Raw genomic sequence first — 54,614 nt, 5'->3', positions numbered from 1 at the left:
TGAGCGTCACCGCAGCGAAGGGATTCACGGCCGCGGGTATCGCCGCCGGGATCAAGGAGAACGGCAACCCGGATCTGGCCCTCGTGGTCAACAACGGGCCCCGTCGCGCCGCCGCGGGCGTCTTCACCTCGAACCGGGTCAAGGCCGCGCCCGTCCTGTGGTCCCAGCAGGTGCTGGCCACCGGCGAGCTGGCCGCGGTCGTGCTCAACTCCGGTGGTGCCAACGCCTGTACGGGTCCGAAGGGCTTCCAGGACACCCACGCCACCGCCGAGAAGGTCGCCGAGGTCCTGAGCGCGGCGGGTACGGAGATCGGCGCCGGTGAGGTCGCCGTCGCGTCGACCGGGCTCATCGGGCTGCTGCTCCCCATGGACAAGGTCCTCGCGGGGGTCGAGAAGGCCGCCGGGGAGCTCTCCGAGCACGGCGGCGAGAAGGCCGCCATCGCCATCAAGACCACCGACACCGTCCACAAGACGGCCGTGGTGACGAAGGACGGCTGGACGGTCGGCGGCATGGCCAAGGGCGCGGGCATGCTCGCCCCCGGCCTCGCCACCATGCTCGTCGTCCTCACCACCGACGCCGACGTCGACGCCCCCGGTCTGGACGCTGCGCTGCGGCACGCGACGAAGGTGACCTTCGACCGCGTCGACTCCGACGGCTGCATGTCCACCAACGACACCGTCCTCCTGCTCGCCTCCGGCGCCTCCGGCGTCTCGCCCGCGCAGGACGAGTTCGCCGAGGCCGTACGGACCGTCTGCGACGACCTCGCCCGCCAGCTCATCGGCGACGCCGAGGGCGCCAGCAAGGACATCCGTATCGAGGTGATCAACGCGGCGACCGAGGACGACGCCGTCGAGGTGGGCCGCTCCATCGCCCGTAACAACCTCCTCAAGTGCGCCATCCACGGCGAGGACCCCAACTGGGGCCGGGTGCTCTCCGCCATCGGCACGACGCGGGCGGCCTTCGACCCGGACCAGCTCAATGTCGCCATCAACGGCGTCTGGGTCTGCAAGAACGGCTCGGTCGGCGAGGACCGCGACCTCGTCGACATGCGCTACCGGGAGGTCACCATCACCGCCGACCTCGCCGCCGGCTCCGAGTCCGCCGTGATCTGGGCCAACGACCTGACCGCCGACTACGTCCACGAGAACAGCGCGTACTCCTCATGACCGGTACCCGTAAGCACACCGCGCTCCCCAAGGCGCAGATCCTCATCGAGGCGCTGCCCTGGCTGACCCGGCACCACGGGAAGACCGTCGTGATCAAGTTCGGCGGCAACGCCATGATCGACGAGGATCTCAAGGCGGCCTTCGCCCAGGACGTCGTCTTTCTGCGCCACGCCGGTCTCAAGCCGGTCGTCGTGCACGGCGGCGGCCCGCAGATCAGTGCCGCGCTCGATCAGGCGGGGCTGGTCAGCGAGTTCAAGGCCGGACTGCGGGTCACGACCCCGGAGGCGATGGACGTCGTACGGATGGTCCTCGCCGGCCAGGTCCAGCGCGAGCTCGTCGGACTGCTCAACCAGCACGGCCCGTTCGCGGTCGGTATGACCGGCGAGGACGCGCACACCATCACGGCCACCAAGCACCAGCCGGTCATCGACGGCGAACAGGTCGACATCGGCCGGGTCGGCGAGATCACCGCCATCGAGACCGGCGCCATCGAGGCGCTCCTGGAGGACGGCCGGATCCCGGTCATCTCCTCCATCGCCCGCTCCGAGGACGACGGACATGTCTACAACGTCAATGCTGATACGGCGGCTGCGGCACTCGCTGCGGCGCTGGGCGCCGAGACCCTGATGGTCCTGACCGACGTCGAGGGCCTCTACGAGGACTGGCCGAACAGCGACGAGGTCATCAGCCGGCTCACCGCGAGCCAGCTGGAGAAGCTGCTGCCGGAGCTCTCCAGCGGCATGGTCCCGAAGATGGAGGGCTGTCTGCACGCCGTGCGCAACGGGGTCACGACGGCCCGTGTGATCGACGGCCGGGTGCAGCACTCCATCCTGCTGGAGATCTTCACCGACGAGGGCATCGGCACGATGGTCGTGCCGGACGGACAGGGGGAGCCGTGACCAACGAGGAACTGAGCCTGCGGTGGCAGGGCTCGCTGATGGACAACTACGGCACGCCCCGGCTGCCGCTAGTCCGCGGCGAGGGAGCCAGGGTCTGGGACGCGGACGGAAACGAGTACCTCGACTTCGTCGGCGGCATCGCCGTCAACGCGCTCGGCCACGCCCATCCGGCGGTCGTCGAGGCGGTGTCCCGGCAGGTCGCGTCCCTCGGGCATGTCTCCAACCTCTTCGTCGCCGAGCCGCCCGTCGCCCTCGCCGAGCGGCTGCTCCAGCTCTTCGGCCGCCCGGGACGGGTCTTCTTCTGCAACTCCGGCGCCGAGGCCAACGAAGGCGCCTTCAAGATCGGCCGGCTGACGGGCCGCAGCCATATGGTCGCCACCGAGGGCGGCTTTCACGGCCGGACCATGGGCTCCCTCGCCCTCACCGGCCAGCCCGGCAAGCAGACCCCGTTCCTGCCGCTGCCCGGTGACGTCACGCATGTGCCGTACGGAGACGTGGAGGCCCTGCGGGCCGCCGTCACCGAGGAGACGGCGTTCGTGATCATCGAGCCGATCCAGGGCGAGAACGGCGTCGTCGTCCCGCCCGTCGGCTACCTCCGGGCCGCCCGCGAGATCACCCGCGCCACCGGCACCCTCCTGGTCCTCGACGAGGTCCAGACGGGGGTCGGCCGGTGCGGCACCTGGTTCGAGTACCAGGGCCATGACGGCGTCGACCCCGACATCGTGACCCTCGCCAAGGGCCTGGGCGGCGGCCTGCCGCTCGGTGCGACCGTCGCCTTCGGCGAGGCGGCCGAGTTGCTCAAGCCCGGTCACCACGGCACCACCTTCGGCGGGAACCCGGTCGCGTGCGCCGCCGGACTCGCGGTCCTGGACACCCTCGCCGCCGACGCGGCGCTTGACGAGGTCAAGCGCCTCGGCGAGAGGCTGCGCGGCGGAATCGAGGGTCTGAAGCACCCTCTGGTCTCCCACGTCCGCGGCGCGGGCCTGCTGCTGGGTATCGTGCTCACCGAGTCCCTCGCACCCCGGGTGCAGCAGGCGGCTCAGGACGCCGGCCTCCTGGTGAACGCGCCCGCTCCCGATGTCGTACGGCTCATGCCGGCACTGATCATCACGGACGCGGAGGTGGACGCCTTCCTGGAGGTGTTCGCGGGGGTCCTCGACGGAGCGGTGAACGGGGAAGGATGAACCGGAGAATGAGACGACGATGACCGACGCGCAGGAAACCGAGCACTGGGGGTCCCCGCGGGCGGCGGAGCCTGGGGGAGGGCCGTCCGTTCCGCAGACCCGCACGGCACGCCACCGCAGGATCGTCGACATCCTCAACCGGCAACCGGTCCGCTCCCAGAGCCAGCTGGCCAAGCTCCTCGCGGACGACGGGCTGAGCGTCACCCAGGCGACGCTCTCCCGCGACCTCGACGAGCTGGGCGCGGTGAAGATCCGCAACACGGGCGGCGAGCTGATCTACGCGGTGCCCAGCGAGGGCGGTTTCCGCACCCCGCAGGCGCCGCTCGGCGAGTCCGCCAAGGAGGAGCGCATGCGGCGCCTCTCCGGCGAACTGCTGATCTCCGCGGAGGCGTCCGCCAACCTCGTGGTGCTGCGGACCCCGCCGGGGGCCGCCCAGTTCCTCGCGTCCGCCATCGACCAGGCAGAACTCCACGCGATCCTCGGCACGATCGCGGGCGACGACACCCTGCTCCTGATCTCCCGCGATCCGGCGGGCGGCCAGGCACTCGCCGACCATCTGCTGCGGCTCGCGCAGAAGGAGGGCTGACGGAGCCGACGGCGGTTCAGTACCGGGCGATGCCGGCGGTTCAGTACCGGGCGATCGCCGTCCGGCCCTCCCGGGTGCCGATCGCGATGTGCGGGCGTCGCGCCGGGTCGGCCCAGGCCAGGATCCTTCGCATCGCCTCCGCCGGTACGGACACACAACCGGCCGTCGCACCGCGCCCGTCGACGTGCAGGAAGATCCCGGCGCCGCGCCCGCGCACGGGCCGGGCGTAGTTGAACCCGATCACCAGGGCGTGCGCGTACTGCGTGCCGTACGAGACGAGATGCTCGGCCTCGGTCGCCCGGCAGTCGTCGGGCAGTCCCTCGACCCACCGGTTGTACGCACGCGAGTCGTTGTCCTGGCACCACCAGGACCGGTCCGTGACGCGGACGAAGGGCGAACGCGTCCCGGGCGGCGGGGTCTTGATCCCGAAGGCGTACGGAAGGTCGTAGAGGCCGGCCGGCGTCGTGTCGGTCCCCTGCCGGCGCCGGTCGCCCTCCACCAGCCCGTTCGCGCCGAACCTGGCCGGCGCGGAGCCCGCCTCGACCCATCGCGCGCCGCGCCGGTCCCACCAGGTGACGGTCCCGGTGGTGGACCGGGCGTCCGGCGCCTCGGCCGTGATCAGCTGCGTACCCCCGCCGGTGTCGGCCATCCGCGCGGGCAGCGGTTCACCGTGCACCGGCGGGACCGCGACGAGCAGGGCGGACGCGAGGACGAGAGCGGTGCGCATGCTCCGGACCGTACGCGCGCCGCGCCCGAGACGCCGGTCCGACGCGTCCGAACGGTCAGTCGGTACGCGTCGGCAGCGGGAGCGGCGGGGTCGCCAGGCCGTCCCAGGTTCACCGTGACATCGCCTGCCCACACGACGGCATTGACGAATCATGCGGACCTCTGCATACTTATGCCCATCGGCGTCCGCACCCGCCCCTCCCGCGCGGCGTGACCTCGTCCGAGCGCGACTCGTTCCACAGCCGCCTCCCCGTATCTCCGCGCAGGGAGGCGGCCGTACACCCACCCTCTTGAGGAGCAGCAGCTGTGAGCAGCAACAACGGTGACGTCCGGCTCTGGGGCGCCCGGTTCGCCGACGGCCCGGCCGAGGCCCTGGCGAAGCTGTCGGCCTCGGTGCACTTCGACTGGCGCCTCGCGCCGTACGACATCGCCGGCTCCCGCGCCCACGCGCGCGTGCTCCACCGGGCGGGGCTGCTCACTGAGGACGAGCTGACGCGCATGCTCGCCGGCCTCGACCAGCTCCAGGCCGACGTGGCCGACGGCTCCTTCGTCGGCACCGTCGCCGACGAGGACGTGCACACCGCCCTGGAGCGCGGCCTCCTGGAGCGCCTCGGCCCCGACCTCGGTGGCAAGCTGCGCGCGGGCCGGTCCCGCAACGACCAGGTCGCCACCCTCTTCCGGATGTACCTGCGCGACCACGCCCGGATCATCGGCGGTCTGATCGCCGACCTCCAGGACGCGCTCGTCGGCCTCGCGGAGGCGCACCCGGACGTCGCGATGCCGGGCCGTACGCACCTCCAGCACGCGCAGCCGGTGCTCTTCGCCCACCACGTCCTCGCCCACGTCCAGGCGCTCTCGCGGGACGCCGAGCGGCTGCGTCAGTGGGACACCCGTACGGCCGTCTCGCCGTACGGCTCCGGCGCCCTGGCCGGCTCTTCGCTCGGGCTGGACCCGGAGGCGGTCGCCAAGGACCTCGGCTTCGAGCGCGGCTCGGTCGGGAACTCGATCGACGGCACGGCCTCGCGCGACTTCGTCGCCGAGTTCGCCTTCATCACGGCGATGATCGGCGTGAACCTCTCCCGCATCGCTGAGGAGATCATCATCTGGAACACGAAGGAGTTCTCCTTCGTGACCCTGCACGACGCCTTCTCCACCGGTTCGTCGATCATGCCGCAGAAGAAGAACCCGGACATCGCCGAGCTGGCCCGGGGCAAGTCCGGCCGTCTGGTCGGCAACCTCACGGGCCTGATGGCCACCCTGAAGGCGCTGCCGCTCGCGTACAACCGGGACCTTCAGGAGGACAAGGAGCCGGTCTTCGACTCCTGCGACCAGCTGGAGATCCTGCTCCCGGCCTTCACCGGCATGATGGCCACGCTCACCGTCAACCGGGAGCGCATGGAGGAGCTGGCCCCGGCCGGCTTCTCACTCGCCACCGACGTCGCCGAGTGGCTGGTCAAGCAGGGCGTGCCCTTCCGGGTGGCGCACGAGGTCGCCGGCGAGTGCGTGAAGGTCGCCGAGGCGGAGGGCAAGGAGCTGGACGAGCTCACGGACGACCAGTTCGCCAAGATCTCCGCGCACCTGACCCCCGAGGTCCGCACGGTCCTCAACGTCCCCGGCGCCCTCGCCTCCCGCGACGGACGTGGCGGCACGGCCCCGTCGGCGGTCGCCGCCCAGCTGGTCGAGGTCAAGGCCGACCTGGTGATCCAGCACGCCTGGGCCACCGCCAAGCAGTAGCCCGCACGACCGTCACAGCGCCGCCGCCCACTCCGCGAGCGCGTCGAAGTCCGGCCGGATCAGCCCCATCCGGGGATCGACGTGCAGCAACAGGGCGGCGGCGCTGTGCCGTTGTTCCACGTACTCGTGGTCGTACGACGTGATGTCGTCGTCCACCCAGGCGAACGGCCGCCCGGCCGCGTACTCCAGGATGTACTGCGTCTTCCAGAACGTCCCGCGCGGGGCGGCTCCGTGCATCTTCGGCCAGTCGATGAACGGCAGCTCCGGCAGCCCGAGATGCGGCCCTATCCTCCCCCTACGCCCTGGGGGCGTGGGGGGACCCCCAGTTGGCCTCGCCCTTCCAGGTCGTCGCCCAGACCAGCTCGTACGCCTCCGCCAGCGCGAGCAGCTCGCCGCCGTGCGCGGGGTTGAGCCACACCCGCAGCGGCTTCGTCCCGAACCAGCCGTCCGGCCGTATCCGGTGCGTGGCGTACCCCTCGGGACGGCGCTGGGCCCGCGCCGCATAAGGGTTCAGCGGCCCGTCCACGTCGATCAGCAGCAGCGGCTTCGTCATGATCACAGCATCCCTTTCCGCCCCTCGATGAGGCGTCGAATTATCGGTGAGACATCAACGTCTCATTCGGTGTATGGTTGTCTCATGTCAGTCGATCGCACCCAGGTGCTCCGCACCGCCGCCGCCCTGCTCTCCCGGAAATCGACCGCCACCATGGACGAGGTCGCCCGGGCCGCCGGTATCGGCCGCGCCACCCTGCACCGGCACTTCGCCGGGCGGGATGCGCTGGTCAGGGCGCTGGAGGCGATGGGGCTCCAGGAGTTCGAGGCCGCGTGCGACGCGGCACGCCTCGACGACGGTCCGGCCGACGAGGCGCTGCGGCGGCTCGTCGCCGAAACCGAGCCCAACGCGCAGCTGCTGGCCTTCCTCGTCACCGAGAACCAGCTCTTCGAGGGCGACCAGGTCGACGAAGGCTGGGCCCGGCTCGACGCGAGGGTCAGCGCCCTCTTCAGGCGCGGCCAGGAGGAAGGCACCTTCAGGATCGACCTGAGCCCCGCCTGGCTCACCGAGGCCCTCTACGGCCTCGTCTCGGCCTGTGCCTGGTCCGTGATGGACGGCCGGGTCGCGACAAAGGACTTTCAGTACATGATCACCGAGCTCCTGCTCGGTGGCGCACGACGGAGCGTGGAGAAATGACCAGCACCCAGCAGTTGAGCCCGACGACGGGGACGGTGGTGAAGAGCCCCGGCCGCTGGCTCGCGCTCTCGGTTCTCGTCCTGGCCGTCCTGCTGGTCGCCGTGGACGCCACCGTACTCGGCCTGGCGACGCCTTCCCTCAGCGAGGACCTCAAGCCGTCCGGCACCCAGCTGCTCTGGATCGGCGACATCTACTCCTTCGTCATCGCCGGCCTGCTCGTCTCCATGGGCTCCCTCGGCGACCGGATCGGCCGCAAGAAGCTGCTCCTGATCGGCGCGACCGCCTTCGGCGCCGTCTCCGTGCTCAACGCGTACGCGACCAGCCCCGAGATGATGATCGTGGCCCGCGCGCTGCTCGGTGTCGCCGGCGCGACCCTGATGCCGTCGACCCTGGCGCTGATCCGGAACATCTTCCACGATCCCAAGGAGCGCAGCCTCGCCATCGGCATCTGGGGCGCCACCGCCTCGGCCGGCGCGGCCATCGGCCCGGTCGTCGGCGGAGCGCTGCTCCAGCACTTCTACTGGGGCTCGGTCTTCCTCATCAACCTGCCCGTGATGGCGGTCCTGGTCCTGGTCGGCATCAAGCTGCTCCCCGAGTCCAAGAACCCGGTCGCCGGGCCCTGGGACCTGATCAGCGTCGGCCTCTCGCTCGTCGGCATCATCGGCGTCGTCTACGCGGTCAAGGAGCTCGCCTCCCACGGCGTGTCCGTGGACGTCGTGGCCGCCGCCGTCATCGGCGCCGCTGCCCTCTACGCCTTCGTCCGCCGGCAGTACGCGCTGACCGCGCCGCTGCTCGACATGCGGCTGTTCAAGCACCGCGGCTTCTCGGGCGCCGTCCTTGCCGACCTGCTCACCGTCTTCGGACTCTCCGGCCTTGTCTTCTTCCTCTCCCAGTTCCTCCAGCTCGTCCAGGGCCGTGAGCCGCTGGAGGCCGGCCTGGCCGAACTGCCCGCCGCCGTCGGCGCGGTGGTCACCGGTCTGCTCGCGGGCCGCTACGCCCGGCGGTTCTCCGTACGGGGCATCGTGGCCGGCGGTCTCGCCGCGATCGGACTCGCGCTCGCCGTCATCACCCTGGTCCACCGGGAGACCGGCTACCCGCTGCTCGGCGCCGCCCTGCTCGTCGTCGGCCTCGGCGCCGGGTTCTCCTTCACCGTGACCGCCGACGTGATCCTCTCCAGCGTGCCCAAGGAGCAGGCGGGTTCGGCCTCCGCCGTCTCCGAGACCGCGTACGAACTGGGCGCGGCGCTCGGCATCGCGCTCCTCGGTTCGATCGTCACCGGCGTCTACCGGGACTTCCCGGCCCCGGCGGGCGTCCCCTCCGACACCGCCGCCGCCGCCCACGAGTCGCTCGGCGGTGCGGTCGAGGCCTCCACGGGCCTCGCCCCGGACGCGGCGAACGCCCTGGTCTCCACGGCCCAGGACGCCTTCGTCGACGGCCTGAACATCGCGGCGGGCGTCGGAGCGGCGGTTCTGCTCGCGGCCTCGGTGGCGGCCTGGTTCCTCCTGAAGGGCCAGAAGCTGGAGGACGGGGTGGAGCACCCGTAAACCCCTGAAAGCGGCTCAACGCCACGGGCCGGGGTCCTTGTTCAAGGACCCCGGCCCGTGGCCTACCCGCTCAGAACGGCTACGCGGCCTTCGCCTTGGTGGCGTACATGTCCACGTACTCCTGGCCGGAGAGCCGCATCACCTCGGACATCACCGAGTCCGTCACCGCCCGCAGCACATAGCGGTCCCGGTCCATCCCCTCGTACCGCGAGAACTCCATCGGCTCACCGAACCGGACCGTCACCCGCCCCGGCCGCGGCAGCCCCGCCCCGCCCGGCTGGATCTTGTCCGTGCCGATCATCGCGAACGGCACCACCGGCGCGCCCGTCATCAGCGTGAGCCGCGCGATGCCCGTACGGCCCCGGTACAGCCGGCCGTCGGGGGAGCGGGTGCCCTCCGGGTAGATCGAGAAGATCTTGCCCTCCTCCAGCACCCGGCGCCCCGTCATCAGCGCCGCGACACCGCCGCGCCCGCCGTCGCGGTCGACCGGGATCATGCCGACACTGGTGAAGAACCAGGCCATCAGCCGGCCCTTGAAGCCCTTGCCGGTCACGTACTCGTCCTTGCCGATGAAGAAGACCGGACGGTCCGTGCAGATCGGCATGATCATCGAGTCGATGAAGGTGAGGTGGTTGCCCGCCAGGATGACCGGACCCGTCCCCGGGATGTTCTCGGCGCCCTCCACACGTGGACGGAACATCAGGCGCAGGATCGGTCCGAGCACTGCCTTGATGAGTGCGAGACGGGACAACGGTTCCTCCGGTGTCGGGGCGGGCGGTCTGTGCAGGTGGCGACGATACTCGCGGGTCACCACGGTGCGCACATCGGGTTCACCGACCGGATACACAGTGTTGACGTGAGTTTCCGTCATGTTCGGCCAGGGTCTGCCGGAGGTAAGAGGTCACTGCCTACGGTCGGACCGACCACCGACCGGCACGGACAGGTGCGGGACATCACACAGAAGGAGCCTTCATGACACAGGGTGCACACCGGACGCCGGGCCGGCGGACGGTTCTCGGAGCGGCGGGAGCGGCCGTACTGGGCGCCTCGACGGTCCTGCCCACGGGCGCGGCCCAGGCCGCCGAGGCCAAGGGCACGGGGCGCGGCTACCGCTCCCTGCCCGTCCCCACCGTCATCGCCCACCGCGGCGCCAGCGGCTACCGCCCGGAGCACACCCTCGGCTCCTACCAGCTCGCCCTCGACATGGGCGCGCACGTCATCGAGCAGGACCTCGTCCCCACCAAGGACGGACATCTGGTCTGCCGCCACGAGAACGACATCACCGGCACGACGGATGTCGCCGACCGCCCCGAGTTCGCCTCCCGCAGGACCACCAAGTCCGTCGACGGGACCTCCCTCACGGGCTGGTTCACCGAGGACTTCACGCTCGCCGAGCTGAAGACGCTGCGTGCCAAGGAGCGCATCCCCGGCACCCGCCAGGAGAACACCCTCTACGACGGCCGCTGGGAGATACCCACCTTCGAGGAGGTGCTGCGCTGGGCCGAGCGGGAGGGCCGCCGCCGCGGCCGGGAGGTCTGGCTGCACGTCGAGACCAAGCACCCCACCTACTTCCGCTCCCTCGGCCTGGGCCTGGAGGAGCGGCTCGCCAGGCTGCTGCGCCGGTACGGACGCCACCGCGCCGACTCGCCGACGTTCCTCCAGTCCTTCGAGCCGACCAGCATGCGGCGGATGGCGAAGCTCGTCGCCACCCCGCGCGTGGTGCTGCTGTGGACGCCGGACGACCGCCCCTGGGACTTCCGCGAGGCGGGCGACCCGCGCACGGTCGCCGACCTGATCACGCCCGAGGGCCTGGCGTGGATCGCCTCCTACGCGCAGGGCATCGGCCCGCTGCTCGACCTCGTCATCCCCAAGGACAAGGACGGCAGGCTGGGCGAGCCGACCACGCTGGTGCGCGACGCCCACGCCGAGGGCCTGATCCTCCACCCGTACACCCACCGCAACGAAAACACCTTCCTCCCCGCCGACTTCCGCCGCGGCACCGACCCGGCGGCGTACGGGGACTCCTTCGGCGCGCTGAAGAAGTACCTGGCGACCGGCATTGACGGCATCTTCTCCGACAACCCGGACACGGCACTCCTGGCGGCCCAGGACTTCCGGACCGGCTGACGCCGCGCCACCCGGTCGGAACCCCCGACCGGGTGGTTTGGCCCGCCCCGTGCAACCGCGCCGCGGCGCCACCGCATCGTGGCGGGCATGACCCCTCCCGATCCCCACCTCCTGCGCACCCTCGCCCCTCTCCTCGCGGCCGAGTCCCGCGCGGAGGCGCCCGCCGCCGGCGTCGAGCCCGACGACCTCGAACAGGCCGTCTGGCTCAAGCTCCTGGAGCGGCTGCAGGACCACGAGGCCCCCGACCGCCCTGCCGACTGGCTGCGCCGGGCCGTCCGCGCCGAGGCCCGCCGCGCGCGCCGCACCGCCCTGCGCGAGCGCCCGTACCACGGGGAGGAGGCGGCCGCGCCGCACACCTCTCCCGAAAGCTCCGCCCTCACGGCCGAACGCCGCCGCGCCCTGCGCGCCGCCGTGCGCCGTACGCCCGGCCACTGCCCCCGCCTGCTGACCGCGATGCTCGACCCCGCCGACCCCACCTACCGGGAAATCGCAGGGGAGTTGGGTATCTCACAGGGCAGTCTGGGGCCGATGCGTTCCCGTTGCCTGGGATGTCTGCGCAGAATGCTGGCTGCAGAGGTTCCCGCTCCCCGCCCGATGGGAAGGGTGCGGGAGACCGACCGGCGGACCAGGTAGCGGGAGGCATGCGCACATGGGCATGAGCGTGACCATCTCAGCGGCAGACGCGCAGGACGCGGAGCACATACTCAAGCTGCAGTACCTCTGTTACCAGAGCGAGGCCGAGCTCTACGGCGACTGGTCCATCGAGCCCCTCACCCAGTCGCTGGACGCCCTGCGCGCCGAACTCGCCGCGGGCCACGCCCTCGTGGCGCGCCTCGGCGACGAGATCGTCGCCTCCGTGCGCGGACGGGCCGACGAGGACGGCACCGTCCGGATCGCCAAGCTGATCGTCCATCCCCGGCTGCGGCGCCATGGACTCGGCGGCCGTCTCCTCGACGCCATCGAGGGCCACTTCGCCGGCGACCCGGTGCCCGCCGCCAAGCGCTTCCGGCTCTTCACCGGCCACCGCAGCGAGGGAAACCTGCGGCTCTACCGCCGCAAGGGGTACGAGCCGGTCGCCACCCGCGAGATCGGGCCGCGGCTCACGCTCGTGACCCTGGAGAAGGCGGCCTGACTCGGCCGGCTTCCGCACCCTGGAGAAGGCGGCCTGACTCAGCCCGCTTCCGCCCGCGCCCGGCGCAGCCACCAGATACCGGTCACCGGCAGCAGCACCGGGATGAAGATGTAGCCGTAGCCGTAGTCCGACCACACCGTGGCGTCCGGGAACGCGGACGGGTCGAGCAGCGTCCAGGTCCCCACGGTCAGCACGCCCACCAGCTCGGCGGCGCAGCACACCAGCGCCGCCCTGCGGGCCGTGTTCCCGCCGCGGACCAGCGTGTACGTGATGAACGCGTACACCGCGGCCGCCACCGCCGACAGCGCGTACGCGAGCGGCGCCCGGTCGAACTCGGTCGCGATCTGGTAGATCGAGCGCGAGACCGCGCCCACCGACATCACTCCGTACAGCCACACCAGCAGCATCCCGGGGCCCTGGACGAGCCGCGTCCGCGTCTGCTTCTCCCGCGTCACGGTCATGGTCAGCCCACCGTCCAGATGTCGAAGAGACGCACTTCGAGCACCGCGAGCACGAACGCCCCGGCCGCCACCGTCGCCGAGCCCCAGCGGCTCCGCTCCGCGAGCGACATGAAGCCCGCCGCGGGCACCGCGCACAGCGCACCCAGCAGATACGCCACGAAGATCGTCGTGCCCTCGTCCGCCTTCTCGCCGCGCGCCAGCTGCACGATGCCGACCACCAGCTGCGCCAGCGCGAGGACGGTCACCACGGCCATGCCGATGAAGTGCCAGTCCTTCGTCGGCTGGTCCCGGTAGGCGGCGAAGCCGCACCAGGCGGCGAGGGCGAGCGCGGCCACCGATACCGCGACCGTCAGGGCGTCAAGCATGGCCCCGAGGGTATTACGGCCCGAACGTCCCGATGCGCTCGCCCCCCACCCGCCTCCCCGGGCCGGCGGGGAGGCGCGACGGGACCGTGGTCTTGACCACACCCGCCGCCGCTCCCTCCTCCCCGCCGACACCGTCGTGACCGGTCGGCCGGCGGCATCCGCGCAGGCCACGGGCGGCCGGGGCGGGGAGCGCGACCGGGGGACGGCGGCCGTCCGCACTGTCCGCATGCTGCGGAAAACGCGTCCGCTATTCGGACAGCCCCCAGGCGGTCGAACACCCGCGTGCTTTACTTGCAGCCATGACCACGACGAGCAGCCGCACCCTTGCGACCGAGGCGATCAGCACGCCCGGTGCTCGTTGTATGTGTCGAATGTGCGCCTTCTGAGGGCCCCCGCCCCGCGCCTCGCGCCCCGAAGCGAGACCCGACGGCCGAGCCGATCCGACCGCCACCCGGCGCCGGACCGCTCCTGCCCCGCGCGACGAGCTGCCCCCCGGCCACCCGCCGAACCGGCCGATCCGCGCCTGACTGTCCGAACGACGAATGCCCCGTGCCCGGCGGACCCCGCGCCGCGCACTCGACAGTGACGGAAAACCCCTGTGATCACCACTTCGGGCCTGACCAAGGTCTACGAGTCGCGAGGCCGCGAGGTCACCGCTCTGGACGGTGTCGACCTCCACGTCCGTGAGGGCGAGGTGTTCGGCGTGATCGGTCAGAGCGGCGCCGGCAAGTCCTCGCTCATCCGCTGCGTCAACCTCCTGGAGCGCCCCACCTCCGGCACCGTGACCGTCGACGGCGTCGACCTCACCGCGCTGGCCGCCAGCGGCCGCCGCGCCGGCAAGGAGCTGCGCCGGGCGCGCAGCAGCATCGGCATGGTCTTCCAGCACTTCAACCTGCTGTCCTCGCGCACGGTCAAGGACAACGTCGAGCTGCCGCTCGAGATCCTCGGCGTCTCCGGCGCCGAGCGCTCCCGCCGCGCCCTGGAACTCCTCGACCTCGTCGGCCTCGCCGACAAGGCCAAGGCCTACCCCGGCCAGCTCTCCGGCGGCCAGAAGCAGCGCGTCGGCATCGCCCGCGCCCTGGCCGGCGAGCCGAAGGTGCTGCTCTCCGACGAGGCGACCAGCGCCCTCGACCCCGAGACCACCCGCTCCATCCTCCAGCTGCTGCGCGATCTCAACCGGCAGCTCGGCCTCACCGTCCTGCTCATCACGCACGAGATGGACGTCGTCAAGACGGTCTGCGACTCCGCCGCGCTGATGCGCAAGGGCCGGATCGTCGAGTCCGGCACCGTGGGCGAACTCCTCGCCACCCCCGGCTCCCAGCTCGCGGCCGAACTCTTCCCGGTGAGCGGCGCCCCCAGCGGCCCCGACCGCACGGTCGTCGACGTCACCTTCCACGGCGAGGCCGCCACCCAGCCGGTGATCTCCCAGCTCTCCCGTACGTACAACGTCGACATCTCGATCCTCGGGGCGGCGATGGACACCGTGGGCGGGCGGCAGATCGGCCGGATGCGGATCGAACTCCCCGGACGGTACGAGGAGAACGTCGTCCCGGTCGGCTTCCTGCGCGAGCAGGGCCTCCAGGTCGACGTCGTCGACGAGGAGACCGCGCCCGAGGCGGCGCCCGTACTGGCCAAGGAAGGTGCCAAGTGACCTGGTCCGAGATGCAGCCCCTACTGGAGCAGGGCACCGTCGACACCCTCTACATGGTCCTGTGGGCCACCGTCGTCACCATCCTCGGCGGACTGCCGCTCGGTATCCTCCTCGTCCTCACGGACAAGGGCGGACTGTTGCAGAACACCGTGGTCAACAAGGTCGTCGGCGTGATCGTGAACATCGGCCGCTCGCTGCCGTTCATCATCCTGCTCATCGCCCTCATCCCCTTCACCACGTTCGTCGTCGGCACCTTCATCGGCCCCACCGCGATGATCGTGCCGCTGGCCATCGGCGCCATCCCGTTCTTCGCGCGCCTCGTCGAGACCGCGATCCGCGAGGTCGACCACGGCCTCGTCGAAGCCGTTCAGTCCATGGGCGGCTCCGTGCCCACGATCATCCGCAAGGTGCTGCTGCCGCAGTCGCTGCCCTCGCTCGTCTCCGCCGTCACCACCACCGTCATCGTGCTCATCGGCTACTCCGCGATGGCCGGCGCGGTCGGCGGCGAAGGACTCGGCTCCAAGGCCATCACCTACGGATACCAGCGCTTCGACACCCAGTTCATGCTGGTCACCGTCGTCGTCCTGATCGTGATCGTGACCATCGTGCAGCTCATCGGCGACCTGGCCGTCCGCCTCCTCGCCCGCCGAGGACGCACCGCGTAACCCCCACAGACTTCGTTTCCCGAAGAAGAGCCCGGACTTGTTGTCCAGGCGTCCACCGCACCACCTGAAAGAGGCACTTTTCGTGCGTAACAACATCAAGCTCACCGCCGGTATCGCCGCCACCGCCGCGCTCGCCCTGGGCCTCACCGCCTGCGGCACCTCGTCGGACCCGTCCTCCGGCAAGGACTCGGCCGCCTCCGCCGACAAGCCGCTGGTCGTCGCCGCGTCCCCGACGCCGCACGCCGACATCCTGAACTTCGTCAAGGACGAGCTGGCCGCCAAGGCGGGCCTGAAGCTGGAGGTGAAGGAGTTCACGGACTACGTCCTGCCGAACACCGCCACCCAGTCCGGCCAGGTCGACGCCAACTTCTTCCAGCACAAGCCGTACCTGGACGACTTCAACCAGAAGAACAACACCGACATCGTCCCGGTGGTCAACGTCCACCTGGAGCCGCTCGGCCTCTACTCCACGAAGGTCAAGGCCCTCAAGGACATCAAGGCCGGCCAGACCATCGCCGTCCCCAACGACACCACCAACGGCGGCCGCGCGCTCAAGCTGCTCGCCGACAACGGTCTGATCACCCTGAAGGACGGCGTCGGCTCCAACGGCAAGCTCTCCGACATCACCGACAAGAAGGGCCTGGAGTTCAAGGAGCTGGAGGCCGCCACCGTTCCCCGCGCCCTGAACGACGTCGACGCCGCGGTCGTCAACGGCAACTACGCCATCGAGGCCAAGCTCAACCCGGCCACCGACTCCCTGGCCCTGGAGAAGGCGGACGGCAACCCCTACGCCAACTTCCTCGCCGTCAAGGAGGGCAACGAGAAGGACGCGCGCGTGCGGAAGCTCGCCACGCTCCTCAACTCGCCCGAGGTGAAGAAGTACATCGAGGACACGTACAAGAACGGGTCGGTCGTTCCGGCGTTCGGCGCCGTCGCCAAGTAAGGCCCGCAGTACAGTCCTTGTGACGAAGGCCCCCGCATCCCGTCCGGTGCGCGGGGCCTTCGCCGCCTCCCGCACACACCGGACCCGGCCATGCGCACCGACGGCTGCATGCTGCATGCTGTGCGTTCACGGTCGATTCGGACGGTCCTCGGCATGGAGCTGCGCATGACTACCACCTTTCCGGACATCTCCATCAGCACGGACCGGTTGGTGCTGCGCGCCCTCGAAGAGGCCGACGCCCCGGCCCTCGCCGAGATGATGAACGACGAACTGGTCGCCGCCTGGACCGCCGTGCCCCAGCCCTTCACCGAGGCGGCCGCGCACACCTGGATCACCGAGTACGCCCCCGCCGAACGCGCCGCCGGACGCGGCATCGACCTCGCCGTCACCGAGTTCCTCACCCAGCGCCTCGTCGGCGTCATCCAGCTGACCAAGACCAACTGGCGCGTCCGCTCCACCGAACTGTCGTACATCGTCGCCCCGTGGGCCCGCGGTGAGGGGTACGCCTCCGAGGCCGCGCTCGCCACCGCCCAATGGCTCTTCGGCGACCAGGGCTTCGAGCGCATCGAACTGCGCACCGCGGCCGACAACACCGCCTCCCAGCAGGTCGCCCAGAAGATCGGCTGCATCAGCGAGGGCGTCCTGCGCGGCGCCTGTATAGCCCGCACCCGCACCGAGGACGGCGGCTGGACCGACCTGCGCACCGACTTCATCGTCTGGGGCCTCCTCCCCGAGGACCTCGAAGGCGTCGACGACCAGATGACCGAGGCCGGGTACTCCTCGTACGCCGACTGGAGCTGATCTCCGGGCCGACAGGCTCCGGGTACGCTCGACACCCCACCGCCCCCCCAACGACACACCTCAGGAGTGAGACGACGATGGCCGACCGGGTGACGGTGATCGGCTGGGACGGCTCGCCCCTCACCGCGGCGGCCCGGTCCGCGCTCTCCGCCGCCACCCTCGTGGCCGGAGCGGCCCACCATCTCGCTCTGCCCGAGGTCCCGCCCGCCGCCGAACGCATCCGCCTCGGCAGCGTCGACCTCGCCGCCCGCCGGATCGCCGGCCACCGCGGCACCGCCGTCGTCCTCGCCGACGGCGACCCCGGCTTCTTCGGCGTCGTCCGCACCCTGCGCGCCCCGGAGCACGGCCTGGAGGTCGAGGTCGTCCCCGCCGTCTCCTCCGTCGCCGCCGCCTTCGCCCGCGCCGGCATGCCCTGGGACGACGCCCGGATCGTCGTCGCCCACCAGCGCACCCTGCGCCGCGCCGTCAACATCTGCCGCGCCCACCCCAAGGTCGCCGTCCTCACCTCACCCGGCGCCGGCCCGGCCGAGCTCGCCCTCCTCCTCGACGGCGTCCACCGCACCTTCGTCATCTGCGAGGAACTCGGCACCGACCGCGAACAGGTCACCGTCCTCACCTCCGACAGGGCCGCCGACCACGCCTGGCGCGACCCCAACGTCGTCATCGTCATCGGCGGCTCCTCCAACGGCCGGGGCGGCGGCTGGCTCATGGGCCACGAGACCCCGGCCGTACGGGGCTGGGCCCTGCCCGCAGAGGAGCACGAGGGGCACGTGGAGCACCGCGAGGGAAGCGGAGCCACCCCCACCCTCCGCGCCGCCCAACTCGCCCGCCTCGGCCCGCGCGTCGGCGACCTCGTCTGGGACATCGGCTGCGGCGCCGGAGCGCTCTCTGTCGAGGCCGCCCGCTTCGGCGCCGCCGTCATCGCGGTGGACGCCGACCCCGCCGCCTGTGCCCGCGCCGAGGCCGCCGCCCGCCGCTCCGGCGTCCAGCTGCACGTCGTAGCCGGCCGCGCCCCGCACGTACTGGAACGGCTTCCCGAACCCGACGTCGTACGGATCGGAGGCGGCGGGGTGCCCGTCGTCACCGCCTGCACCGACCGCAGGCCCGAACGGATCGTCACCCACGCCTCCACCCGCGACGAGGCCGAGGCCCTCGGCGCGGCCCTCGCCGACGGCGGCTACACCGTCGAGTGCGCCCTGCTGCAGAGCGTCGGCCTCGACCCCGCCGACTGGACGGAACGCGAGCGCTCCGTCGTCTTCCTGCTCTCCGGGCGCAGGATCGATCGCGCCCCGTGATCCAGTGCTCTCGGCGGGCGAGGTAGGCTGGCCGATTGTTGTACCGCACCGGTACGTTCGGCGCTATGTTCGCCAATGTCCGGACGAAGTGGCTTCTTTGGGTCGCTGATGTGGTACGGAGCAACCTGGGGGACGCGCGACGTGGCGCAGTCCACAGCGCACCGTGGCGGATCTGCCTGCCACGATGGCCGAAGGCCGCGACAATGCTTGGGTGTCCGCGCGTCGTTCGTGCCGCGCGGCGCGCACGCTCGTTGTTGTTGACGGGTGAAGGTCTGAAGGAGCACAAGCGATGGGCGAGGGGTACGCATGACGGACACCGGCCAGGTCCCGGGCGAGGGGCTGCCGGAGAACGCAGGCATGGTCGAGCAGCCGGGCATCCTCGCTCCGGGCGCGTACACCTTCCTGGACCCCTCCGAGAACGCAGCCGAGGAAGACGACCTGCTGCTCATGCCGGGCGCGCAGGGCGCGTGGAGCGAGCACCCGCCGGGCGTGGCCCCGGCGGCGCCCGTCGCCGTGGCGCCCCCCGCCGCGGCGCAGCCGGCCGTGCCGGGCCAGGCTTCGGGGCAGCACCCGACGGTGAACCCGCTCACGGACCCCCTGGCCGGACCGCTCGCCGACGCACTCGCCGCCCAGACCCCGATGGGCCAGGTCCCGCACGCCCAGCAGGCCGTACAGACGCCCCCCTCCACCCCGCCGCACGGCGTGCCGACGGAGGAGGCCCCCGGGCAGTTCCCCGCGCAGGGCGTTCCGGCGGGCGCGGAGGGCTACGCGACTCCGGCGCACGGTCTCCCGGACGCGGCCCAGGCGGTCTCCACCCCCGCGCACGGCGTTCCGGCGAACCCGGAAGGCTACGCGACTCCGGCCCATGGTGTCCCGGACACGGCCCAGGCGGTCTCCACCCCCGCGCACGGCGTGGAGACCGTGCCGCAGGAGCAGGTCGTCACCCACCACGGCTACGAACCCGGTGTCCTCGACACCGGTGCCCACGAGGCGGCCGGCCGCGACTCCGGCTCCGTCGACCTCAGCGGCGTCCGCATGCCGCCGCCCGCCGCCGCTCCCACCGCGCCTCCGGCGCGCCGCCCGCTCCACATGGGCCCGCCCGTGCCGGACAACTCCGGGGGAGTGGTGCGCTCGCTGGCCGACCGCGGCCCGGCCGGGGCGCCGGCCGCCGCACCCGTACCGGCTCCGGCTCCGGCTCCGGCTCCCGAGCCCGCTCCGGCCGCCGTGGCGGCGACGCCGGCTCCGATGCCGGCCCCGGTGCAGGGCCCGCCGACGACCGGCCCCGAGTACCTCGACGTCCCGCAGGACCCGCGGTCCGCTCCGTCGGGCGGTACCCAGTTCGGCGACGCCGCGCCGCAGGGCGCCGTGCCGTGGGACCCGCAACCCCCGCAGTCCGTCGCGCCCCAGACGCCGCAGGCGCCCGCAGAAACGGTCGGCCAGTTCGTCCAGGTCGAGGGCACCGTTCCGACGACCCCGCACCTGGCGCCGACGCCGGTGGCCGAGGCGGAGCAGTCCCAGCCCGTGGCCGAGCCCGAGGCACCGGTGGCGACGGTTCCCGCACCACGGGAGGGGGAGCCCGCGGCGGAGGCGGCGGCCGAGCCGGAGGCCGAGGCGCCGGCCGAGGTCGAAGCCCAGCCCGAGCCTGTCGTCGAGCCCGAGCCTGTGGTCGAGGCTGTGGTCGAGGAGCTCCCGGCGGCGGAGGAGGCCGTCGAGGCCGAGACCGTAGCCCAGCCGGCGGAGGAACAGCCCGAGGCTGTCGCGGAGGCCCAGCCCGAGGCCGTGGCCGAACCGGTCGTCGAGCCCGAGCCCCAGCCCGAGGCCGTGGCCGAACCGGTCGTCGAGCCCGAGCCCCAGCCCGAGCCCCAGCCCGAGATCGAGGCGGAGGTGCAGGCGGAGGCGGAGCAGCCCGAGCCGGAGCCCGCACCCGAGCCGGTAGCCGAGGCCCAGCCCGAGCCCGAGGCCGCCGAGCCCCAGGCCGAGCTTGCCGCCGACGAGGCCGAGCCCGAGCCCGCGCCTGCCGAGGCTGAGGTCGTGGCAGAGCCCGCACCCGAGGCCGCACCGGCAGCCGAATCCGCCGCGGAGCCCGCACCGGCCGCCGAACCCGTCCCCGACGCCGAGCCCGCAGCCGACGCCATCGCCGACGCCGACGTCGTCGCCGAGCCCCTCCCCGACGCCGAACCCGCGGACGAGGCCCAGGCCACCCCCGCCCCGGCCCCCGGCTACGCCGACGCCGAGCGCGAGGCCGTGCTGCGCGTCATGCGCGAGCGCCGGGACATCCGCAACGGTTTCCGTTCCGACCCGATCCCGCACGAGGTGCTGCTCCGGGTCCTGGAGGCCGCCCACACGGCCCCCAGCGTCGGCCACTCGCAGCCCTGGGACTTCGTCGTCATCCGCTCCGCCGAGACCCGCCGGAGCATGCACGAGCTCGCCCAGCGCCAGCGCGAGGCGTACGCCCAGTCGCTTCCGAAGGCCCGGGCGAAGCAGTTCAAGGAACTGAAGATCGAGGCCATCCTCGACACCCCGGTCAACATCGTCGTCACCGCCGACCCCACCCGCGGCGGACGGCACACGCTGGGCCGCTTCACCCAGCCGCAGATGGCGCCGTACTCCTCGGCGCTCGCCGTCGAGAACCTCTGGCTCGCCGCCCGCGCCGAGGGCCTCGGCGTCGGCTGGGTCAGCTTCTTCGACGAGCGCGAGATGGTCCGCGCCCTCGGCCTGCCCGAGCACCTCGAAGTCGTCGCGTACCTCTGCGTGGGGTACGTCGACGAGTTCCCGGAGGAGCCCGAGCTGATGCAGGCGGGCTGGTCCAAGCGCCGCCCGCTGTCCTGGGTCGTCCACGAGGAGACGTACGGCCGCCGCGCCCTGCCCGGCGAGGAGCCGCACGACCTGCTCCAGGAGACCGTCTCCAACATCCGTCCGCTGGACGCGAAGGCGCTCGGCGAGGCGTGGGAGCGGCAGAAGCGGATGACGAAGCCCGCCGGGGCGCTCGGCATGCTGGAGATCATCTCCGCACAGCTCTCCGGGCTGTCCCGGATGTGCCCGCCGCCGATCCCGGAGCCCGCGGCCGTCGCGATCTTCGCGGGCGACCACGGCGTGCACGCCCAGGGCGTCACCGCCTGGCCGCAGGAGGTCACCGGCCAGATGGTCGCGAACTTCCTCGGCGGCGGCGCGGTCTGCAACGCCTTCGCCAACCAGGTCGGCGCGGAGGTCTGCGTCATCGACGTCGGCGTCGCCTCCGAGCTGCCGGCCACACCGGGGCTGCTGCCCCGCAAGGTCCGCGCCGGTACGGGCGACTTCACGACCGGCCCGGCGATGACGCGGGAGGAGGTGCTCGCCGCGATCGAGGTGGGCATCGAGACCGCCCGCGACCTGGTGGCGGCGGGCAACAAGGCGCTGCTGACCGGTGAGATGGGCATCGCCAACACGACGGCCTCGGCGGCGCTGATCTCGGTGTACACCGGGGTGGACCCGGTCGAGGTCACCGGCCGCGGCACCGGCATCAACGACGAGATGCACGCGCGGAAGGTGGACGTGGTCCGCCGCGCCCTCGACCTCCACCAGCCCGACCCGGCGGACCCCATCGGTGTCCTGTCGGCGCTCGGCGGCCTGGAGCACGCGGCGCTGGTCGGTCTGATCCTGGGCGCGGCGTCGCTGCGTACCCCGGTCGTCCTCGACGGTGTCTCCACGGGCGCGGCGGCGCTGGTGGCCCGGGCGATCGCCCCCGAGTCCCTGGCCGCCTGCATCGCGGGTCACCGCAGCGCCGAGCCGGGCCATGTGGCCGCCCTCAACAAGCTGGGCCTGCGCCCCCTGGTCGATCTCGACCTGCGCCTCGGCGAGGGCACGGGAGCGCTCCTGGCCCTCCCCATCGTCCAGAGCGCGGCCCGCGCGATGCACGAGGTCGCGACGTTCGACTCGGCGGGCGTGACGGAGAAGTAGTCCCGGCTCGGGGGCGGCGCGGCGGTTCGCGGATTCGCCGCCCCTGCCGCCGACGTGGGCGATCCGCCGGGGGAGACCCCGGCGGATCGCCCGCGAGCGCGGAGGGACATGGGTCACAGGCCGCCCACCGCCGGTGACCGATATCGTGGGGCCAGGTCGAAGAAACCGCGCCCCACCAGCCGCTTCACCGCCGCAGCGGCCCCGCCCACGCATCGCCCTCCGAGGAGCCGCACACCCATGGCCGAGCACCCCGAGCACCCCGCCTACCCCGTCGGGCTCCGCCTCTCCGGCCGCCGCGTCGTCGTCTTCGGCGGTGGCCAGGTCGCCCAGCGCAGGCTCCCCGCCCTCATCGCCGCCGGCGCCGACGTGACCCTGATCTCCCCGTCCGCGACCCCGTCCGTCGAGGCCATGGCGGAGGCCGGCGAGATCACCTGGGTCAAGCGCCGTTACGAGGAAGGGGACATCGCCGACGCCTGGTACGCGCTCGTCGCCACCAGCGACCCCGTCGCCAACGCCGCCGCCTCCGCCGAGGCCGAGCGGACCAAGACCTGGTGCGTGCGCTCCGACGACGCCGAGGCGGCCACCGCCTGGACCCCGGCGACCGGCCGCAGCGAGGGCGTGACCGTGGCGGTGCTCACCGGCCACGACCCCCGCCGCTCCGCCGCCGTGCGCGACGCCATCGTCGAGGGCCTGCGGGACGGTTCGATCGCGGCCCCGCAGCACCGCTCCCGTACCTCCTTCGTCGCTCTCGTCGGCGGCGGACCCGGCGACCCCGACCTGATCACCGTCCGCGGCCGCCGGCTGCTCGCCGAGGCCGACGTGGTCATCGCCGACCGCCTCGGCCCCCGCGACCTGCTCGACGAACTGCCCCCGCACGTCGAGGTGATCGACGCGGCGAAGATCCCGTACGGCCGTTTCATGGCCCAGGAGGCCATCAACAACGCGCTCATCGAGCACGCCAAGGCCGGCAAGTCGGTCGTGCGGCTCAAGGGCGGCGACCCGTTCGTCTTCGGACGCGGCATGGAGGAGGCCCAGGCCCTCGCCGCCGAGGGCATCGCGTGCACCGTCGTCCCCGGCATCTCCAGCTCGATCTCCGTCCCCGGAGCGGCCGGCATCCCGGTCACCCACCGCGGTGTGGCGCACGAGTTCACCGTCGTCAGCGGCCATGTCGCCCCGGACGACCCGCGATCCCTGGTCGACTGGGCGTCGCTGGCCAAGCTCACCGGCACACTGGTGATCCTCATGGGCGTGGACAAGATCGGGAAGATCGCCGAGGCGCTCGTCGCCCACGGCAAGGACCCCGAGACGCCGCTCGCCCTGATCCAGGAGGGCACCACGGCCACCCAGCGCCGGGTGGACGCGACCCTGGCCACGGTCGCCGAGACGGTCGAGGCGGAGGAGGTCCGCCCGCCCGCGGTCATCGTCATCGGCCCGGTCGTGGGCGAGGGCCCGGACAAGCTCGTGAAGTGACGATCCCCGTCGAGTGACGAGCCTCGTGACGCCACGAGCCTCGTGAAGTAACCAGGGGTAACGGAACCCCGCACCCCACATTGGCACCGCACCCCGGACAAGGCAGTATCACCTCGTGGCCGAACTCATCACCATCGACGACCCCGACGACCCGCGCCTGCGCGACTACACCGGCCTGACCGACGTCGAGCTGCGGCGCAGACGCGAGCCGGCCGAGGGGCTGTTCATCGCCGAGGGGGAGAAGGTCATCCGCCGGGCCAGGCAGGCCGGTTACGAGATGCGGTCGATGCTGCTCTCCGCCAAGTGGGTCGACGTCATGCGCGATGTCATCGACGAGGTCCCGGCGCCCGTGTACGCCGTGCAGCCGGACCTCGCCGAGCGGGTCACCGGCTACCACGTGCACCGCGGCGCCCTCGCCTCCATGCAGCGCAAGCCGCTGCCGACGGCCGAGGAACTCCTGAGCACCGCCCGCCGCGTCGCCGTCATGGAGTCGGTCAACGACCACACCAACATCGGGGCCATCTTCCGCAGCGCCGCCGCGCTCGGCATGGACGCGGTCCTGCTCTCACCGGACTGCGCGGACCCGCTGTACCGCCGGTCCGTGAAGGTCTCGATGGGCGCGGTCTTCTCCGTCCCGTACGCCCGTCTGGAGACCTGGCCCCGCGGCCTGGAGGCGGTCAGGGAGGCGGGCTTCAAGCTGCTCGCGCTCACCCCCGACGAGAAGGCGACCCCGATCGACGTCGCCGCCCCGCACCGGCTGGAGCGGGCGGCGCTGATGCTCGGAGCCGAGGGCGACGGCCTGTCCGCGCAGGCCCTGCGCGCCGCCGACGAGTGGGTCCGGATCCCGATGGCGCACGGCGTGGACTCGCTCAACGTGGGCGCGGCCGCCGCCGTCGCCTTCTACGCCGTGGCGAGCGGCCGCCCGGAGAGCTGACCGACCGCCCGAGTCGGCCCCCTGTCTTATCCCTGCAGGGCCTGGGCCGCCGCGATGCCCAGGGCCACCACCAGCGTCACCACGACGAAGACGAAGAGGCGCTGGCGCAGCAGGCGCGGGTTGGCGGGCCTGCGACCGGTCGAGGTGGTCCGGCCGCCGGTCCGGGAAGACACGGGCCGTCCGTCCGGACGGGACTGCCAGGCACGTGAACCGCCGGTGCGGGGACCGGACGGCCGCGAGGCAGGGCCCTGTCCACGCCCCTGCGTACCGCGCTCGGTGTACCGCTCCGTCGGCCGCCCGCCCGTCGCCGTCGTCTGCTCCGTACGCTCCCGCTGCGCCGGCGGGCGCGAGGCCGGAAGGCCCTGCGCCTCACGAGCGGCGATCTCCTTGAGCCGCATCGAGAGCTGCAGCGTGCTGGGACGTTCCTCCGGGTCCTTCGCCAGACAGGCCCGTACGAGCGGGGCGAGCGCGTCCGGTACGCCGTGCAGCTGCGGCTCCTCGTGCACCACCCGGTAGAGCATGACCTCCGAACTGCCGTGCCCGAACGGTGAGTCGGCCATCGCGGCGTACGCGAGGGTGGCGCCGAGCGAGAACACGTCCGTGGCCGGGGTGACGGCGGCGCCGCGCACCTGCTCGGGCGCGAGGAACCCGGGGGAGCCGACGGCCGTGCCCACATGGGTCAGGGTGCTGGCTCCGGTGGCCCAGGCGATGCCGAAGTCGATGATCCGGGGACCCTTGGGGGACAGCAGGATGTTCGACGGCTTGAGGTCCCGGTGCACGACCCCGGCCTCGTGGACGGCGACCAGACCCTCCGAAAGGGCGGCACCGATCGCGGCCACGTCGGCGGCGGGCAGAGGGCCCTCCTCGGCGACGCGGTCGTGCAGCGAGGGCCCGGGCACGTACTGGGTGGCGAACCAGGGACGGTCGGCCTCCAGGTCGGCGGCGACCAGCCGGGCCGTGCAGCCGCCCCGGATCCGCCGGGCCGCCGAGACCTCGCGGGCGAACCGCGACCGGAACTCCTGGTCCTCGGCCAGGTCCGGCCGGATCACCTTCAGCGCGACGCGCTGCCCACGCCGGTCGGACCCCAGGTACACGACCCCCATCCCGCCGGCGCCGAGCCGCCGGTGGAGGCGGAACGACCCGACGATCCGCGGATCCTCGCGCCGGAGCCGCATCATCGCCATGTCCGTCCCCTCGTCCGTTCGACGAGGCACAGCTTACGTATTGGCGCCCCGGTGTGCTCATAGGCCGCGCCCTCGCGCAGGGATCGATTGTCAGTGCTGGGGAGGACACTTGAGGGTTGGTCAGGGCGGCCCCGCCGACACCGGCCCCGGCCGCCGGATTCGCCAACGCCCCGGCGCGGCAGGGGGATTCGACCGATGGCGGGCGACCGCGTGGAGAGGGTCATGGACGCGGGGGACACGGCACGGACCTGCGAGGAGGTGGCCGGCGGGGTGGCCTGGAGGGTGGGCACGGCGGCCCGGTGAGGGGTGCGGGAAGTGAGCGAAGTCACGCGTACCGGCGTGGCCGTCCGAACGCCACGTTCCATGCCAGGCCCGGCCCTCGCCCCGGTCGCACCCCCGCACCCCTCCGGGAAGACCCTCACTCCGGACGCGGCCTCTCCACCCAGGGGAGTACGCCGTGGGGCCGCGGGTCATCCTCCGGGAGGCCCGGAAGTCGGTACGCGGGCATGACGTCCCGGCGGTGCCCGGTCCCTAGTGTTGAAGGCAAGCGGCGGGTGCAGCACTCGTCCCCCGAGGTCAGACACCCGCCGCTGTCAGACACGACAGGAGAGGACCCATGGCGTACACGGCACCGCGGATGAACACCCGCCCTTCGAGCCGGCGTCACCCCTTGGTGGCGACCGCCATGGTCCTCCCTCTCGCGACCCTGCTCGTGGTCGTCTTCGGCGGCTGGGACGCGGTGGTCACTCAGGCGTCGTCCGTGGGCGTGATGCTGGGGCGCTGAGCGGCGCCCCGGACCCGGGAGAGCGGCCCGGGTCGGGACATCCGGCCGACAACCCCGTGGGGACGGGGGTACGGCGGACGGCAGCGTGTGGCCGGTCAGCTGGGGAGCTGACCGGCCCTCGCGCTTTTCCCCGCCGCGGATCCGGCGAGGCTTCCGGACAGGACCTGTACGGACCCGGCGTACGCTCCCCAGGTGCTCGCACCCGATCTCGACCTGCTGCGCTCCCTCGCGCGCGAAGCCGCCCACGCGCAGTCCACTCGCTGCGCCTGCCCCCACGCGGTCCTCGCCGACCGCGAGGACGGCACCGTCGTGCGGCACGGCCGCCTCGTCCTCAAGGCGCACGCGCCCGGCACCGGCGGTGAGGATCATCGCGCGCGGATCGCGGTGGCCGCGGACGCCCGGCTCCGGGACGTCCTCCTCCCACCCCTCGCCCACCCCGGCCGCACCATCGAGGGCCGCCCCCTCACCGCCTGGCCCTACGGCACCCCCGTCGACCCGGGCGACCCCGACGCGGCCCCCTGGGAGGACGCGGCCCGCCTCCTGGCCCGCCTGCACCGGACCGCGCCTCCCGCCGGCCTTCCGCCCATGCGCGCCCCCGCCAAGGCCGCCCTGGCCGTCGAGCGGATGTGCCGGGCGGACGCCGCACCCCGCTCCGCCGTCGACACCGTCCTGCGCGCCTGGAGCACCGTGCCGCAGGCGCCCGCCGCCCCTTCCGGCCTCCTCTGCCACGGCGACTTCCACCTCGGCCAGCTGGTGCGCGAACCGGGCACGCCCGACGGACGCTGGCTGCTCATCGACGTCGACGACCTCGGCGTGGGCGACCCCGCCTGGGACCTGGCCCGCCCCGCCGCCTGGTTCGCCGCGGGCATCCTCCCCCCGGAGGTCTGGGCCCGGTTCCTCGGCGCGTACCAGGCCGAAGGCGGTCCGGCCGCCCCCTTCGACGACCCCTGGGCCGCGCTGGACCTCCCTGCCCGCGCGCTGACCGTCCAGGCCGCCGCGCTCGCCCTCGCCAAGGCCGCCACCGAGAACCGCCCCCTCGACGAGGTCGAGGAAGTGATGATCGACACCTGTGCCCGAATAGGCGCCGGACGAACCGAGTTGGCCCCGCCCGCGTCCGCATAGAGTGAAAGCATCATCCGAACGGCAGGGAGTTGAGCCGACATGCAGTGCCCCAAGTGCCATGCAGCGATGCACACGTACAACCGCAATGGCGTCCAGATCGAGCAGTGCAGCGGCTGCCGCGGGATATTCCTCGACTACGGCGAGCTGGAGTCCCTGACCCGGCTCGAGTCCCAGTGGGTCCAGCAGGCCCCGCCCGCCCCGGCGCCGCCGGCCTACCCGGCCCAGCCCGCCCCCGCGGCCCCCGCCTGGGGCGCCCCGCACGGCGGCCACCACGGCGGTCACTACCGCCAGCGCGGCTTCGGCCGGATGCTCTTCTCCTCCTGACGAGGCCCGGCCCTCCCCAGGGACACGAAGAAGCCCCCGGCTGCCAGAGGCGCCGGGGGCTTCATCATGTGGTGCGCGATACTGGGATTGAACCAGTGACCTCTTCCGTGTCAGGGAAGCGCTCTCCCGCTGAGCTAATCGCGCGGGCCGGTCCCGAACCATACAGGACCAGGGGTTTTACTGCGTGCGCGATACTGGGATTGAACCAGTGACCTCTTCCGTGTCAGGGAAGCGCTCTCCCGCTGAGCTAATCGCGCGGGGATCCTTGCGGACCGAGATCCTTACGGATCAGTGGACGATACTGGGATTGAACCAGTGACCTCTTCCGTGTCAGGGAAGCGCTCTCCCGCTGAGCTAATCGTCCTTGGAGGTGGAGACGGGATTTGAACCCGTGTAGACGGCTTTGCAGGCCGTTGCCTCGCCTCTCGGCCACTCCACCAGGAGTGAGACGGGGGTTCGGGAAGATCCCCCACATCGAGCGGACGACGAGATTCGAACTCGCGACCCTCACCTTGGCAAGGTGATGCTCTACCAACTGAGCCACGTCCGCTTGTCGTTTCCGATCCGCTTGCGCGTCCCGGCGACGTGTTGAACTCTAGCGGATTCCCGGGCCAGTACAAAAACGCGTTTCCGCAGCGTGCTGAGCTGCGCGCTTGCCCACGCACCCGGCCGGGGGTCCGGAAGCGTTCGCGTCGCGTTCACTCCCCGTGTCCCCGACGTGGCTCCCCGCCCTCACCCGCTCCCGATCGCGCGCCCCCACGCACGCCCCCGACGTCGCCCCCGCGCCCGCCCTAGACTCGCACCCGTGCACGACCTCGTTCCCCTGGCCCGCTTCGGCGGCCTCGTCGCGACCGACCTGCGGGATGTCACCCATGACCCCGAGGCCCTCGACTCCGCCGGCTTCTGGGCCGTCTCCGCGGACTTCGAGGGCCGTCTGACCTGCGCCCGCTTCGGTGACGTGCGGCCGGACCCCGTTCCCGCCCCGGTGCCGGGAGCCTGGCGCGGCCCCGCCGTCGGTGACTGGACGTCCTCGCTCGACCGCGCCGCGTACACCGCGGGCGTCCGGCGGATCCGCGAGCACATCGCGCGCGGCGAGGTCTACCAGGCCAATCTCTGCCGCGTGATGTCCGCCCCGCTTCCGGAGCCGGAGACCGCCGACGTCGACGCCCTCACCGCACTGCTCGCGCGCGGCAACCCCGCTCCGTACGCCGGAACGATTCGCCTCCCCGCCCACGGCGTCGAGATCGCCACCGCGTCCCCGGAGCTCTATCTGCGGCGCGACGGCCGCGCCGTCGAGTCCGGCCCCATCAAGGGCACCGGGCGGACCGCCGAGGACCTCCTGGAGAAGGACCACGCCGAGAACGTGATGATCGTGGACCTCGTACGGAACGACCTCGGCCGCGTCTGCGCCACCGGGTCCGTCAGCGTCCCCGAGCTCTGCGCCGTCGAGCCACACCCGGGCCTGGTCCACCTCGTCTCCACCGTCCGCGGTGAGCTCGACGCGGCGGCGGGCTGGTCGGAGCTGCTCGACGCCACCTTCCCGCCCGGGTCCGTCACGGGCGCCCCCAAGTCCAGCGCCCTGCGGATCATCGCGGCCCTGGAGACCGCCCCACGCGGCCCGTACTGCGGCGGCGTCGGCTGGGTCGACGCCGACCGCCGCACCGCCGAGCTCGCCGTCGGGATACGCACCTTCTGGATCGACCGCGCCGACGGCGTGCTCCGCTTCGGCACCGGCGCGGGCATCACCTGGGGCTCCGACCCCGAGCGCGAGTGGGCGGAGACCGAATTGAAGGCGTCCCGCCTGCTGGCGGTAGCGTCGGGCACGTACGAGGCGAGCGGAAAGGCCATTTCTCGATGAAACTCTGGGTCAACGGCGGACTGTACGACGCGGCGGAAGCCCGGGTGTCCGTACTGGACCACGGCCTGACCGTCGGCGACGGCGTCTTCGAAACGGTCAAGGCGGAGCGCGGCGAGACCTTCGCGCTCACCCTGCACCTGGAGCGCCTCACCCGCTCCGCGCGCGGCCTGGGCCTGCCCGACCCCGACCTCGACGAGATCCGGCGCGCCTGCGCCGCCGTCCTGGAGGCCAACCCGATGGAGCTCGGCCGGCTCCGCATCACCTACACCGGCGGAATCTCCCCGCTCGGCTCCGAGCGCGGCGACGCCGGCACCGGACTCGTGGTCGCGCTCGGCGAGACCGGCCGCCGCCCCGACGCCACCGCCGTCGTCACCGTCCCCTGGACCCGCAACGAGCGCTCCGCGCTCACCGGCCTGAAGACCACCTCGTACGCCGAGAACGTCGTCGCGCTGGCCAGGGCGCGCGAACAGGGCGCCTCCGAGGCGCTGTTCGCCAACACCGTCGGGCGGCTCTGCGAGGGCACCGGCTCCAACGTCTTCGTCGTGCTCGACGGCCGGATCCACACCCCGCCTGTCTCCTCCGGCTGCCTCGCGGGCATCACCCGCGCCCTCGCCGTGGAGTGGACCGGCGCCGAGGAGACCGACCTCCCGCTGGACGTCCTGGACAGCGCCGAGGAGATCTTCCTGACCTCGACCCTCCGCGACATCCAGGCCGTCCACCGCGTCGACGGACGCGAGCTGCCCGGCGCGCCCGGTCCCGTCACCGCCAAGGCGATGCGGGTCTTCGACGAGCGGGCGGCCGCTGACCGGGACCCGGGCCTCGCGTAAAAACGGATGACGGGTGGCCGTCAGGTGGGTACAACACCCCTGATGACCACCACCCTGCGGCCGGCCGGGCCGCTCCAGCAGACCCCCGACGGCGGCCGTTCACGCACCTACGACGTGTGCGTGAACAGCCGTCGCGTCGGCTCGGTCCACCTCACCACCGCACGCGGCTTCGGCGCCGCGTCCGGTGTGATCGAGGATCTGAACATCGACGAGAGGGACCGCCGCCGCGGCCGGGGCACCGTCGCCGCGCTCGCCGCCGAGGAGGTGCTCCGCGGCTGGGGCTGCCGCGACATCCGGATCTCCGTCCCCGCCGGCGCCGAGGCGGCGCTGCGGATGGCCACGGCCCTCGGCTACGTCGAACGCAGCCGCAACATGGACAAGGAGCTGCCGGGGGAGCCCCCCGCGCTCCCGCCGGACGTCGAGATCCGCCCCATGACCGAGGCGGAGTACGTGCCGTGGGAGGCGAAGGCCAAGGAGGACTTCGCGCGGAGCTGGATCGAGCGCGGCGTACCGGAGGACCGGGCACGCGCCAAGGCCGAGGCGAGCCACCGCGAGAACCTGCCGCGTGGCCTGGCCACTCCCGGCGTCGCGATCCATGTGGTGGTGCGCGACGGGCAGGTCGCCGGGCGGCTGTGGACCGGACGGCGCGAGCTGGGCCCCGGGCGGAACGCGGCGTACGTGTACGACATCGAGGTCGCCGAGGCCCATCGCGGCCGCGGCCTGGGCCGCGCGCTGATGCTGCTCGCCGAACGCGTCGCCCTCGACGCCGGGGAGCGCCTGCTCGGACTCCATGTCTTCTCCGACAACACCCCGGCGCTCCGCCTCTACGAGTCGCTGGGCTACCGCACCACGCACGTCAACAGCTACAAGCCGCTGCTCTAGGACCTGCCATCCAGGACCCGTCCTCTAGGACCTGTCCGCGCCGGCGTCGGTGAGGAGGCGGTCGACGATGTCCTCGATGCGCTCGCGCAGGCCGTCCTGGCTCTTGCCGCCGTCGAGACGCGTCCCGGCGACGACATAGGTGGGGGTGCCGGTGACCTTGATCGCCTTGCCCTCCGCCTGGTCGGCGTCGACGACCAGCAGATGCCGGCCGTCGATCAGCGCGGTGTCGAACTCCTCCGCGTCCAGACCGAGTTCGCGCGCCACCTCCAGCAGTACGGGCTCGCCCCGCTCGCCGAGCTCCGCGGTCCTGGCCAGCAGCGCCTCCGCGTACGGCCAGCCCTGGCCCTGCTCGGCCGCCTCCTCGGCGGCCTGGGCGGCGGCGTACGCGTGCTTGTGCTTCTCCAGCGGGAAGTGCCGCAGCCGTACGTCGACGCGCTCGCCGTACTTCTCGCGCAGCGCGCGCACGTCGTCGAGGGCGCGGAAGCAGTCGGGGCACTGAAGATCGAACCAAGCCTCCAGGACGACGGGGGAGGAGGCGGACGCGGTGGTGGAGTCACTCATGGGAGCAGTCTTCCAGCCCGTGCGGCCTCGCCCAACCGGGACCTGGGGAGGAGATCGCGCCCCGGCGACCCGGAGATCTCCCTGACGTCCGCCCGGAAGATGGCCGCGGGCCGCCCCGCCGGTGCAGGATGGAAGGGACGTTTCGCACGGCGCCGGGAGGATCGCATGCTTGCCGAGACCATCTGTTCCGCGGTGTCCGCGGCAGGCTTGGGCATCGCCGCGATCACGGCGTACCGCAAGCGCTTCCTCACCGCGGCCAGAATCGCCGCGTACGCCCTCGTGCCCGTCGGTCTGGTGATGACCGGCGCCGTGGAGTGGCTCGCCAGGACGGCCTTCAGCCCCATGGCGTGGGTCGGGTTCGGTGTGCTCGGCGTGGCGTGGCTGCTGTTCACGACCACCCGGGCCGTCGAGCGGCGCAGAGCCGGCCGTAAGGAGGCCGTCGGTGAGGGGCGGGGTGAGGCCGTCGCGCCCGCCGCCTCCGCTCCCTCGCTCGGCGGGGGGCAGCGTGGCGCGCCCCCGACGTCGCGGGCCACCACGGGCGGGGACGACTTCAGCGACATCGAGGCGATCTTGAAGAAGCACGGGATCTGACCCCGGCCCCCGGCCTGGGGCACGTCCACGGAATGGGATGAACCGGCCTCGGCGAGGGGCGTGTTGCGGGCGGTCCCGGCCGGGGACTACGCCATGATCACCCCGACATGCTCGAGACCTCGCGGGATCATGCCCCCGCCCCCACCGAAGAGCCGCGCGGCTGTCTGTTCGCGCTCTCCCAGCCGCCGCTGATGATCTTCCTCGCGGTGATCGGCTGCCTGATCCTGATGGCCGCCGTGCACGACCTGTTCCTGCTGTGAGCGGACGGCCGGCGGCGGCTCAGCCGGCCGCTTCCTTGCGGCGCGCCCGGTACGCCGCGACGTGCAGCCGGTTACCGCAGGTGCGGCTGTCGCAGTAGCGGCGGGAGCGGTTGCGGGAGAGGTCGACGAAGGCCCGGCCGCAGTCGGGTGCCTCGCAGCGCCGCAGCCGCTCCTGTTCGCCCGCGACGACGATGAACGCCAGCGCCATGCCGCAGTCCGCGCCGAGATGGTGGGCGATCGAGGCGCCCGGCGCGAAGTAGTGCACGTGCCAGTCGTAGCCGTCGTGGTCGGTGAGCTGCGGAGTGGTGCCCGCCGCGGCCACCAGCTGGTTGATGAGCGTGGCCGCGATCCGGGCGTCCGGCGCGGCGAAGACGGCCGCGAACCTGCCGCGCAGCTCCCGCACGGCCTTGAGGTCGTGCGCGCCGAGCTCCCCCACGTCGCTGATGTCGTGGGCCCGTACGAAGGCGTGCAGCGCCTGGAGGTCCTGGAGTTCGTCGTCACGGTCGCCCTGCGGGGCGGTGTTCATCAGATCGACGACGGTGTCGAGGGCGATCCGGGTGTCGTGGGGGATCAGCACGATTCGCTCCCTGGCCGGCTGCGGGCGGGTGCCCGCGGAATTGCGCTGACTCTAGCGGCTCGGTCGCGAGCGGCCGGGAGGGGTCCGAAAGCGGGCCGGAAGGGGGCCGAAACCGTGCCGTGACCGGCCGGCGCGAGCCGGGAAAAGGGCATCGGCGCCCTCGCCGCGCCGGATACGCGGTGAGGACGCCGATGTCGGCCGTATGGGGTTGTCCGCGCGGCGCCGTCGCCCCGAGTCGGACGGCGCCGTGCGGCTCTCGGGCTGGCTCAGCTGTCGGCCAGGATGTGGGAGAGCTCCGTGTCGAGGTCGAAGTGCCGGTGCTCGGTGCCCGGTGGCACGGCGGCGTCGGTCCGCTTCAGGAACGACTCCAGGGCCCTCGCCGGGGCCTCGAGCAGGGCTTCGCCCTCGGGAGAGCTCAACGCGATGCAGACGACGCCCTGACCGTGACTGCGGGACGGCCAGACTCGGACGTCGCCGGTGCCGGTGGGCCGGTGCAGCCCCTCGGCGAGAAGGTCGCGGGCGAAGACCCATTCGACCGTCTCCTCGGCTCCGGTGTGGAAGGTGGCGTGCACGGCATACGGATCGGCCGTGTCATACCGCAGGCCCGCTGGTACAGGCAGTGAGGACTCGCTCGACACAACGAGGCGCAGGTGCAGCTCGCAGCTGACCGTGGTGTTCATAAGCGCCAGGGCCTTTCGCTCAGTGTGCGCTCGGGGATTCGCACGTCGGCGAAATCGACATGCCACCTACGGTGCCGTTGTAAACCCCTCTGTCTGTTTTGTGATCGTTCAGGTAGCTCGTATGGGCCTGGGTGACTATGGGTAATACGGCCATTCGGGTGAGAGTCGTGAATCCGGTAGGTTGGAGTCCATGAATGCGGAGAGTGACGAGCGCACCGGGGAGCCCGCGGCCGACGGGGAACCGGAGCTGGGATCCCGGGCCCCGGAGTTCATCAAGGCCCGCCGGACCCTGCATCTGAGCTGGCAGGTCGGCGTCTTCATCGTGGGACTCGCCGTGGTCGGCACCGGCATCGTGATGCTGCCGCTGCCGGGCCCCGGCTGGCTGGTGATCTTCGGCGGTATGGCGATCTGGGCGACCGAGTTCGTCTGGGCACAGCTCGTGCTCCGCTGGACGAAGCGGAAGGTGACCGAGGCCGCCCAGCGCGCCCTCGACCCCAAGGTCCGCCGTCGCAACGTCATCCTCACGACCGTGGGCCTCGTCATCGTCGCCGTGCTCGTCGCGATCTACCTCTGGAAAGTCGGCTTCGTCATGCCGTGGAAGATCGACCGGTGACCCCGTAGCCGGTCGAACGCACCCGCTGACATGCGGTAATGTTTGCGGTGCGCCCGGGCGATTAGCTCAGTGGGAGAGCGCTTCGTTCACACCGAAGAGGTCACTGGTTCGAACCCAGTATCGCCCACCACCCGGACCGAAGGCCCGGAGACCGCAGAGGTCTCCGGGCCTTCGGCGTTCCCGCTCGCGGCCGTCAGCGCTCAGCGCATCCGGCTCAGCCGCTCCCGGAGCCGGCGGGCGTCCCGCAGCCGCTGCTCGTACGTCGCGCCCACGCCCAGGAGCAGCAGGCCCGCCAGCGCCGGCGGCAGCCAGCGGGGCAGCGCCCCCACGGCCTGCACCACGTACGGCGCCAGCTCGTGCAGCCCGTCCAGAGCCAGGGTCGCGCCGCCCAGCACCAGCAGCGCCTGGAGCCGGAACCGGGCGCCCAGGAGCGTCACGCCGAGCGCGGCCACGCCGAGCAGCAGGGGGCGCACCCAGTCGGGATCCGTCCAGGCCACGAAGAGACTCGGCGCCAGGGTCGCCGCCAGACCGGGGCCGTACGCCGTCCAGGAGGACGCCTCGGCGTCGCGGCGGCGCCGCAGCGCACCCACCACCAGCGCGGGCACGGTGACCGGCAGTGTGTACGCCTCGGGCGTCTCCACGTCCGACGCCGCGAGCCGGACCCAGGTCGCCAGGAGGAACAGCACCGCGGCCGTCCACGAGGCGAACCGGCGCCGCTCCGGACGTACCGCCGTCGCCGCCGCGATCACACCGCCCAGGGCGAGGAAGAGCGCCAGCACCGCCGGCGCGGAGATCGCGAAACCGAGCGCGAGCAGCCCCACGGCCGCGCCGGTGACCTCCACGCACACCGCGAGCGGGTGCCGGCCGAGCCGCGCGCCGACGGCCGCCGTTGCCGCCGGGACCACGAGCAGTGCCAGTGCCGTGTGCCGGTCCGGGAACCCCGCGGCCGCCGCCGCGGCGAGGACGAGCCCGGTCGCCGCGCCCACCGCGACGCACGCCGCCACGGCACGCCGGTCGCCGTCGCCGAGGAAGGACCCGGCCGTGAACAGGCCGAGGAGCAGAGCCAGCACCGCGAACGTCGCGCCCCGCGTGTCCAGGGCCACCGCGACAGCGCCGAACGCCGACGCGAGAGCGCAGACGAGCGCGCTCCGGGCGGCCACATCCCGGGGCGGCACGGAAGGCCGCCGGGTGAGCCCGGTGGCCGGGCCCGGCCAGGATCCCCACCCGCCCCACGGCGCCGCCGACGGGGTCGGAGGAACGCCGCCACCCGCCTGATCGGCCGCGGCGGCCGGACCGGAGAGGGGCGTGCTGCCACCGGCCGCCTCCGCCCCCGCCTCCACCGCGGTCGCGGACTCGGCCGATGCCACCGGTCCGCCGTCGCCGGCCTCCCGGGCGGCGGACGGCGCCGGGCCGTGTGCCGTGCCGTCCGTCCCGGCCGCTGCCTCGCCGGACGACGGGCGCGCAGCCGAGGGCACCCGCACCCCGCGCGTCAGGAGGTCCGGGCGGACCGACAGGTACAGGGCCGCCGCCGTCGTCCCCAACTGGAGCGTCAGCGCCAGGCCGTACGGCAGGTCCAGGGAGAGCGGCAGGACCGTCAGGACCGCCCAGGCCAGGAGCAGGGCGCCGCAGCGGGCCCAGAGCCGCGGCACGGCGCTGACGGCCGCCGCGGCGATCAGCAGGACCAGCGGGGCCGTCGCCGGATACGAGGAGAGCGTCGGCTCCACGTGCACGCCCGACCACACCTCCGTCGTCCGCGCCGCCGGAGCCAGCAGCGCCGCCCCCACCGGAGGCAGCGCCCACGCCACACCCAGTGCCAGCACCGCCGCTCCTGCGCTCGCCAGGCCCCGCCTCACCGCACGCGGCGCCGCCGACCGCAGCGCCGACGCCACGGCCACCGCGCACAGCACGTACCCCGGCACCTGCCAGTCGCCCGGCAGCACCGCGCGCAGCACACCGCCCGCCGCCGCGATCACCGCGAGACCCGCCACCACCGAGGCCGCCGTCGCCACCGGAGCCGACCGCCACGCCAGGTACAGCGCCACCGCCGCGCCGGCCAGCAGCAGCGCGCCCGCCGGAACCGCCGACGTGAGCGACAGCAGGCCACCCGTCAGCAGAGCCCAGCCCCCCAGCACACCGCCGCCGGCACCCGCCGTGATCCGTACCGCCACGGGCTTCGCCCGGAGCGCCGGCACCAGATCCGCCGCGGCCGTCGCGAGCGCCGCCCAGGCCAGCGCGAGCGGACCCCCGCCCGCCGCCAGAACACCGAGCGGCAACGGCAGTTGAGCCGCCACCACCGCCACCGGCAACGGAATCCGCAGCCGCCCGAGCGCCGAACCGTACGCCGTCCACGCGCCCGCGAGCACCGCCGACGCCACCGCCGCGTACCCCAGGCCGTCCGTGTCCGGCAGCGCCACCCGGTGCAGCGCGTACGCGTCGAGCACCATCAGGGCCAGCGCGAGCGCCGCCACCGCCTCCGCCGTGGAGACGAGCCCCCGGCGCAGCAGCGCGACCGGGGCGCCGAGCGCCGCCGACGTGACCGCGAACAGCACGGCCGCGCGGCCGCCGATGCCCATCGAGCCCCAGCTGACCAGGGTGAAGGCGACCGCCGCGATCGTCAGCAGGGCCCCGCCGAGGGTCAGCAGCACGTTCTGCGCGCTGCGCGGCGTGGAGTCCGGTCGCGGCGCCGCCGCCCACGGAGCCGTCGGCGCGGGGCCCGCGACGGGCGGGTGCAGCAGCTGCAGCAGCCAGGAGCGGCGGGCCAGCAACTGGGCCCGTCGTGCGTCGAGTTGGGCCAGCTCGCGATCGACGAGCCGCAGCTCGTCCGCGGGCGGCAAAGGAGTGTTCATACCGGGAGTGTGGCCCCGGACACACTTTCGGACCATGCGCGCGCGTACTCAGATATGGGCGTGAGTACGTACACACTGGGGGCATGGACCGGTACCACTACCGCTTTCGCAGCGTCTGGCGCCTGGCGGCTCCGCCCGAGGCGGTCTACGCCGTCCTCGAGCGCGGCGAGGACTACCCCCTGTGGTGGCCCCAGGTCCGCGAGGTCGTCCCCGTCGACGACACCACCGGCACCGCCCGCTTCCGCTCCTTCCTGCCGTACGACCTCGTCGTCACCGTCGAGGCCCGGCACAGCGACCCCGTCGACCACGTCCTGGAGGCCGGACTCAGCGGCGATCTGGAGGGCTGGGTCCGCTGGACCCTCACCGCGCACGGCTCGGGCACCCGCGTGCTCTACGAGCAGGAGGTCGAGATCCGCAGCCCCCTGATGCGCCGGCTCGCCGTGCCCGCGCGGCCCCTCTTCCGCGCCAACCACGCCCTGATGATGCGCGGCGGACGGCGCGGGCTCGCCGCGCGACTGCGTCCGGTTTGAAGGACACCCGCCGGGACCTGTATGGTTCAACCCGTTCCCGGGCGATTAGCTCAGCGGGAGAGCACTTCGTTCACACCGAAGGGGTCACTGGTTCGATCCCAGTATCGCCCACCGGGAGAGGCCGGTCCGTCCAGAGACGGACCGGCCTTCCGCGTTCCCGGCGCGCCGGCGTACGCGACGGCGCACCGCTCACGCCGCCGTCCGCAGTTCCGGACGCAGCGGCCACGCCGGATCCACCGTCTCCGGCGTCCCGTTGCGCGTGAACCACGCCTGCAGCCCCCGCGCCTGGGCCGCGTGCCACACCGCCTGCAAGGTGTGCAGCTCGGCCGGCGAGAGCCGGTCGAGCCGGGACGCGAACCGCCGCGCCACCGCCCGTACGAGATCCAGCGCGGCCGTCGCGTCCGCTGCCGCGTCGTGCGCGCCCTGCAGCTCCACGCCGTACTCCGCGCACAGATCCGTCAGCGTCCTGCGGCCCTTGCGGTACCGGTCCAGATGCTTGTCGAGCACCCGTGGATCCAGGACGCACAGCGACGCGTTCTGCAGATACCGGCCCAGCGAGGAGGCGCGGTGACGGCGCAACTCGCGGTCCAGGATCGTCAGATCGAAGGGCGCGTTCATCACCACCAGCGGCCGGCCCGCCGCACACTGCTCCGCCAGCGCCCGCGCCAGCTCCTCCATCACCGGAGCGGGCCAGCGCCCGTTCCGCTGCAGATGGTCGTCCGTCAGACCGTGGACGGCGGTGGCCCCTTCGGGCACCGGCACCCCCGGATTGACCAGCCAGCGCGTCACCCTCGGACGCCCGCCCGCCATGTCCTGGACGACGAGGGCGGCCGAGACGATCCGGTCCTCCTCGACGTCGACTCCCGTGGTTTCCGTGTCGAATGAGGCCAGGGGCCCCTCATACCAGTGCGTCATCCCCGAACTCCTCGCACCTTTCGGGCAGATGGCGATCCCCCTGCCCGAAACGGTGATACCCGGGCTGTTTGCGCCGTACGCGGGCCGGTGACAACACAAGTGACGGGGAAGGGAATTGCCATGGCGCTCGCCCAGCCCGAATCGGGAGGGCTGCCGCCCCAGCGGGCAGCACCGCTGCGCGGCACACTCGCCACCACCGCCTGCATGGAGACGCTTCAGGTGGGCTATCTGCACGCGGTCGCGGCGGCGGCGGGCTGTTCGCTGTCGCAGCCGTTTCCGGACAACGGCATCGACTGGCACGTGAGCCACAGCGCTCCCGGCCACACGGTCGACGACGAAGTGACCATCAAGGTGCAGCTCAAATGCACCTACCAGACACCGCCGCGGCTGCCCGGGTCCGCGTCCTCCGCCTTCTCGTTCACCCTCGACAACGACCATCTGGTGAAGCTCGCGCGGACCCCGGTCGCGGTCCACAAGATCCTGGTCGTGATGCTCGTGCCGCGGTCCCAGGAGGACTGGCTGCGGGCCGGCCACGACCGGCTCGACCTGCGGCACTGCTGCTACTGGATCAACCTGGCCGGCCATCCGGTCACGGGACGGCACCGCACCACCGTGCGCATACCGACGGCGCGGATCTTCGACGACCGGGCGCTGTGCGACATCATGACCCGCGTCGGCGTGGGAGGGAGACCTTGATGCACCGGCCGATCGACGAACCGGAGGGCGGGGCCGGACACGGCCCCGTACCACCGCCCTTCCGCCCCCACCCCGCACCCGGCGACCACCCCGGCGACTTTCCCGGCCTCCCCGGCGGTCCCTGGGTCGGGGCCGGGGGAGCGCCGGACCCCGGGCACGTGGACCCGCGCGTCCTCGGCGCGCTCCTCGCCCGCCACGGCTGGCGGCGGCGCGGCGGCGCCCCGGGCCGCTACAGCCGCTGGACCCCGCCCGGCGGCGGCGCGGGCTTCGGCGCCACCAGCCTCCTGGTGCCGGAGAGCCGCGCCTTCCCGGACTGCGAGGACCTCATCGGCGACGCCCTCACCGCACTCGCCCGCAGCGCCGCGCCCTCCGCCCGGGAGGTCCTCGTCGGGCTGACCGTGCCCAGCGACGAGATCCGCTGGTGGCGGGATGTCCCGCCCGGGCCCGCCGGCACGGTCCCCTGGAGCGTCCAGGAGCAGCTGAGGTCCGCCGCCCGTCAGCTCCTGCTGGCCGGCGCCCTCGCCGTCAGGGCACGGGCCGGGTACTACGGCGCCCGCCACCGCCGCCAGGCCCAGGCGTCCCTGGAGGCGGTCGCCGTCGGCGCAGCCCCCGAGGGCCGCGGCCTGACCGCGTTCGTCCCCGTCGACCCCGGCCGGGCCGTCGCCGTACGCCTTTACCACGCCCTCCACGCGGCCCGGGAGGCCGTCGACTACCAGCGCGCCACCGGCGGCATGGAAGCCTTCGACACCGCCGTCGAGGCCGGGGTGAGCCGGGAGCTGACCGAGGCGCTCGTCTCCCTCGTCCGAGGCAGCGAGGGGGCCAGGATCGCCGTCGCATGGGCCCCGGCCGCCGGGACACCGGAGGGCTGCGCCGCCCGTCCCGAACCGGTCGAGTTCTCGCCCGGCGACCTGCCCGCGCTCCGCGAGGCCGGCGTCCGCTATCTCACCGACGAGCCGTCCGTACCGGTACGGATCACCGGCGCCGTCGTCCGCATGCGCCGCTCCGGCCCGCGTGGCGAGGGAACCGTACGGCTGCGGGTCCTGGGCGGCGCGGAGGTGGCCCACGTCCGGGTGGCCCTGGACGAGGAGTCGTACCGTACGGCCGGCCATGCCCATCTGGTGGGACTGCCGATCCGGGTGGTGGGACGCCTGGAGCGCAGGGGAGGCTTCCGGCGGCTGACCGACGCCTCCGGCGTCGTGCCGGTGCAGGTCGACGAGGCGGAACGGGACCGGCTGATGAAGTCGCTCCACGAGAACCTCGACTTCTTCGAGGAGGCGTGCGGCGGCGAGTGACCGGGGCCGGGTCCCACCGGCCCCGCGCAAACCGTTTCGCGGTCGCGCCCCTCGGCTCGGTACGATCAACGGCGACGCGGCACCTCGTCTCTGCCGCGCACCGCCGGCGTCGGCACTTCGTATCTGCCCGCGCCCCTATGTATGGAGCACCAGTGTCTGATGTCCGTGTGACCGTCCAGTCCGCCTCAGGAGCCGAGGATCGGGCGGTGAGCGCGGGCACCACCGCCGGCGCCCTGTTCGCCGAGGACCGGTCGGTGATCGCCGCCCGTGTCGCCGGCGAGCTGAAGGACCTCTCCTATGAGGTCAGGGACGGCGATGTCGTCGAACCCGTCGAGATCTCCTCCCCGGACGGTCTCGACATCCTGCGCCACTCCACCGCGCACGTGATGGCGCAGGCCGTGCAGGAGCTCTTCCCCGAGGCCAAGCTGGGCATCGGCCCGCCGGTCCGTGACGGCTTCTACTACGACTTCGACGTCGAGAGGCCGTTCACCCCCGAGGATCTCAAGGCCATCGAGAAGAAGATGCAGGAGATCCAGAAGCGGGGCCAGCGCTTCTCCCGCCGCGTGGTGACCGACGAGGCCGCCCGCGAGGAGCTCGCGAACGAGCCGTACAAGCTGGAGCTCATCGGGATCAAGGGCTCCGCGTCGGCCGACGACGGCGCCAACGTCGAGGTGGGCGGCGGCGAGCTGACCATCTACGACAACCTCGACGCCAAGACCGGCGAGCTGTGCTGGAAGGACCTCTGCCGCGGTCCGCACCTGCCCACCACCCGCAACATCCCGGCCTTCAAGCTGATGCGCAACGCCGCCGCCTACTGGCGCGGCAGCGAGAAGAACCCGATGCTCCAGCGCATCTACGGCACCGCCTGGCCGTCGAAGGACGAGCTGAAGGCCCACCTCGACTTCCTCGCCGAGGCCGAGAAGCGCGACCACCGCAAGCTCGGCAACGAGCTCGACCTCTTCTCCATCCCGGACGAGATCGGCTCCGGCCTCGCCGTCTTCCACCCCAAGGGCGGCATCATCCGCCGCACCATGGAGGACTACTCGCGCCGCCGGCACGAGGAGGAGGGCTACGAGTTCGTCTACTCCCCGCACGCCACCAAGGGCGCCCTCTTCGAGAAGAGCGGCCACCTCGACTGGTACGCGGAGGGCATGTACCCCCCCATGCAGCTCGACGGTGGTACCGACTACTACCTCAAGCCCATGAACTGCCCGATGCACAACCTGATCTTCGACGCGCGCGGGCGTTCCTACCGTGAACTGCCGCTGCGCCTCTTCGAGTTCGGCACCGTGTACCGGTACGAGAAGTCCGGCGTCGTGCACGGTCTGACCCGGGCCCGCGGCTTCACCCAGGACGACGCGCACATCTACTGCACCCGTGAGCAGATGGCGGAGGAGCTGGACCGCACCCTCACCTTCGTCCTCAACCTGCTGCGCGACTACGGCCTGACCGACTTCTACCTGGAGCTGTCCACCAAGGACCCGGAGAAGTTCGTCGGCTCGGACGAGGTCTGGGAGGAGGCCACCGCGGTCCTCCAGCAGGTGGCCGAGAAGCAGGGTCTCCCGCTGACCCCCGACCCGGGCGGCGCGGCCTTCTACGGCCCGAAGATCTCCGTCCAGGCCCGGGACGCCATCGGCCGGACCTGGCAGATGTCGACCGTGCAGCTCGACTTCAACCTGCCGGAGCGCTTCGACCTGGAGTACACCGGTCCGGACGGCACCAAGCAGCGCCCGGTCATGATCCACCGCGCGCTGTTCGGCTCGATCGAGCGCTTCTTCGCCGTGCTCCTGGAGCACTACGCGGGCGCCATGCCGCCGTGGCTGGCCCCGGTGCAGGCGGTCGGCATCCCTATCGGCGACGCGCACGTCGACTACCTGCAGGAGTTCGCCGCCGAGGCGAAGAAGAAGGGCCTGCGGGTCGAGGTGGACGCCTCCTCCGACCGGATGCAGAAGAAGATCAGGAACCAGCAGAAGCAGAAGGTCCCGTTCATGATCATCGTCGGTGACGAGGACATGGCCGCGGGCACCGTCTCCTTCCGCTACCGCGACGGTTCCCAGGAGAACGGCATCCCGCGCGACGAGGCGCTGGCCAAGCTCGTCGACGTGGTGGAGCGCCGCGTCCAGGTCTGACGTACCGCGGTGTCACGAGGCCCCCGGGGGATCGACCGATCCCCGGGGGCCTCGCGCGTCACGGCGGAGGTCCTGCCGCTCCGGCGGCGGCCCCGGGAGCCTCCCCGGCCGCCTGCTCCGAACGGCCGAAGCAATATGCTGCACAGCATGACGACTGAGCCGGAGCAGCAGATCGGAGTGGGGACGCAGGACGCGTTCCAGCGCCTGTGGACGCCTCACCGGATGGCGTACATCCAGGGCGAGAACAAGCCGACCGGGCCCGGGGCCGAGGACGGCTGTCCGTTCTGCGTGATCCCGGCGAAGTCGGACGAGGACGGACTCGTGATCGCGCGCGGCGAGACGGTCTACGCCGTGCTGAATCTCTATCCGTACAACGGCGGACACCTGATGGTGGTGCCCTACCGGCACGTCGCCGACTACACGGATCTGGACGTGGCGGAGACGGCCGAGCTCGGTGTGTTCACCAAGCGGGCGATGATCGCGCTGCGCGGGGCGTCCGGCGCGCACGGCTTCAACATCGGCATGAACCAGGGCTCCGTCGCGGGCGCCGGGATCGCCGCCCATCTGCACCAGCACGTCGTGCCGCGCTGGGGCGGCGACACCAACTTCATGCCGGTCGTCGGCCATACGAAGGTGCTTCCGCAGCTCCTCGCCGACACCCGCGCGATGCTCGCCGCCGCCTGGCCGGCCTCTTCCGAGCAGGCATAGCCCCGCCGTCTCCGTCCGTCACGCGTCGTAGACGTCGGCCTTCTTCGGGCCGGGGTCCTGGATGGCGCCGCTCAGCACCAGCGAGCGGTTGGTGAAGCGCTCCGTGTCCACGCCGTGATCGTCGAGCACCTTGATGGTCGCGGAGTGGACCGCGCGCATCACCGGGGTCGCGGCGCGGATGGCGTCGTCGGCCATGAAGCGGTGACGCCAGGGCTGGGCCGCCCAGGCGTGCCGCAGGCCGAACGGCTCCGGCAGGACCAGCTTGCCGCCGAGGTAGTCCAGGACCGGCGGGAACCAGGTCAGCGGGGCGCGGACCGCGAGGCGGACCACCTCGTCGGTCTCGACCAGCGGCAGCTTGATCTCCCGCGTCTCCCAGAACCGTACGGTCTTGGAGACCTCCTTCGTCTTCGCCTTGGGCTTGGTGGTGAAGAGCGAGTGGACGGGCCCGAGGGCGTGGCCGGTGACCTCGACGCGCAGGGTGTGCAGCAGCGAGGTCACCGTGATCATCATGGTGAGGACGAGCTGCCCGTCCCAGAGCGTGAACTGCACACCGAGGTAGTGGCGGTTGCCGCTGCCGAACTGCTGGTCGTTGCAGATGCGCTGTATCTCGTGCGGCTTGACCTGGTAGTGGACGATGTTGTCGCCCTCGGGGCGGGCGACCTCGTCGGCGCCCTCGCCGACCGGCGAGACGATCCAGTGCTTGACGGTCGGCTTGGGGAAGCCGGTCTTGAGCGAGCCCCGCTCCAGCAGCGTGAGCTCGTCGTGGATCTTGCGCACGATGTCCCAGGCGCGGAAGTCGTGGATCTCCCGTCCCTCCTGGGGGACGAGCTCCTCGGCCAGCGTCCAGCTGCCCCACCGGGTGCCCATCCCCAGTATTCCCTTGGGCCCGGCGTAGAAGACGACGTTGGAGTGCTGCTCGGCGGTGAGCTTCTCCAGGTTCTGGCGCAGGTCCTCCGCGGCCTTCTCGGTCGGGTCCGTGGGGACCGCTTCGGGGATCATGGCCCCGATCCCGCCGCCGCTGAGCAGACCGGTCCAGCGTTCCCGCAGATCCTGGGCGGTGGCCTCGCAGACGCGCTTGGCGAGGAACCAGCCGACCACCGGGGCCACGAGCATGGCCCGGAGGTAGAACGCCAGGAAGCCGCCGAACGGAAGCTTGAACAGGACGAGCGCGGCGAGCAGCCCCGCGCCCAGGAGCAGCGCCGTGCCCAGGGCGCTGGTGCGCCGGTTGTCCGTACCGGAGACCATGCGGCGCAGCTGGATGACCCCGAGCCAGAGCAGCAGACCCGGCAGGAAGACGACACCGAAGACGAAGGTGATCAGGGTCAGCTTGGTGTCACGCTGCTTGCGGATGCGCGTGGCGGCCAGGCAGTGCTCGACCACGGGCTGCGGCTCGGTGCCGAAGGACTGGATGAGCGCCTTGCGGGCGCCGCCGAGCATCCGCACCTGGACCGCTCGCGAGAAGGCTTCGCCGAGGTCGGGCCTGAAGAGCTTGTGCCACTTGCCCTCGGTCACCTTCGACTGGTGCCATTCGTTGTTGGCCTTGAGGATCTCCTCGACCGGGCCGTCCCGGTAGGCGGCGGAGGCGAGGGCATGCGTCGCCGCCGTCTGTCCGTCCGAGCCCTGAAGGGGAATCTGTGCCCCGGGTCCGAAACTGCCGATCGTCACTGCCGCCCCCATCGCCGCGCGCCCGCGTGGTCCACCGCGTGTCCCTCTGCGGCCTGTTCCCAACTACCGCGCCCCGCACACCTTCTGAGCTGGGCACCACAGCGTAACCGGGTACCGGCGGACGCGTCACGAAGACGGACACCGACGGCCGGATGCCGCCCACGCCGGGGAGTCGGGCGGGCGGCACCGGCCGGGGTGGTGGCGAACTAGGAGCCGGTCTCCGCCTGTTGGCGGATCTTGCCGGCGAGCGGCGGCGGCATGGCCTCATGGCGGGCGTACGTACGGTCGAAGCGGCCGGTGCCGTGCGAGACGGACCGCAGATCGACCGCGTACCGGTCGATCTCGATCTCGGGGACCTCGGCCCGCACCACCGTGCGCCCCGGCCCCGCCTGCTCGGTGCCGACGACCCGTCCCCGTCGCCCGGACAGGTCGCTCATCACGGGGCCCACGTACTCGTCGGGGACGAGGACCTGGACCTCGGCGACCGGCTCCAGGAGCTGGATGGTCGCCTCCGCGGCCGCCTCGCGCAGCGCCAGCGCGCCCGCCGTCTGGAAGGCGGCGTCGGAGGAGTCGACCGAGTGCGCCTTGCCGTCGCGCAGGGTGACCCGTACGTCGACCAGGGGATAGCCGGCGGCGACCCCGCGGGCGGCCTGGGCGCGAACGCCCTTCTCGACGGAGGGGATGAACTGGCGGGGAACGGCGCCGCCCACCACCTTGTCGACGAACTCGATGCCGCTGCCCGGCGGGAGCGGCTCGACGTCGATCTCGCAGATGGCGTACTGGCCGTGCCCGCCGGACTGTTTGACATGCCGGCCCCGCCCGGCCGAGGGGCCGCCGAAGGTCTCGCGGAGCGACACCTTGTGCGGGACCGCGTCGACCTGCACGCCGTAGCGGCTGCGCAGCCGTTCCAGCGCCACGTCCCGGTGGGCCTCGCCGAGGCACCACAGCACCACCTGGTGGGTGTCCTGGTTCTGTTCGAGGCGCATGGTGGGGTCCTCGGCGACCAGCCGGGCAAGGCCCTGGGACAGCTTGTCCTCGTCGGCCTTGCTGTGCGCCTCGATGGCGAGCGGGAGCAGCGGGTCGGGCATCGTCCACGGCTCCATGAGGAGCGGATCGTCCGTGGACGACAGGGTGTCGCCGGTCTCCGCGCGGCCCAGCTTGCCCACACAGGCCAGGTCGCCGGCGACGCACCGGTCGAGCGGCCGCTGCTGTTTGCCGAACGGCGAGGTCAGCGCGCCGACCCGTTCGTCCGCTTCGTGGGGGTCCCGGCCCGCGTGCCCGCGGTCGGTGAGCCCGTGCCCCGAGACATGGACGGTCTCGTCGGGGCGCAGGGTGCCGGAGAAGACGCGTACCAGCGAGACCCGGCCGACATAGGGGTCCGAGGCGGTCTTGACGACCTCGGCGACCAGCGGGCCCTCCGGGTCACAGGTGACCGGCGGGCGCGGCTGCCCGTCGGGCGTGGTGACGGCGGGGATCTCGCGCTCCAGGGGGGTGGGGAAGCCGCGGGTGATCAGCTCCAGGAGCTCGACCGTGCCGAGACCCTGTCTTCCGCCGTCGGCGGCGGGCGCGGCGGCGAGCACCGGATGGAAGGTGCCCCGGGCGACGGCCTTCTCCAGGTCGTCGATCAGTGTCTTGACGTCGATCTCCTCGCCGCCGAGATAGCGGTCCATCAGGGACTCGTCCTCGCTCTCGGCGATGATCCCCTCGATGAGCCGGGCGCGGGCCTCGGCGATGAGGGGCCGCTGGCTCTCGTCGGGCGGATTCTCGCGCCGTTCGCCGGTGGAGTAGTCGAAGATCCGCTCCGAGAGCAGTCCGACCAGGCCGGTGGCGGGCGCGTGTCCGTCGGGCGCCTCGGCGCCGTGGACGGGCAGGTAGAGGGGGAGCACGGCGTCGGGGTCGTCACCGCCGAAGATCCGGGCGCAGACCTCGGTGAGTTCGGCGAAGCCGGTGCGGGCGGTGTCCAGGTGCGTGACCACGATGGCGCGCGGCATGCCGACGGCCGCGCACTCCTCCCACACCATGCGGGTCGAGCCGGCCACGGCGTCGGCCTCCTGGGCCGCCGAGACGACGAAGAGGGCCGCGTCCGCCGCGCGCAGACCGGCCCTCAGTTCCCCGACGAAGTCGGCGTATCCGGGAGTGTCCAGAAGATTGATCTTGCATTCGCCCCACTCCAGCGGGACGAGGGAGAGCTGTACGGAACGTTGCTGGCGGTGCTCGATCTCGTCGTAGTCCGAGATCGTCCCGCCGTCCTCGACGCGACCGGCTCGGTTGACCGCTCCCGCGGCCAGCGCGAGCGCCTCGACGAGGGTCGTCTTGCCCGATCCGCTGTGGCCGACCAGCACCACGTTCCGTACGGCCGAGGGCCGGTCGGCCGCTGGAGCCCTGCCGGCGGCCCCGGTGTGCGCGTTCGCCTTGTCGCCCATGATGTTCCTCCCGATCGCTTGCACGGTGAGGCGGGCGCGGGCGTGGGGAGGGGGCGCGGCGGACGGTGCTTCGCGTACGGCTCCGGCGACGCCCGCGGTTGTCCTTCGAGCTTCGCACCGACGTCATGGCGCGTCCATACGTCGTACGCGACGCGGCGGGGCGGGTACCCGACGGTAGGGCGCGGTGGTCCTGGCTACGATGGGTGAGCCGGTGGTCGTAGGGACCGCGGCCCACCGAACCTCGGGAAGGCCATGCTGAACAAGTACGCGCGTGCGTTTTTTACGCGTGTCCTCACACCGTTCGCCGCGTTTCTGCTCCGCCGGGGGGTCAGCCCCGACGCCGTGACGCTCGTCGGCACGGCCGGAGTGATGGCGGGAGCGCTGGTCTTCTTCCCCAGGGGAGAGTTCTTCTGGGGCACGATCGTCATCACCCTCTTCGTCTTCTCCGACCTCGTCGACGGCAACATGGCCCGGCAGGCCGGCGTCTCCAGCCGCTGGGGCGCGTTCCTCGACTCCACTCTGGACCGGGTCGCCGACGGCGCCATCTTCGGTGGCTTCGCGCTCTGGTACGCGGGCACGGGCGACGACAACATCCTGTGCGCCGTCTCCATCTTCTGTCTGGCCAGCGGGCAGGTCGTGTCGTACACCAAGGCGCGCGGTGAATCGATCGGCCTGCCGGTCGCGGTCAACGGCCTGGTCGAACGGGCCGAGCGGCTGGTGATCTCGCTGGTCGCCGCGGGCCTGGCGGGCCTGCACGCCTTCGGCGTGCCCGGTGTCGACGTGCTGCTGCCCATCGCGCTGTGGATCGTGGCGGTGGGCTCCGCGGTGACGCTGGGACAGCGGGTGGTGACCGTACGGCGGGAGTCGGCGGAGGCGGACGCGGCCTCCGGGCGGGGGAGCGAGGCGACGTCATGAGTGGTGCGAACGACCTACGGGACCGGCTGACCGACGGGCTGTACGGGCTCGGCTGGTCGACGGTGAAGAAGCTCCCGGAGCCGGTCGCGACCGGCCTCGGCCGGCGGATCGCCGATTTGGCATGGAAGCGGCGCGGCGCGAGCGTGCTGCGGCTGGAGTCGAACCTCGCGCGCGTGGTGCCCGACGCCACGCCCGAGCGGCTCGCCGAGCTCTCCAAGGCCGGTATGCGCTCCTACATGCGGTACTGGATGGAGTCCTTCCGGCTGCCGACCTGGAGCAAGGAACGGGTCGACGACGGCGTCCGCATCAAGGACGTCCACCACCTGAAGGACGGGCTCGCGTCCGGGCGCGGGGTGATCGTCGCCCTGCCGCACCTGGCCAACTGGGACCTGGCGGGTGTGTGGGCGACCCGCTCGCTCGGCGTGCCGTTCACGACGGTCGCGGAGCGGCTCAAGCCGGAGACGCTGTTCGACCGCTTCGTCGCGTACCGCGAGTCCCTGGGCATGGAGGTCCTGCCCCACACCGGGGGCGCCGCCTTCGGCACCCTGGCACGGCGGCTGCGGGCCGGCGGCCTGGTCTGCCTGGTCGCCGACCGCGACCTGTCGTCGTCCGGCACCGAGGTCACGTTCTTCGGCGACACCGCGCGGATGCCGGCCGGCCCCGCGATGCTGGCGCAGCACACCGGCGCCCTGCTGTTGCCGGTCACGCTCTGGTACGACGACGACCCGCCGGTCATGAGGGGGCAGGTGCACGCGCCCGTCGACGTGCCGGAGTCGGGTACCCGGGCCGAGAAGACGTCCGTGATGACCCAGGCGCTGGCCGACGCCTTCGCCACCGGCATCGCGGACCACCCGGAGGACTGGCACATGCTGCAACGACTGTGGCTCGCGGACCTGGAGGAACGGGGCGCCGACCGGGCGGAGGGGTCGCGGTCTTGAGGATCGGCATCGTCTGCCCGTACTCGTGGGACGTGCCGGGCGGCGTCCAGTTCCACATCCGCGACCTCGCCGAGCACCTGATCCGGCTGGGCCACGAGGTCTCCGTGCTCGCCCCCGCCGACGACGAGACACCGCTCCCGCCGTACGTCGTCTCGGCCGGGCGGGCCGTACCCGTGCCGTACAACGGCTCCGTGGCGCGGCTCAACTTCGGCTTCCTCTCGGCGGCACGGGTGCGGCGCTGGCTCCACGACGGCACCTTCGACGTGATCCACATCCACGAGCCGGCCTCCCCCTCGCTGGGGCTGCTGACCTGCTGGGCGGCGCAGGGGCCGATCGTCGCCACCTTCCACACCTCCAACCCGCGCTCCCGGGCGATGATCGCCGCGTACCCGATCCTCCAGCCGGCGCTGGAGAAGATCAGCGCGCGGATCGCGGTGAGCGAGTACGCCCGCCGGACGCTGGTCGAGCATCTGGGCGGGGACGCGGTCGTCATCCCCAACGGCGTCGACGTCGACTTCTTCGCGCGGGCCGAGCCGAAGAAGGAGTGGCAGGGGGAGACGCTCGGGTTCATCGGGCGGATCGACGAACCCCGCAAGGGCCTGCCCGTGCTGATGAGGGCCCTGCCGAAGATCCTCGCGGAGCGGCCGGGGGCGCGGCTGGTCGTCGCCGGGCGCGGTGACGAGGAGGAGGCCGTGGCATCGCTGCCCCCCGAGATGCGTGCGCGGGTCGAGTTCCTCGGGATGGTCAGCGACGAGGACAAGGCGCGGCTGCTGCGCAGCGTCGACGTCTACGTGGCGCCCAACACCGGGGGCGAGAGCTTCGGCATCATCCTGGTCGAGGCGATGTCGGCGGGCGCGCCGGTCCTCGCCTCCGATCTCGACGCGTTCGCCCAGGTCCTGGACCAGGGCGGGGCGGGCGAGCTGTTCGCCAACGAGGACGCGGACGCGCTGGCGAGCGCGGCGATCCGGCTGCTCGGGGACGAGGAGCGACGCGAGGAGCTGCGGGCCCGGGGAAGCGCGCATGTCCGGCGCTTCGACTGGTCGACGGTGGGCGCGGACATCCTGGCGGTGTACGAGACGGTGACGGACGGCGCGGCGTCGGTGGCGACGGACGAACGCACCGGACTGCGGGCGTGGTTCGGCCTCGGGGCGGCACGGGACTGAGGGTTCCGCGGGACCCTTCGGCGGGGCCGGGGCTTCACCTCCCGAGGCACGGGGTGGCACGCTGAGCCGATGACCTCACCGACCGTGGAACTCCTGGACCTGGGGTACTTCGTACGGCCCGCCGCCGAGTGGGGCGGCCCCCACGCGCGCGTGGAGCCCGCCCTCGCCTATCTCGTGCGGCACGAGGACGGGACGCTCCTCTTCGACACCGGCATGGGCGCCGGATCGCCCGAGGCCGACGCGCACTACCAGCCCGTCCGCAAGCCCCTCCCCGTCCGCCCCCACGACGTCGACCTCGTCGTGAACTGCCACCTCCACTTCGACCACATCGGCGGCAACCAGCTCTTCGCGGACACCCCCGTCGTCGTCCAGCGCAAGGAGCTCGCCACCGCCCGCGCCGGCGGCTACACCCTCGATCACCTCGTCGACGGCGTCCGGTACCAGGAGATCGACGGCGAGTACGAGGTCGCAGCCGGCATCCGGATCGTGCCGACGCCCGGGCACACCGAGGGCCACCAGTCCCTCGTCCTCGACCAGGGCGACCGGGTGACCGTCCTCGCCGGGCAGGCGTACGACTTCGCCTCCGAGTTCGCCACCGAGGAGATGGGCCGGCGCGCCGGACTCCTGCCGTACCGGCCGTGGATCGACCGGTTCGCCGAACTCGCCGACGGCCGGACCGCGCACGTCCGGTTCGCCCATGACCGTGCCCTCTGGGAGGGTGTGCTGCCCCCGCCCCGGTAGCCTGTGCGCCCGTGACCGAAACCCTGATCTGGACCGTCGTCGCGCTGATCGCGATCGGCCTGTACCTCAGCTGGACCGCCGGGCGGCTCGACCGGCTGCACTCCCGTATCGACGCCGCCCGCGCCGCGCTCGACGCCCAGCTGCTGCGCCGGGCCTCGGTCACCCAGGAGCTGGCCACCTCCGGCATCCTCGACCCCGCCGCCTCGATCGTGCTCTACGAGGCGGCCCACGCCGCCCGCCAGGCCGAGGAGGACCAGCGCGAGGTCGCCGAGAGCGAGCTGAGCCAGGCGCTGCGCGCCGTGTTCGGCGAGCCCGAACAGGTCGAGGTCGTACGGGAGACCCCCGGCGGCGAGGAGGCCGCCGGCGAACTCGCGGCGGCCGTGCGCCGTGTCCCCATGGCCCGCAGGTTCCACAACGACTCCGTGCGCGCCGCGCGGGCGCTGCGCCGGCACCGGACGGTGCGCTGGTTCCGGCTGGCGGGGCACGCCCCGTTCCCGCTCGCCTTCGAAATGGACGACGAGCCGCCTCTCGCCCTTGCCGATCGCCCGGCCTGACCGCCCCCACCTGCGAAACCGGCGAAAACGATCCACCGGCTCCACATTGGCCCTTGCTGTGGACTGGTGGTGGCCTGTTTCCTCACTCTTGTCTGAACACCGCTTTCCCGAGTGAGGTCCCCGTGTCCACCACGCTTCCCAACAGCAACCAGTCCGCAGAGTCCTCGGCGATTGGCACGTCCCGCGTCAAGCGCGGCATGGCCGAGCAGCTCAAGGGCGGCGTGATCATGGACGTGGTCAACGCCGAGCAGGCGAAGATCGCCGAGGACGCCGGCGCCGTGGCCGTCATGGCCCTGGAGCGGGTCCCGGCCGACATCCGCAAGGACGGCGGGGTCGCCCGTATGTCCGACCCGAACATGATCGAAGAGATCATCGGCGCGGTCTCCATCCCGGTGATGGCCAAGTCCCGCATCGGCCACTTCGTCGAGGCCCAGGTGCTGCAGTCCCTCGGCGTCGACTACATCGACGAGTCCGAGGTCCTCACCCCGGCCGACGAGGTCAACCACTCCGACAAGTGGGCGTTCACCACTCCCTTCGTCTGCGGCGCCACCAACCTGGGCGAGGCCCTGCGCCGTATCGCCGAGGGCGCGGCCATGATCCGCTCCAAGGGCGAGGCCGGCACCGGCAACGTCGTCGAGGCCGTCCGCCACCTGCGCCAGATCAAGAACGAGATCGCCCGCCTGCGCGGCTACGACAACAACGAGCTGTTCGCCGCCGCCAAGGAGCTGCGCGCGCCGTACGAGCTGGTCAAGGAAGTCGCCGAGCTCGGCAAGCTTCCCGTCGTGCTCTTCTCCGCCGGTGGCGTCGCCACCCCCGCCGACGCCGCGCTGATGCGCCAGCTCGGCGCCGAGGGCGTCTTCGTCGGCTCCGGCATCTTCAAGTCGGGCGACCCGGCCAAGCGCGCCGCCGCCATCGTGAAGGCCACCACCTTCTACGACGACCCGAAGATCATCGCCGACGCCTCCCGCAACCTGGGCGAGGCCATGGTCGGCATCAACTGCGACACCCTCCCCGAGTCCGAGCGCTACGCCAACCGCGGCTGGTAATTCCCCATGAACACTCCTGTGATCGGTGTCCTGGCACTCCAGGGCGACGTACGGGAGCACCTGATCGCCCTGGCCGCGGCTGACGCCGTGGCCAGGCCGGTCCGGCGCCCCGAAGAGCTCGCCGAGATCGACGGCCTGGTCGTGCCCGGTGGCGAGTCCACCACCATCTCCAAGCTGGCCGCCCTGTTCGGCCTGATGCAGCCGCTGCGCGAGCGCATCGCCGCCGGCCTGCCGGTGTACGGCACCTGCGCCGGGCTGATCATGCTCGCCGACAAGATCCTCGACCCGCGTTCGGGCCAGGAGACCTTCGGCGGCATCGACATGATCGTCCGCCGCAACGCGTTCGGGCGGCAGAACGAGTCCTTCGAGGCGGGTGTCGCCGTCAGCGGCATCGACGACGGACCCGTCGAGGGCGTCTTCATCCGCGCTCCCTGGGTCGAGTCCGTCAGCGCTCAGGTCGAGGTCCTGGCCGAGCACGAGGGACACATCGTCGCCGTCCGCCAGGGCCGGGCCCTCGCGACCTCGTTCCACCCCGAACTCACGGGCGACCACCGCCTGCACGCCCTGTTCGTCGACATGGTGCGCGCGGCCCGGTGACACGGTCCCGGTAGGATCTCTGGGGTTCGTTCAGAAATGGGTTACGCGAAGGAGACAGGCAGATGTCCGGCCACTCTAAATGGGCTACGACGAAGCACAAGAAGGCCGTGATCGACGCCAAGCGCGGCAAGCTCTTCGCGAAGCTGATCAAGAACATCGAGGTCGCGGCCCGCACCGGCGGCGCCGACCCCGAGGGGAACCCGACCCTCTTCGACGCCATCCAGAAGGCCAAGAAGAGCTCCGTCCCGAACAAGAACATCGACTCCGCGGTGAAGCGCGGCGGTGGTCTCGAGGCCGGCGGCGTCGACTACGAGACGATCATGTACGAGGGTTATGGCCCGAACGGCGTCGCGGTGCTCATCGAGTGCCTCACCGACAACCGCGG

The 54,614-nt window shown here is 72.3% G+C and carries 51 protein-coding genes, 7 tRNA genes and 2 pseudogenes; 42 read left to right on the top strand and 18 right to left on the bottom strand.

Translation table 11 applies throughout. The features are described 5' to 3' along the window. The 4 genes from argJ to ACIRB4_RS13605 all read left to right on the top strand — a co-directional run. Positions 1–1,166: bifunctional glutamate N-acetyltransferase/amino-acid acetyltransferase ArgJ (argJ, locus tag ACIRB4_RS13620; protein ID WP_403290839.1), on the top strand; the 1,166-nt coding region annotated here is incomplete at its 5' end. Further along, positions 1,163–2,065 (top strand): acetylglutamate kinase, encoded by a 903-nt coding sequence (gene argB / locus ACIRB4_RS13615; protein ID WP_403290837.1) that lies wholly within the window; start codon positions 1,163–1,165, stop codon positions 2,063–2,065. The genes argJ and argB, both read left to right, overlap by 4 nt. Beyond that, positions 2,062–3,249, top strand: a complete 1,188-nt coding sequence (locus ACIRB4_RS13610; RefSeq protein ID WP_403290834.1) for an acetylornithine transaminase — start codon at positions 2,062–2,064, stop codon at positions 3,247–3,249. The genes argB and ACIRB4_RS13610 overlap by 4 nt, the downstream gene beginning before the upstream one ends. Positions 3,250–3,268: 19 nt before the next feature. After that, positions 3,269–3,835 carry an arginine repressor gene (locus ACIRB4_RS13605; protein ID WP_403290831.1) on the top strand — a complete coding sequence of 189 codons (567 nt, stop codon included), beginning with the start codon at positions 3,269–3,271 and terminating at the stop codon, positions 3,833–3,835. A 40-nt stretch (positions 3,836–3,875) separates the two neighbouring features. On the opposite strand, the gene ACIRB4_RS13600 is transcribed toward ACIRB4_RS13605, so the two are convergent. Then, positions 3,876–4,562: a L,D-transpeptidase gene (locus ACIRB4_RS13600; RefSeq protein WP_403290828.1), complete on the bottom strand. Its 687-nt coding sequence runs from the start codon at positions 4,560–4,562 to the stop codon at positions 3,876–3,878. A 305-nt stretch (positions 4,563–4,867) separates the two neighbouring features. Here ACIRB4_RS13600 and argH point away from each other — a divergent pair, with 305 nt between their 5' ends. Continuing rightward, positions 4,868–6,295: an argininosuccinate lyase gene (argH, locus tag ACIRB4_RS13595; protein WP_403290826.1), complete on the top strand. Its 1,428-nt coding sequence runs from the start codon at positions 4,868–4,870 to the stop codon at positions 6,293–6,295. Between the two features lie 12 nt (positions 6,296–6,307). Here argH and ACIRB4_RS13590 read toward each other — a convergent pair. Continuing rightward, positions 6,308–6,848 (bottom strand): annotated as a pseudogene (locus ACIRB4_RS13590) (hypothetical protein). Between the two features lie 84 nt (positions 6,849–6,932). Here ACIRB4_RS13590 and ACIRB4_RS13585 point away from each other — a divergent pair. Together ACIRB4_RS13585 and ACIRB4_RS13580 are read left to right on the top strand one after the other, a co-directional pair. Beyond that, the gene (locus tag ACIRB4_RS13585) at positions 6,933–7,484 is read left to right on the top strand and encodes a TetR/AcrR family transcriptional regulator (RefSeq protein ID WP_403290823.1); all 552 of its coding nucleotides are present in this window, start codon (positions 6,933–6,935) and stop codon (positions 7,482–7,484) included. Further along, a complete protein-coding gene (locus ACIRB4_RS13580) occupies positions 7,481–9,028 on the top strand; it encodes an MFS transporter (RefSeq protein WP_403290820.1) in 1,548 nt (515 codons plus the stop codon). Before ACIRB4_RS13585 ends, ACIRB4_RS13580 begins: the two co-directional genes overlap by 4 nt. A 79-nt stretch (positions 9,029–9,107) precedes the next feature. Here the strand turns inward: ACIRB4_RS13580 and ACIRB4_RS13575 are convergent, their stop codons facing one another. Next, a complete protein-coding gene (locus ACIRB4_RS13575; protein ID WP_329122715.1) occupies positions 9,108–9,779 on the bottom strand; it encodes a lysophospholipid acyltransferase family protein in 672 nt (223 codons plus the stop codon). Between the two features lie 221 nt (positions 9,780–10,000). Here ACIRB4_RS13575 and ACIRB4_RS13570 point away from each other — a divergent pair, with 221 nt between their 5' ends. The 3 genes from ACIRB4_RS13570 to ACIRB4_RS13560 all read left to right on the top strand — a co-directional run bounded on the left by ACIRB4_RS13570 (position 10,001) and on the right by ACIRB4_RS13560 (position 12,287). Further along, complete coding sequence (locus tag ACIRB4_RS13570; protein WP_403290817.1) at positions 10,001–11,155, top strand: glycerophosphodiester phosphodiesterase; 1,155 nt, start codon at positions 10,001–10,003, stop codon at positions 11,153–11,155. A gap of 87 nt (positions 11,156–11,242) precedes the next feature. Continuing rightward, positions 11,243–11,788, top strand: a complete 546-nt coding sequence (locus ACIRB4_RS13565; RefSeq protein ID WP_403290814.1) for a sigma-70 family RNA polymerase sigma factor — start codon at positions 11,243–11,245, stop codon at positions 11,786–11,788. Positions 11,789–11,804: 16 nt separating this feature from the next. Further along, on the top strand, positions 11,805–12,287 hold the full coding sequence (locus ACIRB4_RS13560; RefSeq protein ID WP_403290811.1) for a GNAT family N-acetyltransferase: 483 nt from the start codon (positions 11,805–11,807) through the stop codon (positions 12,285–12,287). Positions 12,288–12,325: 38 nt separating this feature from the next. On the opposite strand, the gene ACIRB4_RS13555 is transcribed toward ACIRB4_RS13560, so the two are convergent. Further along, positions 12,326–12,748 (bottom strand): hypothetical protein, encoded by a 423-nt coding sequence (locus tag ACIRB4_RS13555; RefSeq protein WP_403290808.1) that lies wholly within the window; start codon positions 12,746–12,748, stop codon positions 12,326–12,328. A gap of 2 nt (positions 12,749–12,750) precedes the next feature. Beyond that, positions 12,751–13,113, bottom strand: a complete 363-nt coding sequence (locus ACIRB4_RS13550) for a hypothetical protein (protein ID WP_403290806.1) — start codon at positions 13,111–13,113, stop codon at positions 12,751–12,753. Between the two features lie 598 nt (positions 13,114–13,711). On the opposite strand from ACIRB4_RS13550, the gene ACIRB4_RS13545 reads away from it, so the two are divergent. From ACIRB4_RS13545 to ACIRB4_RS13510, 8 genes are all read left to right on the top strand, one after another. Beyond that, positions 13,712–14,764 carry a methionine ABC transporter ATP-binding protein gene (locus ACIRB4_RS13545; protein ID WP_403290803.1) on the top strand — a complete coding sequence of 351 codons (1,053 nt, stop codon included), beginning with the start codon at positions 13,712–13,714 and terminating at the stop codon, positions 14,762–14,764. Further along, complete coding sequence (locus ACIRB4_RS13540) at positions 14,761–15,429, top strand: methionine ABC transporter permease (protein ID WP_356895097.1); 669 nt, start codon at positions 14,761–14,763, stop codon at positions 15,427–15,429. Before ACIRB4_RS13545 ends, ACIRB4_RS13540 begins: the two co-directional genes overlap by 4 nt. Before the next feature lie 82 nt (positions 15,430–15,511). Further along, the gene (locus ACIRB4_RS13535) at positions 15,512–16,372 is read left to right on the top strand and encodes a MetQ/NlpA family ABC transporter substrate-binding protein (RefSeq protein ID WP_403290799.1); all 861 of its coding nucleotides are present in this window, start codon (positions 15,512–15,514) and stop codon (positions 16,370–16,372) included. Positions 16,373–16,537: 165 nt separating this feature from the next. Beyond that, the gene (locus ACIRB4_RS13530) at positions 16,538–17,173 is read left to right on the top strand and encodes a GNAT family N-acetyltransferase (RefSeq protein ID WP_403290796.1); all 636 of its coding nucleotides are present in this window, start codon (positions 16,538–16,540) and stop codon (positions 17,171–17,173) included. 77 nt (positions 17,174–17,250) lie between these two features. After that, positions 17,251–18,468 carry a precorrin-6y C5,15-methyltransferase (decarboxylating) subunit CbiE gene (gene cbiE / locus ACIRB4_RS13525; protein ID WP_403290793.1) on the top strand — a complete coding sequence of 406 codons (1,218 nt, stop codon included), beginning with the start codon at positions 17,251–17,253 and terminating at the stop codon, positions 18,466–18,468. A gap of 306 nt (positions 18,469–18,774) precedes the next feature. Continuing rightward, positions 18,775–22,404, top strand: a complete 3,630-nt coding sequence (gene cobT / locus ACIRB4_RS13520; protein WP_403290790.1) for a nicotinate-nucleotide--dimethylbenzimidazole phosphoribosyltransferase — start codon at positions 18,775–18,777, stop codon at positions 22,402–22,404. A gap of 237 nt (positions 22,405–22,641) precedes the next feature. After that, positions 22,642–23,874: a uroporphyrinogen-III C-methyltransferase gene (gene cobA, locus ACIRB4_RS13515; RefSeq protein WP_403290788.1), complete on the top strand. Its 1,233-nt coding sequence runs from the start codon at positions 22,642–22,644 to the stop codon at positions 23,872–23,874. A 115-nt stretch (positions 23,875–23,989) separates the two neighbouring features. After that, positions 23,990–24,808 (top strand): TrmH family RNA methyltransferase, encoded by an 819-nt coding sequence (locus tag ACIRB4_RS13510; protein WP_403290786.1) that lies wholly within the window; start codon positions 23,990–23,992, stop codon positions 24,806–24,808. Positions 24,809–24,834: 26 nt separating this feature from the next. On the opposite strand, the gene ACIRB4_RS13505 is transcribed toward ACIRB4_RS13510, so the two are convergent. Continuing rightward, a complete protein-coding gene (locus tag ACIRB4_RS13505; RefSeq protein WP_403290783.1) occupies positions 24,835–25,992 on the bottom strand; it encodes a serine/threonine-protein kinase in 1,158 nt (385 codons plus the stop codon). Positions 25,993–26,608: 616 nt separating this feature from the next. Between ACIRB4_RS13505 and ACIRB4_RS13500 the strand changes: the two genes are divergently transcribed. From ACIRB4_RS13500 to ACIRB4_RS13490, 3 genes are all read left to right on the top strand, one after another. Beyond that, entirely contained in the window at positions 26,609–26,776 is a 168-nt protein-coding gene (locus ACIRB4_RS13500) for a hypothetical protein (protein ID WP_403290781.1), read from the top strand. A gap of 192 nt (positions 26,777–26,968) precedes the next feature. Beyond that, positions 26,969–27,898 (top strand): phosphotransferase, encoded by a 930-nt coding sequence (locus ACIRB4_RS13495; RefSeq protein ID WP_403290779.1) that lies wholly within the window; start codon positions 26,969–26,971, stop codon positions 27,896–27,898. Between the two features lie 39 nt (positions 27,899–27,937). Further along, positions 27,938–28,222, top strand: coding sequence for a zf-TFIIB domain-containing protein (locus ACIRB4_RS13490; protein WP_403290776.1), 285 nt, complete (start codon positions 27,938–27,940; stop codon positions 28,220–28,222). A 69-nt stretch (positions 28,223–28,291) separates the two neighbouring features. Here the strand turns inward: ACIRB4_RS13490 and ACIRB4_RS13485 are convergent. The 5 genes from ACIRB4_RS13485 to ACIRB4_RS13465 all read right to left on the bottom strand — a co-directional run bounded on the left by ACIRB4_RS13485 (position 28,292) and on the right by ACIRB4_RS13465 (position 28,772). Next, positions 28,292–28,366, bottom strand: a tRNA-Val gene (locus ACIRB4_RS13485). Between the two features lie 41 nt (positions 28,367–28,407). After that, positions 28,408–28,479 (bottom strand) — tRNA-Val (locus ACIRB4_RS13480). A gap of 35 nt (positions 28,480–28,514) precedes the next feature. Further along, positions 28,515–28,586, bottom strand: a tRNA-Val gene (locus ACIRB4_RS13475). A 1-nt stretch (position 28,587) separates the two neighbouring features. Continuing rightward, a tRNA-Cys gene (locus ACIRB4_RS13470) sits at positions 28,588–28,661 on the bottom strand. Positions 28,662–28,699: 38 nt separating this feature from the next. Further along, positions 28,700–28,772 (bottom strand) — tRNA-Gly (locus tag ACIRB4_RS13465). A gap of 255 nt (positions 28,773–29,027) precedes the next feature. On the opposite strand from ACIRB4_RS13465, the gene ACIRB4_RS13460 reads away from it, so the two are divergent. From ACIRB4_RS13460 to ACIRB4_RS13450, 3 genes are read left to right on the top strand one after another with little or no spacing between them, the layout of a single operon-like run. After that, complete coding sequence (locus ACIRB4_RS13460; RefSeq protein ID WP_403290773.1) at positions 29,028–30,080, top strand: chorismate-binding protein; 1,053 nt, start codon at positions 29,028–29,030, stop codon at positions 30,078–30,080. Continuing rightward, positions 30,077–30,907, top strand: a complete 831-nt coding sequence (locus ACIRB4_RS13455) for an aminotransferase class IV (protein WP_403290770.1) — start codon at positions 30,077–30,079, stop codon at positions 30,905–30,907. Before ACIRB4_RS13460 ends, ACIRB4_RS13455 begins: the two co-directional genes overlap by 4 nt. Before the next feature lie 42 nt (positions 30,908–30,949). Then, positions 30,950–31,789 (top strand): GNAT family N-acetyltransferase, encoded by an 840-nt coding sequence (locus tag ACIRB4_RS13450; RefSeq protein ID WP_403290767.1) that lies wholly within the window; start codon positions 30,950–30,952, stop codon positions 31,787–31,789. 24 nt (positions 31,790–31,813) lie between these two features. Here the strand turns inward: ACIRB4_RS13450 and ACIRB4_RS13445 are convergent, their stop codons facing one another. Beyond that, positions 31,814–32,350 (bottom strand): DsbA family protein, encoded by a 537-nt coding sequence (locus ACIRB4_RS13445; protein ID WP_403290764.1) that lies wholly within the window; start codon positions 32,348–32,350, stop codon positions 31,814–31,816. 165 nt (positions 32,351–32,515) lie between these two features. Here ACIRB4_RS13445 and ACIRB4_RS13440 point away from each other — a divergent pair, with 165 nt between their 5' ends. Together ACIRB4_RS13440 and ACIRB4_RS13435 are read left to right on the top strand one after the other, a co-directional pair. Further along, complete coding sequence (locus ACIRB4_RS13440; protein WP_403290761.1) at positions 32,516–32,941, top strand: hypothetical protein; 426 nt, start codon at positions 32,516–32,518, stop codon at positions 32,939–32,941. Positions 32,942–33,048: 107 nt separating this feature from the next. Then, positions 33,049–33,201 (top strand): hypothetical protein, encoded by a 153-nt coding sequence (locus ACIRB4_RS13435; RefSeq protein ID WP_403290759.1) that lies wholly within the window; start codon positions 33,049–33,051, stop codon positions 33,199–33,201. Between the two features lie 19 nt (positions 33,202–33,220). Here the strand turns inward: ACIRB4_RS13435 and ACIRB4_RS13430 are convergent, their stop codons facing one another. Both ACIRB4_RS13430 and ACIRB4_RS13425 read right to left on the bottom strand, forming a co-directional pair. Next, the gene (locus ACIRB4_RS13430) at positions 33,221–33,778 is read right to left on the bottom strand and encodes a CGNR zinc finger domain-containing protein (protein ID WP_403290756.1); all 558 of its coding nucleotides are present in this window, start codon (positions 33,776–33,778) and stop codon (positions 33,221–33,223) included. 266 nt (positions 33,779–34,044) lie between these two features. After that, positions 34,045–34,458, bottom strand: a complete 414-nt coding sequence (locus ACIRB4_RS13425) for an SsgA family sporulation/cell division regulator (RefSeq protein WP_015032345.1) — start codon at positions 34,456–34,458, stop codon at positions 34,045–34,047. A 190-nt stretch (positions 34,459–34,648) separates the two neighbouring features. Between ACIRB4_RS13425 and ACIRB4_RS13420 the strand changes: the two genes are divergently transcribed. Together ACIRB4_RS13420 and ACIRB4_RS13415 are read left to right on the top strand one after the other, a co-directional pair. Continuing rightward, positions 34,649–35,071 carry a TIGR02611 family protein gene (locus tag ACIRB4_RS13420; RefSeq protein ID WP_403290753.1) on the top strand — a complete coding sequence of 141 codons (423 nt, stop codon included), beginning with the start codon at positions 34,649–34,651 and terminating at the stop codon, positions 35,069–35,071. Positions 35,072–35,126: 55 nt separating this feature from the next. Further along, positions 35,127–35,201, top strand: a tRNA-Val gene (locus ACIRB4_RS13415). Positions 35,202–35,271: 70 nt separating this feature from the next. On the opposite strand, the gene ACIRB4_RS13410 is transcribed toward ACIRB4_RS13415, so the two are convergent. Further along, complete coding sequence (locus ACIRB4_RS13410) at positions 35,272–37,917, bottom strand: SCO7613 C-terminal domain-containing membrane protein (RefSeq protein ID WP_403290751.1); 2,646 nt, start codon at positions 37,915–37,917, stop codon at positions 35,272–35,274. Positions 37,918–38,000: 83 nt separating this feature from the next. Between ACIRB4_RS13410 and ACIRB4_RS13405 the strand changes: the two genes are divergently transcribed. Both ACIRB4_RS13405 and ACIRB4_RS13400 read left to right on the top strand, forming a co-directional pair. Then, on the top strand, positions 38,001–38,447 hold the full coding sequence (locus tag ACIRB4_RS13405) for an SRPBCC family protein (protein WP_403290748.1): 447 nt from the start codon (positions 38,001–38,003) through the stop codon (positions 38,445–38,447). A 39-nt stretch (positions 38,448–38,486) separates the two neighbouring features. Next, positions 38,487–38,558, top strand: a tRNA-Val gene (locus ACIRB4_RS13400). 78 nt (positions 38,559–38,636) lie between these two features. Here ACIRB4_RS13400 and ACIRB4_RS13395 read toward each other — a convergent pair. After that, complete coding sequence (locus ACIRB4_RS13395) at positions 38,637–39,362, bottom strand: 3'-5' exonuclease (protein ID WP_403290745.1); 726 nt, start codon at positions 39,360–39,362, stop codon at positions 38,637–38,639. Between the two features lie 120 nt (positions 39,363–39,482). Between ACIRB4_RS13395 and ACIRB4_RS13390 the strand changes: the two genes are divergently transcribed. The 4 genes from ACIRB4_RS13390 to ACIRB4_RS13375 all read left to right on the top strand — a co-directional run bounded on the left by ACIRB4_RS13390 (position 39,483) and on the right by ACIRB4_RS13375 (position 44,187). After that, positions 39,483–40,058 (top strand): DUF4365 domain-containing protein, encoded by a 576-nt coding sequence (locus ACIRB4_RS13390; protein ID WP_403290743.1) that lies wholly within the window; start codon positions 39,483–39,485, stop codon positions 40,056–40,058. Further along, complete coding sequence (locus tag ACIRB4_RS13385; RefSeq protein ID WP_403290740.1) at positions 40,058–41,350, top strand: hypothetical protein; 1,293 nt, start codon at positions 40,058–40,060, stop codon at positions 41,348–41,350. The genes ACIRB4_RS13390 and ACIRB4_RS13385 overlap by 1 nt, the downstream gene beginning before the upstream one ends. Positions 41,351–41,502: 152 nt before the next feature. Continuing rightward, positions 41,503–43,479: a threonine--tRNA ligase gene (thrS, locus tag ACIRB4_RS13380; RefSeq protein WP_403290737.1), complete on the top strand. Its 1,977-nt coding sequence runs from the start codon at positions 41,503–41,505 to the stop codon at positions 43,477–43,479. Positions 43,480–43,614: 135 nt separating this feature from the next. Then, a complete protein-coding gene (locus ACIRB4_RS13375) occupies positions 43,615–44,187 on the top strand; it encodes an HIT family protein (RefSeq protein WP_403290735.1) in 573 nt (190 codons plus the stop codon). Between the two features lie 18 nt (positions 44,188–44,205). On the opposite strand, the gene ACIRB4_RS13370 is transcribed toward ACIRB4_RS13375, so the two are convergent. Continuing rightward, on the bottom strand, positions 44,206–45,864 hold the full coding sequence (locus ACIRB4_RS13370; RefSeq protein ID WP_403290732.1) for a hypothetical protein: 1,659 nt from the start codon (positions 45,862–45,864) through the stop codon (positions 44,206–44,208). Between the two features lie 194 nt (positions 45,865–46,058). Next, entirely contained in the window at positions 46,059–48,275 is a 2,217-nt protein-coding gene (locus ACIRB4_RS13365; protein WP_403290729.1) for an elongation factor G-like protein EF-G2, read from the bottom strand. Between the two features lie 252 nt (positions 48,276–48,527). Here ACIRB4_RS13365 and pgsA point away from each other — a divergent pair, with 252 nt between their 5' ends. From pgsA to ACIRB4_RS13325, 8 genes and pseudogenes are all read left to right on the top strand, one after another. Further along, positions 48,528–49,190, top strand: a complete 663-nt coding sequence (gene pgsA / locus ACIRB4_RS13360; RefSeq protein ID WP_403290726.1) for a phosphatidylinositol phosphate synthase — start codon at positions 48,528–48,530, stop codon at positions 49,188–49,190. Beyond that, positions 49,187–50,128: a phosphatidylinositol mannoside acyltransferase gene (locus ACIRB4_RS13355; RefSeq protein WP_403290723.1), complete on the top strand. Its 942-nt coding sequence runs from the start codon at positions 49,187–49,189 to the stop codon at positions 50,126–50,128. The genes pgsA and ACIRB4_RS13355 overlap by 4 nt, the downstream gene beginning before the upstream one ends. Further along, the gene (locus ACIRB4_RS13350; RefSeq protein WP_403290720.1) at positions 50,125–51,291 is read left to right on the top strand and encodes a glycosyltransferase family 4 protein; all 1,167 of its coding nucleotides are present in this window, start codon (positions 50,125–50,127) and stop codon (positions 51,289–51,291) included. Before ACIRB4_RS13355 ends, ACIRB4_RS13350 begins: the two co-directional genes overlap by 4 nt. A gap of 69 nt (positions 51,292–51,360) precedes the next feature. After that, positions 51,361–52,032, top strand: coding sequence for an MBL fold metallo-hydrolase (locus ACIRB4_RS13345; protein WP_403290718.1), 672 nt, complete (start codon positions 51,361–51,363; stop codon positions 52,030–52,032). 11 nt (positions 52,033–52,043) lie between these two features. Continuing rightward, the gene (locus ACIRB4_RS13340) at positions 52,044–52,586 is read left to right on the top strand and encodes a hypothetical protein (protein WP_403290716.1); all 543 of its coding nucleotides are present in this window, start codon (positions 52,044–52,046) and stop codon (positions 52,584–52,586) included. Positions 52,587–52,708: 122 nt separating this feature from the next. Further along, positions 52,709–53,632, top strand: a complete 924-nt coding sequence (gene pdxS / locus ACIRB4_RS13335; protein ID WP_356895744.1) for a pyridoxal 5'-phosphate synthase lyase subunit PdxS — start codon at positions 52,709–52,711, stop codon at positions 53,630–53,632. 6 nt (positions 53,633–53,638) lie between these two features. Continuing rightward, positions 53,639–54,229, top strand: coding sequence for a pyridoxal 5'-phosphate synthase glutaminase subunit PdxT (pdxT, locus tag ACIRB4_RS13330; protein WP_403290713.1), 591 nt, complete (start codon positions 53,639–53,641; stop codon positions 54,227–54,229). Between the two features lie 62 nt (positions 54,230–54,291). Beyond that, positions 54,292–54,614 (top strand): annotated as a pseudogene (locus tag ACIRB4_RS13325) (YebC/PmpR family DNA-binding transcriptional regulator); the annotation flags it as partial.

The sequence above is a fragment of the Streptomyces sp. NPDC093600 genome (assembly GCF_044764755.1).
GTDB lineage: Bacteria > Actinomycetota > Actinomycetes > Streptomycetales > Streptomycetaceae > Streptomyces.
The sequence above is the reverse complement of the archived record's forward strand: the minus strand, read 5'-3'. Positions and strand labels throughout refer to the sequence as shown.

Coding starts and splice junctions, on each gene's coding strand:
- argB (WP_403290837.1), top strand. CDS start 1,163: ATGACCGGTACCCGTAAGCACACCGCGCTCCCCAAGGCGCAGATCCTC.
- ACIRB4_RS13605 (WP_403290831.1), top strand. CDS start 3,269: ATGACCGACGCGCAGGAAACCGAGCACTGGGGGTCCCCGCGGGCGGCG.
- ACIRB4_RS13600 (WP_403290828.1), bottom strand. CDS start 4,562: ATGCGCACCGCTCTCGTCCTCGCGTCCGCCCTGCTCGTCGCGGTCCCG.
- ACIRB4_RS13585 (WP_403290823.1), top strand. CDS start 6,933: ATGTCAGTCGATCGCACCCAGGTGCTCCGCACCGCCGCCGCCCTGCTC.
- ACIRB4_RS13580 (WP_403290820.1), top strand. CDS start 7,481: ATGACCAGCACCCAGCAGTTGAGCCCGACGACGGGGACGGTGGTGAAG.
- ACIRB4_RS13570 (WP_403290817.1), top strand. CDS start 10,001: ATGACACAGGGTGCACACCGGACGCCGGGCCGGCGGACGGTTCTCGGA.
- ACIRB4_RS13565 (WP_403290814.1), top strand. CDS start 11,243: ATGACCCCTCCCGATCCCCACCTCCTGCGCACCCTCGCCCCTCTCCTC.
- ACIRB4_RS13560 (WP_403290811.1), top strand. CDS start 11,805: ATGGGCATGAGCGTGACCATCTCAGCGGCAGACGCGCAGGACGCGGAG.
- ACIRB4_RS13555 (WP_403290808.1), bottom strand. CDS start 12,748: ATGACCGTGACGCGGGAGAAGCAGACGCGGACGCGGCTCGTCCAGGGC.
- ACIRB4_RS13550 (WP_403290806.1), bottom strand. CDS start 13,113: ATGCTTGACGCCCTGACGGTCGCGGTATCGGTGGCCGCGCTCGCCCTC.
- ACIRB4_RS13530 (WP_403290796.1), top strand. CDS start 16,538: ATGACTACCACCTTTCCGGACATCTCCATCAGCACGGACCGGTTGGTG.
- cbiE (WP_403290793.1), top strand. CDS start 17,251: ATGGCCGACCGGGTGACGGTGATCGGCTGGGACGGCTCGCCCCTCACC.
- cobT (WP_403290790.1), top strand. CDS start 18,775: ATGACGGACACCGGCCAGGTCCCGGGCGAGGGGCTGCCGGAGAACGCA.
- cobA (WP_403290788.1), top strand. CDS start 22,642: ATGGCCGAGCACCCCGAGCACCCCGCCTACCCCGTCGGGCTCCGCCTC.
- ACIRB4_RS13505 (WP_403290783.1), bottom strand. CDS start 25,992: ATGGCGATGATGCGGCTCCGGCGCGAGGATCCGCGGATCGTCGGGTCG.
- ACIRB4_RS13500 (WP_403290781.1), top strand. CDS start 26,609: ATGGCGTACACGGCACCGCGGATGAACACCCGCCCTTCGAGCCGGCGT.
- ACIRB4_RS13490 (WP_403290776.1), top strand. CDS start 27,938: ATGCAGTGCCCCAAGTGCCATGCAGCGATGCACACGTACAACCGCAAT.
- ACIRB4_RS13455 (WP_403290770.1), top strand. CDS start 30,077: ATGAAACTCTGGGTCAACGGCGGACTGTACGACGCGGCGGAAGCCCGG.
- ACIRB4_RS13450 (WP_403290767.1), top strand. CDS start 30,950: ATGACCACCACCCTGCGGCCGGCCGGGCCGCTCCAGCAGACCCCCGAC.
- ACIRB4_RS13445 (WP_403290764.1), bottom strand. CDS start 32,350: ATGAGTGACTCCACCACCGCGTCCGCCTCCTCCCCCGTCGTCCTGGAG.
- ACIRB4_RS13440 (WP_403290761.1), top strand. CDS start 32,516: ATGCTTGCCGAGACCATCTGTTCCGCGGTGTCCGCGGCAGGCTTGGGC.
- ACIRB4_RS13435 (WP_403290759.1), top strand. CDS start 33,049: ATGCTCGAGACCTCGCGGGATCATGCCCCCGCCCCCACCGAAGAGCCG.
- ACIRB4_RS13425 (WP_015032345.1), bottom strand. CDS start 34,458: ATGAACACCACGGTCAGCTGCGAGCTGCACCTGCGCCTCGTTGTGTCG.
- ACIRB4_RS13420 (WP_403290753.1), top strand. CDS start 34,649: ATGAATGCGGAGAGTGACGAGCGCACCGGGGAGCCCGCGGCCGACGGG.
- ACIRB4_RS13410 (WP_403290751.1), bottom strand. CDS start 37,917: ATGAACACTCCTTTGCCGCCCGCGGACGAGCTGCGGCTCGTCGATCGC.
- ACIRB4_RS13405 (WP_403290748.1), top strand. CDS start 38,001: ATGGACCGGTACCACTACCGCTTTCGCAGCGTCTGGCGCCTGGCGGCT.
- ACIRB4_RS13395 (WP_403290745.1), bottom strand. CDS start 39,362: ATGACGCACTGGTATGAGGGGCCCCTGGCCTCATTCGACACGGAAACC.
- ACIRB4_RS13390 (WP_403290743.1), top strand. CDS start 39,483: ATGGCGCTCGCCCAGCCCGAATCGGGAGGGCTGCCGCCCCAGCGGGCA.
- ACIRB4_RS13385 (WP_403290740.1), top strand. CDS start 40,058: ATGCACCGGCCGATCGACGAACCGGAGGGCGGGGCCGGACACGGCCCC.
- ACIRB4_RS13375 (WP_403290735.1), top strand. CDS start 43,615: ATGCTGCACAGCATGACGACTGAGCCGGAGCAGCAGATCGGAGTGGGG.
- ACIRB4_RS13370 (WP_403290732.1), bottom strand. CDS start 45,864: ATGGGGGCGGCAGTGACGATCGGCAGTTTCGGACCCGGGGCACAGATT.
- ACIRB4_RS13365 (WP_403290729.1), bottom strand. CDS start 48,275: ATGGGCGACAAGGCGAACGCGCACACCGGGGCCGCCGGCAGGGCTCCA.
- pgsA (WP_403290726.1), top strand. CDS start 48,528: ATGCTGAACAAGTACGCGCGTGCGTTTTTTACGCGTGTCCTCACACCG.
- ACIRB4_RS13355 (WP_403290723.1), top strand. CDS start 49,187: ATGAGTGGTGCGAACGACCTACGGGACCGGCTGACCGACGGGCTGTAC.
- ACIRB4_RS13345 (WP_403290718.1), top strand. CDS start 51,361: ATGACCTCACCGACCGTGGAACTCCTGGACCTGGGGTACTTCGTACGG.
- pdxT (WP_403290713.1), top strand. CDS start 53,639: ATGAACACTCCTGTGATCGGTGTCCTGGCACTCCAGGGCGACGTACGG.